This window comes from Acinetobacter sp. WCHAc060042 (assembly GCF_003231195.1).
Classification (GTDB): Bacteria; Pseudomonadota; Gammaproteobacteria; order Pseudomonadales; family Moraxellaceae; genus Acinetobacter.
In genome coordinates, this window is sequence record NZ_QKVN01000006.1 from 1 (window position 1) to 57,671 (window position 57,671).

A 57,671-nucleotide genomic window follows, 5' to 3' on the forward strand; every position below is an offset into this window, starting at 1 on the left:
TAAAATTTTAAAAAAGCTTTCCGCGTAAATCATCGCATCATTCACTTCATCATAAATACGGTGCAATGAACGAATGGGTGCGGAGACATTATTGAACAATAAAATATGAAACATGATCATGCCGATGCTCATCTGTCCATCGAGTACAAAGTACGCCGTGAGGATGATAATCAGCACAATCCCTATTTGTTCAATAAAGGTCTTTAAGCCATCAAATAAAAAACTGAGCTGCCGTGTTTGCATCTGGTTTTCGGTCAGTGCTTTTTGCAGTTTCAGTTGTTTGGTGGACTCAATAGACTCTCGGTTAAAGGATTTAATCACACTAATCGACTGTATAATACTCAGAATGCCTTGGCTCTTTTTTTCACGACCATCACGCAGTTTACGCCGCCATCCTCCTAGTTTTTTTGCCTGTTGAAAGGTCAGCCAAAAGTAAATCGGAATAATACTGGTTGCTACTAAACCGACATAAATATTGGCATAGTACATCAGTCCCAGTGCCACAATCGCACTGCTAAAGAGCGGTAAAATATCAATAAAAAAGATTTGTATGAGACGGGTGAGCGAACCAATGCCACGGTCAATTCGCGTTTGTAGCTTACCTGCTTGGTTCTGATCGGCATTAAAAAAGGTCAAACGATAGTTCAGGAATTTTTCAATAATACTTTGCGCCAAGTCTTGTGATACCAGAATGCGCAGTTTTTCCCCATAAAATTTTTGACCAAACTGCACCAAGGCACTGATGATTTCTTTGCTGAGTAAAATCACAGAAATGGTGATCAAAATGTGTAGGCCTTCGGTCAGTCCTTGGCCTTGTTCGACCAGACGGTTGATACTGTCGACGGCATATTGCAAAGTCAGGGCATTGACCTGCGCGGTGAAGGAACCAATCAGCGTCAGGATCAAGGTCGCAATCACCAATATCCGATAGGGGCGGACAAAGGGGCGAAGCTTTTGAAACAACTGCCAAAGGTTCATACATGCTTCTTTTTATTGTGAAAGTTCAGATGAGTGTATGCATAAGGAGGCTAGGCGACAAGCTGTGACTTTGTTTTGATTTGTGTCGTTCTAAATTCAGTTAAACTGTTTGCAGAGGAGGAACAGTCATGACCTTAGATCTGTTTAGTCCTGAACCGCAAGCAAACGTGCTCCCATGTGATGGGCAGGTGCAGGATTTGGGCTTGATTTTAACTGCGGAGCAAAGTGCGAAATATTTGGATTATTTTTTAGCGCATTTGGCATGGCAACCTGACGAGGTCGTACTGTATGGCAAACGTTATGTCACGGAACGAAAAGTGGTGTGGTATGGCGATGCTGAGTATCAATATCACTATTCGGGGAGTGCCAAGCAAGCACTGTTATGGCATCCTGCTTTGTTTCGTTTAAAACAGCATATTGAGCAACTGGTGGGACATCCATTTAATTCATGTTTAGCCAATTTATATGAAAATGGTAGCCAAGCTGTGGGCTGGCATAGTGATGATGAACCTTCACTACGTTCGCCGCAGCAAGACAATGTGGTGATTGCCTCACTCAGTTTTGGTGCAACCCGTAAGTTTTGCTTTAAGCACAAGTTTAAACAGGAAAAAGTTGAGCTTATGCTACACAGTGGGCAATTGATCGTGATGCGTGGGCAGACTCAGCGCTACTGGAAACATGCGTTGATGAAATCCAGTAAAATCACTGAGCCACGACTGAATTTAACCTTTCGCTATTTCTATCCCGCACAGCAAGGCTAAATAAAATTTAGGTCTCAATATTATGTAGCAGATGGCATTTCTGTTCGATTTGTAGTGCGCTATGTCTTAATATTTCGACCATTTTTTTCAGATCGACAAATTCAAATCGGTTCTTCGAAGCCAATAAGGTCAGTGCCAACGGCGTATCTTTGGGTGAAAATTTGACAGGTACGGAAAGACTGGCAAGATTGGGGTCAAACTCGCCATTGGAAAAATAATAGCCCTGTTTCTTAATGGCTTTCATTTTTTGTAAAAATTCTTCTTGGCTCGCGGCAAAATTGACCTCGGCCAGTTGAGTAGCAAATTTTTGATAATATTCAATAATTTTGGCTTTGCTAAGCTGTGAGATCACCACTTTCGGCGATGAACCCAAATACACGGGACGTGGGCAACCCCGCCCATAGGAAAATAACTCAAGATCTTTAAAAACTTCACCATATAGGTCAATACAGTGCTCTGCGTTGAGCTGGGTGAGGATACAGCAAAATTCCGTTCGCTCAACGATGTCTTGCATAAAAGGAATGCTGATTTGTAATAACGGATCTGTGGTTCGAGAGATGTAGTCCAACACAGCAATTTGAGAACCCAAAGTATAGTCACCGCTGGTTCCGCTTAAACGCTGTAAAAGTCCTGCGGACACCAACTCTTTTAAGTAGCGATAACTTGTAGGTTGTGAAAGCCCCAGTTCGGCACTGATAGTATCGACATTGATAATCGGGCGTGACACAGAAAAGAGGCCTAAGACAGTGAGAATTTTACCAAAACTTGAAAGTGCCATAACAACCTACTGAGTCAAAAATCATCTATCTGAGCAATAGTGACTATATAACAAAAAACACATAACTTTGACATGGTTTTCTGTTTACGCAGAAGGCTTGAGAAACTTTTAATATGCAGAATTGGTCTGAAAAACAAGCGATAAAACACGGATAAAAAAGATTGTATTATCACATGGAGATATTTTGATTGACAAAAACAATTAATTTTGGAAAAATTATCTATAGAAATGTCTTTTAATGAATAATGTTTCATTATTTTTTTGAGCGTTTTCTTTCCTGTCACATGGTGCTGTCTTTGCCCATGTCTGTAAAAGACTTCATTTATTGGAATTATTTTTGATTCGTTTTCGCTTCTGGTGAGGATGAAGTGTTGCTGTTTGCTTGAGCAATACTGCGTTGAAGAATCCTGTAGATGTTGTCATTCAGCGCATTTAGAGATGATTTATGTTCCTGACCAAACAGTTAATTGCATTTCGTCCAAATAAATTGGATTGGATTTTTGCGAGCAAAACTTTTTTGGCAGGCATGCTCTCACTGTATGTGGCATTTTCCTTAGATCTGGCTTATCCCATTTGGGCTATAGGCACAGTCTTCGTGATTGCCAATTCTTATACTGGAATGGCCGCTTCAAAGAGCGTATATCGTGTTTTGGGAACGCTGTTGGGCGCTATTGTTTCACTTGCGGTTACCCCAAATCTGATTAATACCCCTGAACTATTCACCTTGTTTTTGGCGACGTGGGTCGGATTTTGCCTATATTTTTCTTTATTGGATCGAACGCCACGTAGCTATATTTTTATGTTGGCTGGTTATACCACAGTCATTATTTGCTACAACATTATTTATAACATTGAAACTACGTCAATGTTTGATATGGCGATTGGGCGCTTTATCGAAATTACGGTTGGAGTGTTATGTAGTGCCGTGGTGAATGCGGTACTGTTCCCTATGCATATTGGTCCTGTGGTGAAAACCCGTGTTTCACAGACTCTTCAAGATACCCGGGCAGTTTTTGATAAAATCCTCAATGCGGACGTAAAAGCCATCAATTACAGCGCTACGCTCAGCAATATCACGCGTGATATTGCTGATATTCATGTGATGGCTGTGTACTTGAGCTATTAGAAATCAGCATTACATGGCATGACCAAACCCTTACAAGAAATGTTGCATCAACTGAGTATGTTGGTGACCAATCTGGTGGCGATGGCAGAGCGGATTCAGCAGCTAGACCACATTGATGTTGCGTACCGTCCTGCTTTAGAAAAAGTGCATGTGCAGATCGTCGAGTTTTTGCAAAGCGATCAAGCCATTTTAGAACAAGAACTAAACCATTTGCCTGAACAATTTGAGTCGAGTTTCCAAGACGTGTTTGACAGTGCCTTGCCACAGCAGCAAGTCATATTGGCCAGTCTAAAAATGGATGTCCGTCATTTTATTCAAAATATACGTGCCATTAAGTTGATTTGGCAACGTATTCAACAAGGCGATGACAGTTTACCTGCGACCGTGATCCCGATGAGTACGATTTATCCTAACTTACATCGCGATCATGGTGTTGCAGTACGTGGTGGTGTTTCTGCTTTTATCGTGGTGATTGTGGCGACTGGCTTTTGGATCGTCAGTGGCTGGAAAGCAGGTTTTATGATGGCGGAAATGGCGGCTATTTGTGCTTGCATTCTCACCAGTATGGATAATCCCGTTCCTGCCTTAAAAATTTTTATCCGTGGCAGTTTGTATGCGGCGATTATTGTCTTTATTCATGCTTATGGCATCTTCCCGCAAGTCAGCGCTTTTTGGATGTTAGCGATAGTATTGGCCCCTTTTTGTATGTACTGCCTGATGCTGTTTTTACATCCGCCACTTACAGGTTTGGCGTTGCCTTTATTGATGGGTGTGGTCATGGGCTTAAACCTGCAAAACCGTTATCACCTAGATCAAGTAACGTTCTTTGATGCCTCGATTGGTACAGTTCTTGGTCCGATCATTTCTGTCTATGTGATTCATTTGGTTCGTGCGATGTCGCCGGACATTACAGCCAAACGAATCCTGTCTTTACACTATAAAGCGATACGACAAGCGCTATATTTGCCTTATGGGGTCGAGTTTAGAGTGCATTTGCGTAGTATGTTGGATCGGATAGGTGTGTTGAATACCAAGTTGGTACAGTCCGATGTACTGAAGCAAAAAATCAATTTGGCATTGATTGAGTCCAGTGCAGTGATTGATTTGACCCGAGTACAAGAATTAATGGATCAGTTATCAGGCTATACAACCCTTACTAGACATTTACAAAAATTACAAAGCCAAATAGATGTATTTTTTCAGGCCAAGGAGAGACATACGGCTGACTCAAAGTGTAGGCAAGACATTTTAGATAAAATTCAGGATATTCAAGCCGAATTGGTACAGATTGATGATTTAAGCATTGCACGTCGTTTGCAGGTTTCTCTAAATAATATTCAAAGTAGTTTGTGTCATGCGACATGGGATGAAATGCCCCAAGTCGGTTTGTTGGGAGCATAACCATGGGTGAACTCAATATCTATGGCGTATATGTCCCTGTTTTAGTCGTTCAGGCACTTTTGGCCTACATCGGTTTAAGGCTACTCATGCGGGTGACTGACCCTTGGGTTGATAAAGGTTGGATTTTCTTACCCAGTATTTTTTATTTATGTCTATATATCACGCTGCTAGGCATAGTCCATTGGGGTTTTATCGTGAGCTTTTCTTAAGCACACATTTGATTGAAATGAATGAGGTAAAATGAACATGGCATCCTTTGATTGGCGTAAAGTCAGCCGACCCTTAACTTTAGTTGTCATCGTGGTTGTTGCGATTTTGGTAATCGCTCATCTTTGGCACTACTACAATGCTGAGCCGTGGACACGTGATGGGCGGATTCGAGGTGATGTGATTCAAGTCTCTTCAGATGTTTCAGGCTTAGTCACTGAGGTTTTGGGGCGTGACAATCAAACGGTAAGAAAAGGGCAAGTGCTGTTTAAAATTGACATAGCACGTCAAGCTTTGGATGTCGAACAAGCCAAATCAGACTTAGCTAAAGCCCAAGCCAGTTTGGCTTCTGCTGAAGCAGAATTGTTTCAAAGCAAAGCCAACTGGGTCAAGTCACAGGCCAATAGCCTTTTGGCTGATAAAAATGCAGATCGCTATGCTAATTTGATGGAGGGTGCGATTTCAAAACAAGAACAAGATCAGATGTTTGCTGTACGAGATCAATCACATGCCGAACAGGAGCAAATGCAAGCCGCAATTCAGCAAGCCAAAGCCAATATTGCCCAGCAGCAGGCACTCATTGACGTTGCGACCAGTAATTTACATTTGGCGGAATTAAACTTGAACCGTTCCGAAGTGGTAGCACCTGCCGATGGCACATTGTCTAACTTTGAGATGAAAGCAGGCAACTATGTCAAAGTGGGTCAAGCGGTAGCGGCGTTGTTGGATCGTTCACAACTTTATGTGGTGGGCTATTTTGAAGAAACCAAGTTAAATAAAATTTATCTCGGTGCTCCCGCAACCATTCAGTTGATGGGTGATTCGGGAAGTTTAAAAGGTCATGTGCAGGGCATTGCCTCAGGCATTGAAGATCGTGAACGAACATCCAGTACAGGTCTGTTGGCAAATGTAAATCCAACTTTTAGTTGGGTGCGTTTAGCGCAACGCGTTCCTGTAAAAATTGCATTAGATGAAATTCCAAAGAATGAATTGGCATTTGTTGCGGGGCGAACTGTGACAGTACATATTATCGAGAAGAGCCACTAAATTGGTCTTTCTTCATCTCTTAAAAAAGCATCCTTATTGGATGCTTTTTTAAGATGATTCGCTATGTTTCGATAGACTTTGAACTAAGGCGTAAGTCCTTTGGGTTCACGATACCAACTTTCAATAAATAATGCAGCGGCAAGGCTATCTGCAGAGAGATTTTTCCCTCTGCCTTGTGCTTGGTAGTGACTTAACTCATCGCGGGCAGAGCGGGTACTTAAACGTTCATCCACCATCCACGTTTCAATATTGGTCTGATGACGTAAACGACGCGCAAATTTACGCGCGCGGGCCGAGAGTTCTGACTCACTATCATCCATATTCAGCGGTAAACCGACTAAAAATAGATTAGGTTGATATTGCTTGATAATTTTATGCAAATCATCCCAATTGGGAATGCCATCTCTCATGGGAAACAACGCCAAAGGTGTGGCACTTTCAATCAATGCTTGACCGACAGCCATGCCCATTTTTTGTGTACCAAAGTCAAATGCCATAATCATTTGGGGTGTGTTTAAATCAGGCATGTCCAATCTCAGATGACAACCAGGTTCTGTCGAGCCCCAACTTTTTGTAGGCAGCATCCCAACGGTCGTTATAAGGAATATTAAAAATCAAATCCATATCAGCATCACAGACCAACCAATCACCACGAGCGAGTTCATCTTCCAATTGGTTTTTGGTCCAGCTGGCATAACCCAAAGCAATTTGATAACGACCCACACCTTCGTTATGGGCAATGGCATCTAGAATATCTTTAGAGGTAGTGATACAGATGTTTTCTCCCACCGCAATAGATGAGTGCCATGTTGGTTGGCCAGTATGTAAGACAAAGCCTGCTTCAGGACGTAAAGGGCCACCTTGGAGTACATCATGAGGGCGGACATGATCTGCTTCAATTTCAAGATCATTGAGCAATTCCTTAACAGAAAGTCCTGAAGGTCGGTTGATGATGATGCCTTGAGCACCTTCTTCATCGTGTCGAGCCAAATAAATCACCGTATTGGCAAAAAAATCATCTGCCATATCGGGCGGGGCAATGAGACAGCGATGCGTCAGATATTGTTTGCTCACCTAAAGGCTTCTCCTTGAAATTGAAATGCTTCTAGTAAATGTTCCTAATTACCACGTTACTAGACTAATGCCTATTCTCCAAATCTTTTTTTGTGATCCAATCTACATATTCTAAGCAGACTGGAACTTTAGCTGGCGTAATTGCTTGGCATGTTGCAGTGTGGTGTCGTTGATTTCAACCCCCCCTGTCATGCGTGCGAGCTCATTGATTCGCTCATCTTCTTCTAAACTTAAAATGGTACTGCTGGCAGGATCAGTTTGGCGCTTTTTCACCAATAGATGTTGGTCGGATTGTGCTGCGACTTGGGCTTGGTGGGTAATACATAAAATTTGCACGTGTGAGCCTAAGTCGGCCAAGAGGCGTCCCACAATTTCCGCCGTGCCACCACTGATCCCGACATCAATTTCATCAAACACCAAAACTTCTGCTTCAGTTTTTTCAGCATTCATTACTTGCATGACCAAGGCAATACGTGAGAGTTCACCGCCTGATGCTACTTTGGCTAAGGGCTGAGGTGGGATACCTTTATTGGCTGTAAATAATAGTTGGATAAAGCTGAGTCCCTCACTTGAAGCCTGTTCCAAAGGTTCAAACTTAAACTCAAAATGAGCTTCAGGTAGGGCCAGTTGTTTCACTTGTTCGGTTAAATGTTTGGCCAGTGGTGCGGCTGCATCTTGGCGAATTTGATCCAGATGGTGTGCTTTATCTAAAAAGTCTTGATGCGAGCGCTCGACTTGTTCTGCCAGTGTTTCAGGGTCTTCTAATAAGTGAAGTTGTTCTAATTCGACTTGCCATTGTTCATATTCTTGCTTGAGCAATTCAGGTTGCGTGCGATATTTACGTGCAAAACGGTGGAACATTTCAAGCTGTGTATTGAGCTCTTCCATGCGTTCAGGGTCGTAGCTTTGACGGTCAATAAACTGACGTAGGTTGGCTGTGGCATCTTCAAGTTCACTTTGCGCATTCAGCAAAGAGGTGTGAATCTCAGCCAATTGCTCACTACGGCCTGCATGCGACTCTAAACGACGAAGAATACTGGAAACTTCTTGATTAATGTTCTGCTCTGCATCATCTAATGTATTTAAGGCATAACTGCTGTCTTGCATGATGTTTTCATGATGTGAAAGACGGTCAAACTCTTGTTCAATCTCCTTGTAGTCGATTTGAACCACATCTTCGAGTTCTTCAAGTTGTAGGTTTAGCGTGTCGATACGCTGTTTTCGTGTGGCTTGGGCATCCAATGCTGCTTGGTGCTGACGGATGTCTTTTTGCCAAGTACTATAAGCTTCACGTACAGCCTGCGCTTCAGGGTAGAAGTTGTGATACAGGTCTAACCAGCGCTTTGGATAAGGTGGCTCTAACAGCTGTTGCTGACTGTGTTGACTGTAGAGTTGTACCAACAAACGGCCAATTTCTTTTAATTCAGCTAAGCTACTCGGACGGCCATTAATCCATGCTTTGCTTCGTCCTGTAGCAAAGATCACACGTCTTAAATGAATTTCGCCTGACTCATCATCGAGTTCATGTGACTTTAACCATGTTGCTTCAGGACTATGTTCTTGATAACTAAAAATAGCGGTCACATCGGCTTTGTCTGAACCAAAACGAACATAGTTAGTGTCGGTGCGTTCACCTAGACATGCTGACAGTGCATCAAGTAATAAAGATTTACCTGCACCTGTTTCACCCGTTAAGACATTAAAGCCTTGATCAATATCAAGGGCTAAGTGATCAGCTAAAGCAAAGTTAATTAAAGTTAAATGTGTCAGCATAAACGCATCCGAGCTGCGAAAAGTTTTAGTTTAAGATAGTCAAGTTTTATTCAGCCGACAAGACGGCAGTGCTATTGGTTTTAGTTAAAACTGGACTATTTTAGCTTGAATCCCAAAGACGACCTAATAGATTTTTAAATCGCGTCGTGAATCTAAAATTGGTAGCAAAGTTGTCCTTGGTTTCTAGATATATTCAAAATGACTATTTTAGAAGGCTTAGACAGGCAAAAATTAAGCCAAAGTGTAGAGAGAATAGGTGCAATTGTACAATGGTCGGGCTTTAACAAAATATTGATTGAATGGAATAAAACATGGATTGATTAGTTAATCGCACATCTTTAAACTAGCACATCAATATGATTATAAATGCGCATTATCTGGAGTGTATGCATGTCAACTCAGTTCGATCATGTCTCTGTCATTAAAAAATCCAATGTTTATTTTGGCGGTTTATGCATTAGCCATACTGTACAGTTTGAAGATGGTACCAAAAAAACGTTAGGTGTCATTCTACCGACAGAGCAAGCATTGACGTTCGAAACACATGTGCCAGAGCGTATGGAAATTATTTCAGGCGAATGTCGTGTGCAGATTGCAGACAGTGAAGAGAGCGAATTGTTCCGTGCGGGACAGTCTTTTTACGTGCCTGGCAATAGCCGTTTCAAAATTGAAACTGATGAAGTTTTAGATTACGTGTGTCATTTAGAAGGCTAAGCTTTCAGACAATACTCACTAAGTAATTTTAAGCAAAATCAGTTAAACTAGATATTGCACAGCAATCCTGTAAAGTCAGCTTTACAGGATTTTTATTTTGGCACATCGTGTCGATGGTGATTTATCTTTTAGAGGTCCTACATGGCTAAACCTGAATATTTTTATGGCGTTCATTCGGTGGAGTCATTGTTGGAGCTTGAGCCTGAACGTGTGCTCACACTTTTTACCTTAAAAGGGCGTGATGACCAGCGTTTAAAGCGTGTGCTTGAACTGGCTGAACCGTTTGGGATTAGTGTGCAACAAACGGGCCGTGATCGCTTGGAAAAAATGGCTGGCTTGCCGTTCCACCAAGGAGTTGTGGCTGCGGTCCGTCCTAATCCAGTTTTCAATGAAAAAGATCTAGAAGCTTTACTTAAACAGTCGCCAAATTGTTTATTGCTGGGTTTAGACCAAGTCACCGATCCGCATAACCTCGGCGCATGTATCCGTACTGCTGCTGCAATGGGTGTTGAAGCTGTGATTGTGCCTCGTGATCGTTCTGCAAGTTTGACCCCGACTGCGCGCAAAGTTGCGGCAGGTGGTGCTGAAAAAGTTAAATTTATTCAAGTAACCAATTTGGCTCGGACGTTAGCGCAAATTAAGGAAGAATTTAATGTGCGTGTGGTTGGTACCATGTTGGATGAAAAAGCCTTGCCGCTACAACAGTTCGATTTTACGGGCACTGCTGTATGTGTGGTGATGGGTGCTGAAGATACAGGCCTGCGTCCAATTACCCAGTCTCAATGTGATCAAACAGTATATATCCCGATGGCAGGCAACTTGCAAAGTCTGAATGTCAGTGTAGCAACGGGTATGGCTTTGTATGAAGCATGTCGTCAACGTAATGTCTAAAATTTTTTAATTTCCGATTCAATTTAAATCCAATGATGACCCCTCAAAAACAAGGCTATGTATTTATTGCCATCACCATGTGTATTTGGGGGGGATTTACCTTAACGGCTCGGCTCAGTGCTAATTGGGGCATTGGGGCGTGGGATATTACCGCCTTACGTTTTCTCTTGGCATTTTGCATTTTAATGCCGATCTTGATCTATAAAAAGGATACCGCCTTTTTGTGGAAGAAAGAGCCTTTTATTTTGGCGATGATCGGTGGGGTATGTTATTGCATCACCGCTTATAGTGCATTTCATTATGTGCCTGCGGCACATGCTGCGATCTTTCTCAATGGCTGCATTCCACTTTGCACGGCTGTCGCGGCTTATCTTTTATTTCGGCAGCCCTTTGACCGGCATACTTGGCTTAGCCTCAGTATTATGTTGCTTGCACTGACGGTCATGAGCGGGTTGATGTATCAAGAAACAGGTATCGCTTTTAGTTTAGGGGATGGTTTATTTTTCCTCAGTGCTGTGCTTTGGGGAACATTTACTGTCTTGCTTCGGCAATGGAAATTATCTGCGTGGCATTCCATGGCAGGTGTTGCGGTTTGGGCTGCGATTGTATTTGTACCAATTTATGTTTTGTTTTTGCCCAAAACCCTCGCACATGTGCAACCTGTGCAATTGATTGCTCAGGTCATATTTCATGGCATATTTGTGGTGATTGTAGCGACTCTTACTTATGTGGAGGCTATTAAACGTTTGGGGGCATTTAAAACAGGCAGTATTGTCACTTTAGCACCATTTATTGCTGCAATAATTGCAGTTCCTCTGCTCAATGAGCCGCTGAGTGTTGCCATTTTATGTGGGCTTGTAGGGATGGGGATTGGTGCCTTGCAGCCTTGGCGCTGGATACGTAAGGACAGTTTGAAAGCCCAACTCGTGCAACAAAAAAAGCAGTGATAATCGACTGCTTTTTTTAGGCTTCTGAACGAGCTAAATACTTTAAATGCAAAGGTCTGAGCTGTGCGTATAAGTGCTCCAAATGTCCATCATTTATCACAATATCATTGGCTAAAGCCTGTTTTTGCTCGCGTGGCATTTGAGCTTGAATGATGGCCTGAATCTGCTCAATATTTTGATGGTCACGTTGAGAAGCACGCAAAATTTGTAGATCTATAGAAGCATCAATCAACAGGGTGTGTTGGGTTAGTTCATGTTGATTGGTCTCAAACAGTAGCGGTGAAACCAAAATCACATAAGGGCTAGTCGCATCTCGCAATTGTTGTCTGATGGACTGGCGAATAGCAGGGTGGGTGATATTTTCCAATTGCGTGCGGGCAGCTGGGTCTTGGAAAATGTGTTCGCGCAAAGCGCGGCGATTCAGTTCGCCGTTGTCTAGGAGCACCCAATCTCCAAACTGGGCTTGAATTTGTTGCAGTGCAGGCTGACCTACAGCCACAATTTCTCGAGCAACCACATCTGCATCAACCACGTGAATGCCTTGTTGTTCAAACCAGTGACTTGCGGCAGATTTCCCGCTACCGATTCCGCCTGTCAGACCTAAAATAAATGCCATAGGTTTTATTAATTGCCTAAATAAATTTTCATAATTTGCTCGCCCCAAAGAAAAGCAATCCAACCTGCAATAGCAATATATGGACCAAAAGCAAAAGGTTGATTTTCTTTTCGAATTTTGAGCAAGATGATGCCGATGATTGCACCAACAAAAGATGAAAGTAGCACAATCAGTGGCAGTAACAACGGCCCCATCCAGGCACCTAGGGCAGCAAGTAACTTAAAGTCGCCATAGCCCATGCCTTCCTTGCCAGTGATAAGCTTAAATAGATAATAGACGACCCATAAGCACAAGAAGCCAATGATATAACCCCAAATGGCAGCGGTGGGAGAGGTATAAATAGCATAACTATTTATTGCTAAACCAAGTGCTGCAAGTGTGAGAGTATAGCGATCTGGCAGGAGCTGCGTATCAAAATCAATAAAGGTTAAAGCGATGAGAATGTAGGTTAAGACTAGGCCAAAAAGCATTTGGATGGTTGGACCAAAGACCGCGACTACGATCAATGCACACGTGGCTGTGAGCAGTTCAATAGCAGGGTAACGAATGCTAATTGGGTTATGGCAGGTGCCACACTTTCCACGCAGTACTAACCAACTAACCACAGGGATATTTTGATACCAGTGTATGGCACTGTTGCATTTGGGGCAGGTAGATGCTGGTTTGCTTAAGGTGAGCTTCGTTTCATCAATGATGGGTTGCTCAGGATGAAGTAACAGTTGACAATCAGTACGCCATTCTTGCTCCATCATTTTTGGGGTGCGGTAGATCACCACATTGAGGAAACTGCCGATACACAAACTAAAAACTCCAACCACGAAATAAAGTGCAGTTGGAGTGTTGATCAGAGAGGAAATTATTTCTTGCATTAAACCACAGAACCCATTTGGAAGATTGGTAGATACATGGCAATCACGAGACCACCCACAAGTACACCCAAGACCGCCATGATCAAAGGTTCCATCATTGCAGTTAAGCCATCCACGGCATTATCAACTTCATTTTCATAGTGAGTGGCAACTTTATCTAGCATGGCATCAAGCGCACCAGATTCTTCACCAATGGCAACCATTTGTACTGCCATGGAAGGGAATTTATTGGTGGCACGCATGGCAAATTGAAGTTGTTGACCGGTTGCTACATCCTCGCGGATTCTCATCACAGCTTCTTCATAGACCACATTGTTGGTTGCCCCAGCTGTAGACTCAAGTGCATCAATTAAAGGAACGCCAGCAGCAAAGGTTGTGGAAAGAGTACGGCTATAGCGAGCAATAATTGCTTTATAAACCAAATCACCGAAAATTGGGGCTTTCAGCGCAGCTTTATCCAGCATGTCACGAAACTTTTTACTGCGCTTTTTTGTTTCCAGTAAAGCTGTAATTAAGATACCAATTACAATAATCAAGATAAACCAATATTTTTGCATCCATTCAGACATGTTGACGACCATTTGAGTAAATGCTGGTAATTCTGCGCCAAAGGAGGTAAAGAGTTCTTGGAAAACGGGGACGACTTTGACCATCAAAATAATCGTCACAATCACTGCAACCACAACCACTGTTGCGGGATATTTCATGGCTTTTTTAATTTTTTGTTTGAGTAACTCACTTTTTTCTTTATAAACCGCTACACGATCTAGCATCGTTTCAAGTGCACCTGATTGTTCACCTGATTCGACCAACGAACAGAATAAATTGTCAAAATATTGAGGGTATTTTCTGAGTGCTCCAGCAAAGGTATTACCGCCTTCAACTTCACCCTTAATGCCGAGGACGACTTCACGCATTGCTGGATTTTCTAAGCCTTCAGCCACGATTTCAAACCCTTGAACCAGTGGTACACCAGCTTTCATCATCGTTGCGAGCTGACGGGTGAAAATCGTGATGTCCAGCGTCGTCACTTTTTTCTTAAATACGCCTTCAAGAATATTCTTTTTCTTTTCACGAATACTTTTGATGGTAATGCCTTGTTTACGCAAAGTGACTTTGGCGAGGGCAAGATTACGTGCAGGCAACTCCCCTTTAATTTTTGCCCCTTTACGGTCTATCCCTTCATAATTGAAGGTTGGCATCATCTGTGCTTTCTTGACAGCCATGCGTTTATCCTTATTCTTTCAATATTTCAATTATTCGCTGGTTACACGATTCACTTCTTGTAAGGAAGTGACCCCCTGCATAACCTTGAGTAAACCTGAACGACGTAAATTGTTAAATCCTAATTTTGCTGAAGCTTCTGCAATCTGTAAGGCATTGCCGTCTTCCATAATAATTTTTGAAATTTCTGATGTAACTTTCATGACTTCATAAATGCCGACACGACCTTTATAGCCTTCACGACATTCAGCACATCCTACAGGCTGATAAAGTTTGAAGTCTGGATTTTTAATATCTTCTGCGGTAAAGCCCATTTCGAGTAAACTTTGTTCAGGAATGTCAGCAGGTGTTTTACATTGTTTACATAAACGACGTGCTAAACGCTGAGCGATTACGAGGTTGACTGAAGTGGCAATATTAAATGATGGCACCCCCATGTTGCGTAATCGTGTCAGGGTTTCAGGGGCACTGTTAGTATGTAGTGTCGACATCACCATATGACCGGTCTGCGCAGCTTTAATGGCAATTTCTGCTGTTTCAAGATCACGGATCTCACCGACCATTACAATGTCTGGATCCTGACGCAGAAAAGACTTGAGTGCGGCTGAGAAAGTGAGGCCGACTTTATTATTCACATTGACCTGATTAATGCCTTCTAAGTTAATCTCAACTGGGTCTTCGGCAGTTGAAATATTCGTATCTTCTTTATTTAAAATATTCAAACCTGTATATAAGGATACCGTTTTACCTGAACCTGTTGGACCTGTAATCAGTAGCATGCCTTGTGGTTTGTCCAAAGCTTGCATAAAGAGTTCTTTTTGATCAGGTTCATAGCCTAATGCATCAATCCCTAACATAGCGCTCGATGGATCAAGAATACGCAGTACCAGCTTCTCACCAAATAAAGTCGGCAGAGAGTTGACACGGAAATCAATCGCTTTGCTTTTTGATAGCTTTAATTTAATACGCCCATCTTGAGGAACACGTTTTTCGGAAATGTCCATTTGAGACATGACTTTCAAGCGAGAGGCAAGACGTGTTGCGAGCTGTAGTGGTGGGCTGGCAATATGACGAAGTACACCATCGACACGATAACGAACGCGATACGATTTTTCATAAGGCTCAAAGTGTAAGTCTGAGGCGCCCATACGAATTGCATCAATTAATAGTTTATTGATGTATTTTACAATCGGTGCTTCATCACCTTGCGGGGAGTCATCCTCCTCATCATTCGGCTTTTCAAAATCTTGTTCTAGATCTAAATCAATATCATCATCAGCAAATTCAAAACTATCTGTTTGAGTAAAGTTTTGCTCAATAAATTTTTCCAGTTGAGGATGCTCAACAATAATTGCTTCAATGTTCATTTTAGAGTTGAAGCGAATCGCATCCATGGCATCCATATTGGTCGGATTGCTGGTTGCGAGATAAAGAATATTACCTCGGCGGAAGATAGGTAGAATACGATGTTTAGTGATGAGCTTAATATCAACAACATCTCGTAGAATTTGTGCTGAGTCATAGACACTTAGGTCAAAAACTGGCTCACCAAACTCCAAAGAAATCGTTTCTGCGATAATTTTTGGAGAGAGTTTATAATTTTCGATCAGATAAGGAACAATATCTTGTTGAGCCTTTTTGGCAGCAAGCATCGCCTGCTGCATATTTTCAGCAGTCATGCGTCCGTCTTCGACTAAGCGTCGAATAAAGCCTGTGAATTTAGGCAAACCATTTGATACTGACATTCCCCAAGTCCTTAACTTCTCAATTGTTTATAATTGGTATCGTAAAATTATACTTTTGTTGCACAAAAATACCATATCTGAAAGTGTTGTCACCACCTTAATATCGATTAAAAGCATGAACTGGTCGTAATAGCAGGCGGTTTTTTTTACAAAATGCTCTTTGTTTTGATCGGTGTAGTTTCCATCAAAGAATAAATTCTGGAAGAAAACTATCTTTGAAAAATAAATAACGTGTAGAATGAGGCCGTTTTAATGAACTGTTTTGAATAGGGTGCTGTATGTCGGGTTCGACGATTAAGCCATGGGTTGTCGGCAATTGGAAGATGAACCCAATGCAGGCAGATGCCAAGCAATTGCTTCAAGAATTTAAACAGCTCTTGCAAGAGAAAGAAATAGCACAAGAAAAATGTAATATTGGCGTTGCACCTGTTGCAATCGCACTGGGCGCAACACAAGTTGAGCTTGCGAAAGCTGTACGCCCAGTTTTTACCGTAGCTCAAGATGTTTCACGTTTTGCCCATACTGGTGCATATACAGGTGAGGTGAGTGCAGAGCTACTGAAAGATAGCCAAATCGAATATGTTTTGGTGGGGCATTCGGAGCGCCGTGAATATTTTGCGGAAACTTCTGCTGTTTTAAATGCCAAAGCACAAAATGCACTAAATGCTGGTTTGACTGTCATTTACTGTGTAGGTGAAAGTCTAGAACAACGTGAATCGGGTCAGGCTGAAGTTATTGTTTTACAACAGATTTGTGACTTGGCTAGTGTGGTGGTGGCGGAACAATGGCAAAATATTGTGATTGCTTATGAGCCGATTTGGGCGATTGGCACAGGCAAAACTGCATTGCCAGAAGATGCACAGGCCATGCATGCAAAAATCCGTGAAGGTTTAACCCAAATTACCTCGCATGGCGCAAGCATGGCCATTTTATATGGTGGTAGTGTTAAAGCTGAAAATGCAGTAGAGTTAGCGGCTTGTCCAGATATCAATGGTGCGCTCGTCGGTGGGGCATCTTTAAATGCAACGTCTTTTTATAAAATTGCCGAAGCATTTGCAAATACAAAATAATTAGGAGTTCAGCATGCAAACTTTTGTGCTGGTAGTACATATTATCTTAGCTGTGTTGATGATCGTGCTGATTTTAGTCCAGCATGGTAAAGGTGCAGATGCTGGTGCTTCGTTTGGTGGTGGCGGTGCGGCAACTGTATTTGGTGCATCGGGTTCAGGGAACTTCTTGACACGATTAACAGCGATTTTAACGGCATTGTTTTTTGTCACCAGTTTGACATTGGCCGTGTTTGCTAAAAAGCAAACTACAGATGCATACAGCCTAAAGTCGGTACAAACGACAACTTCTGTACCTGTGCAATCGACTGAAACTTCACCAACTGCACCGAAAACAAGCGAATAATTGGAATTAGTCCTTTCTTTTTTGTGGCGATGCTACTAGAATGCGTCACAGCTGCGGTGGTGGTGGAATTGGTAGACACGCTACCTTGAGGTGGTAGTGCTTTCGGGCGTGGGGGTTCAAGTCCCCCCTTCCGCACCAACTTATGAATCCAGAAGATTAAGTTGGTGTATGCAGCAAATCTGTTGATGCGGGATGGAGCAGTCTGGTAGCTCGTCGGGCTCATAACCCGAAGGTCGTTGGTTCAAATCCAGCTCCCGCTACCAATCTTATTTTAGAAGCAAACTAAAGTAAGTGGTTTAAGTGATTAAACCAAGAATATTTTTGCATGTTGATGCGGGATGGAGCAGTCTGGTAGCTCGTCGGGCTCATAACCCGAAGGTCGTTGGTTCAAATCCAGCTCCCGCTACCAATTTGATTTAGGTGCAACTAAATCAAAGCAAGTATGAAGTATTTAGATTGAAAAATAGTTCATATTTGTATATAATTTTTGCACGTTGATGCGGGATGGAGCAGTCTGGTAGCTCGTCGGGCTCATAACCCGAAGGTCGTTGGTTCAAATCCAGCTCCCGCTACCAAGTTTCTAAAAGAGGCTCACAACAAGGTGGGCCTTTTTGCACAGTGGATATTGATTTTCTGTGCAATAATTGGGGCGATTACGCCCTTTTTTATTGGCTATCGTGTAGTGTCGATGTGCGCCGGATACGGTGAAAGTCAAAGTGTCATGTTCCACTACTACTATAGTTTGTATTGGTTTGTAGTGGTCAGTTTCGGCCATTGAATCGCACAAAATTGACGAGAGTAAATGAAGCTATCAAATAAAACCCAAGCACTCCAAGACTTAATTGCTCCTGCAGTGCAAGCCTGTGGTGTGGATCTTTGGGGAATTGAATTCCTTCCTCAAGGCAAACGTTCTTTATTGCGTATTTATATCGACAAAGCGGTCGATGAACATGCAGAACCTGTTATCAATGAAGATGGTGAGCTTGAACAAGGGCGCGGTATTGGTGTTCAGGACTGCGTACGCGTGACTCAACAGGTCGGTGCAATGCTCGATGTGCATGATCCAATTTCAGGTGAGTATGCGCTTGAAGTATCTTCACCAGGTTGGGATCGTCCATTTTTCCAACTTGAACAATTACCAGCATATGTTGGTCAACAAATTGCGTTCCGTTTGATCAGTGCAGTTGATAATCGTCGTAAATTCCAAGCAAAATTGGTTGCTGTAGATCTTGAAGCAGAAATGATTCAAGTTGAAGTGGAAAAGCAGCAAGTACTTGAAATTGATAGCAATAATATTGATAAAGCCAATTTGGTCTATCAAGATTAATTCATTTAATAAATAAGAATCTGAACGAAATAGGTGGCTTATGGCACGTGAAATTCTTACCGTCGTTGAAACGGTTAGTAATGAAAAAGGTGTAAGTCGTGAAGCGATTTTCGAAGCCTTGGAACAAGCGCTTGTTGCTGCGACTAAAAAGAAGTTCTACGAAGGAACAAACTCTGAAGAAGCGCAGCTTCGTGTAGAGATTGATCGTAAAACGGGTGAATATAGTACTTTCCGTCAATGGACCGTAGTTGCGGATGAAGATCATGAAATGCCTGCGTGCCAAGACGCCATTTCAGATGTTGATCCAGCAAAATGGTCGATCGGTGATGTACGAGAGCTTGAAGTTGAGTCAATTGACTTCGGTCGTATTGCAGCACAAATTGCGAAACAAGTGATTGTTCAGAAAATTCGTGAAGCAGAGCGTGCGTTGATTGCGGATGCGTATGAGTCGAAAGTGGGCGAGTTGATCTACGGTGAAGTGAAAAAGCAGACCAAAGATGGCTTTATCATTGATCTTGGTGACAATGCAGAAGCGTACCTTGCACGTGAAGAAATGATTGCAAAAGAAATTTTGCGTCCAAAACAACGTGTAAATGCGATTTTGTTTAATGTGAACCGTGAAGGTCGTGGCGCACAACTTCAGTTATCTCGTGCCAAGCCAGAAATGCTCATCGCGTTGATGAAAAAGGAAATTCCTGAAATTTCTGAAGAAATCATCGAGATTAAAGCAGCGGCGCGTCAACCGGGCGTTCGTGCTAAAATCGCTGTGAAAACCAACGATCATCGTATTGATCCGGTGGGTGCATGTATTGGTATGCGTGGTACACGTATCCAAGCAGTTCAGCAAGAGTTGAACGGTGAGCGTATTGATGTAGTGGTATGGTCTGATGATCCTGCTCAGTATATTGCGAGTGCTTTAGAGCCAGCAGATGTATCGGGTATCGTGATTGATGAAGAAGAACGTACAGCTGACATTATTTTCGCAACCAGCGACCAATTAGCGCGTGCGATCGGTTCTCAAGGTCAAAATGTTCGACTTGCATCTGAATTGACCGGTTATAAACTGAACATGATGCTTGAAGAAGAGTATCATGCTCGTCAGCAAAACGAAGCTCAACAATACCTAGACTTATTTGTATCACGTTTAGATATTGAAGAAGATTTGGCAATGGCTTTGGTTGAAATGGGCTTCACTTCTTTGGAAGAGATTGCTTATGTTCCGGCTGAAACATTTGACGAAATTGAATTAGATGCTGAAGTGGTTGAATTACTTCAAGGCCGCGCAAAAGAAGTTGCATTGGCTGATGCATTGAAACAGCAAGAAAACATCCAAGATCCAAGTGCAGAACTCGTTGCAATGGAAGGGATGACACAAGAGATTGCATATGCACTCGCAGCACGTGGTGTAATCACGATTGATGACTTGGCTGACCAAGCGACTGACGATATTTCAGATATTGAAGGTTTAGGTGCAGAGAAAGCGGGTCAACTTATTATGAAAGCGCGCGAATCATGGTTTAACTAGGAGATCATACATGACGGACAAGACGATACAAGAGTTAGCTCTCAGCGTGAACCGCCCTGTTGAGAAGCTCCTAGAGCAGGTTCGTGATGCAGGTTTACCACAGCGTAAATCGGACGATATTATCTCTACTGAACAACAAGATGCCCTCGTGCACCATTTGAAGAAAATTCATGGTCAAGACGATGGTCAGGCAGGAAAAATCACGTTGAAACGTAAAACGACCAGTACGGCTAAAGTAGCCAGTACATCAGGTAAGGCGAAAACAATTAATGTAGAAGTTCGCAAGAAGCATACATTTACTAAGCCAGATCCAGAACAAATTAAAGCAGAAGCTTTGGCGAAAGCACAAGCTGAGCAACAAGCGCGTGCAAACGTGCAAGCTATGGTTGAACCAAAAGCTGAAACGCCAGTTGTAAATAAAGCAGCTGCAAACTTTGAAGCAATGCGTGCTGCTGCTAAGCAAGAAACGACGAAGCAAGAAGTCGCAAAAGCAGCAGTTGTGGTGAAACGTAAATCAACCAATAAACCTGTGGTTAAAGCACAAGTTAAAGTGATTGAAACACCAGAACAGAAAAAAGCGCGCGAAGCTCAGGCAGCTCAACTTAAAGCAACTGAAGAAGCAGCTCGTCGTAAAGCAGCTGAAGAAGCACAGCAACGTACACTTGAGCAAATGCGTCAAATGGCGTCTAAATACTCAAATGAAGATGCAACAGCAACGATTCGTGTCGTGGATGATTCTCCACTTGCAGCGGGTCTTGTTGGTCAAGCATATGAAGATTCATTTGCCAAAGAAGACCGCGATATCAAACGTGGTACCAATACACCAGGTGCGCGTGCACCGAAGAAAGGTGGTCGTCGTGGTGAAGAACAGTCTTTCCGTGACAACACGCATAAACGTGGTTTAAAAACCAGCCAAGCAAACAAGCATGGCTTTGAAAAACCAGTTAAAAAACAAGTTTATGATGTTGAAATTGGTGAAACAATTGTGGTTGCTGACTTGGCTGCGAAAATGGCAGTTAAAGTACGCGAAGTGATTAAGTCGCTGATGAAAATGGGTGAACTTGTAACTCAAAACCAAGCGATTGATCAAGAAATTGCAGCGTTGATCGTGGAAGAAATGGGCCATAACCCAGTTCTTGTATCGGATACCCAAGCTGAAGATAACTTACTTGAAGCAGCAGAAGAAGCACGTGGCGCTCAAACGACTCGTCCTCCTGTTGTAACTATCATGGGTCACGTTGACCATGGTAAGACATCATTGCTTGACCGTATTCGTCGTTCAAAAGTGGCAGCTGGTGAAGCGGGTGGTATCACTCAGCACATCGGTGCATATCATGTAACGACTGATAAAGGCATTATCACATTCTTAGATACTCCGGGACACGCAGCATTTACTGCAATGCGTTCACGTGGTGCGAAATCGACAGACATCGTGGTATTGGTTGTGGCGGCGGATGATGGTGTAATGCCACAAACAGCTGAAGCGATTGATCACGCACGTGCTGCTGGCACGCCAATTATTGTTGCAATCAACAAAATGGATAAAGAGTCTGCTGATCCAGACCGCGTATTGAATGAATTGACTGTGAAAGAAATCGTTCCTGAACAATGGGGCGGTGACGTTCCTGTTGCAATGGTTTCAGCACATACAGGTCAAGGTATTGATGAGCTTCTAGATATTATTTCAATCCAAGCTGAATTACTTGAGTTGAAAGCATCTGAAGAAGGTGCTGCTCAAGGTGTCGTGATTGAAGCACGTGTAGACAACAGCCGTGGTGCGGTCACGTCTATCCTTGTTCAAAACGGTACATTGAAAGTAGGTGACCTGGTTCTTGCGGGTGCATCTTATGGTCGCGTACGTGCGATGACAGATGAAAACGGTAAACGTATTCAATCTGCAGGTCCTTCAATTCCAGTGGAAATTTTAGGTTTACCTGAAGCGCCAATGGCGGGTGATGAAGTTCTTGTTGTGAATGACGAGAAGAAAGCACGTGAAGTTGCGGATGCGCGTATGGATCGTGAACGCCAAAAACGTCTTGAGCGTCAAAGCGCAATGCGTCTTGAAAATATCATGGCGTCTATGGGCAAGAAAGATGTACCTATCGTCAATGTCGTATTGAAAACTGATGTACGTGGTACATTGGAAGCATTACACGTTGCTCTTGCTGACCTTGCAACAGACGAAGTTAAAGTCCGTGTCATTGGTTCAGGTGTTGGTGCGATCACTGAATCTGACGTGACACTAGCTGAATCTTCTGAGGCAGTTCTTCTTGGCTTTAACGTACGTGCGGATAACGCAGCACGTCAAAAAGCAGATGCTGACGGCATCGACATTCGTTACTACTCAATTATCTATCAATTGATTGATGATGTGAAAGCAGCGATGAGCGGTAAACTTGCACCAGAACACCGTGAAACAATTCTAGGTGTGGCTGAAGTACGTGAAGTGTTCCACTCAAGTAAGTTTGGTGCTGCAGCAGGCTGTATGGTACTTGAAGGTGTATTACACCGTAACAAACCAATTCGTGTCCTTCGTGATGACGTGGTTGTGTTCCAAGGTGAGCTTGAATCACTTCGTCGTTATAAAGAAGTGGTTGAAGAGGTTCGTGCTGGTATGGAATGTGGTCTTGCGGTGAAAGGTTATAAAGACATTAAAGCACTAGATAAGATTGAAGTGTACGATGTTCAATTGATCAAACGGAGTCTTTAATGGCGGGTAGTCAACGTCTTAAGCGTATGGCGGATACAGTACAACGAGAGTTGTCTGAATTGATCCGTCAAGAGCTGAAAGATCCACGCTTAGGTGGTCTTGTGACCATCTCTGCGGTGAAAGTAAGTCCAGACTTAGGTTATGCTGAAGTGTATGTGACTGTAATGGGTCGTGAGCTTGGCGATGAGCAAAGTGAGGCAGCAAATAAAGAAACACTTGATGTGTTAAACAAAGCATCTGGTTTCTTGCGTCATGAACTCAGCCGTCGTATTAAGACACGTATTACACCGCGTTTGCGTTTCCATTACGACAAAACCAATGCATATGGTAACTATATGTTTGGTCTGATTGCAGAAGCAGTGAAGGATTTACCTGCTGACGAAGCAAAAAAAGATGATGAGTAATTCAGTTTAACTGAGCATAAAAAAGCCACCCGAGGGTGGCTTTTTTATTTGCTTCATTTACATTTACAAATTGAATGAGTCAGAAATACCGAGTGTGGCCGTGATTTCTATGTTACTGAGAAAGATCATCATTATGCTGCTTTTGGAAAGCCCTACGGCGCGTGCGTTGCCAAGGTAAGGGGCGATTTAAAGCTTCTGGTACATCACCACTGAGTGAGCGTAAACGTAAATGCAATGCTGCTTGTGCCATTAAGTTAGCAGATACTGGTGCAGTCAAAAATGCAAATAAGGTGAGCAATAGTTCAGGAAAACCAAAGCGACCTTGAAATGCAGAATAAATCATGGCAGCAATCAAAAAACTGCCCAAGCCAAGCGTACTTGATTTTGTGGGTGCGTGAAGACGCATGAATAAGTCGGGTAGGCGTACCATTCCAATCCCTCCAACCAGCATGAAGAAAGTGCCGATCATGAGAAAAATTGAAACCAGAATTTCCATTGTGAGTTGCATCTATATCGCTCCTAGTCAATCACATGACCTGAGGTGAAGTAGCGTGCTAAAGCGGCTGTAGATACAAAGCCTAACATCGCAACCAATAGCGCACCTTCAAACAATGAGGTGCTGGCCCAGTAAATGCCTAAAATGATAATCAAACAGGTGGCATTTAAAAATAAGGTATCGAGTGCTAATAGTCGGTCCACGATGGATGGGCCAATGATTAAACGAATCAAGCACAGCAGCATTGAGATCGTGACGGCAATTAAACAGATGCCGAGAGCATACGGTAAAATAGTCATGTATTATCTCCTGCTTGAACACCAAAAATTTGCATCAACGGTTTTTCATAGCGCGCTTTAATATTTTGGATTTCGGCATCAGCATCATCAGTGCTGAGTGCGTGGACCAAAATATCCCCACGATCTTGGTCAATCCCTGCTGAAACGGTTCCAGGCGTTGTGGTAATAATCATTGCCAATAGTGTATTGACTTCCTCATGCTGCGTTTCAAGCGGAACACGAAACCATTTGGGTTGTAGACGATCAATCGGCCCTAGAACTTGTTTTGCCACGGTAATATTGGACATCACAATATCGTAAAGTACGACAAAAAGTAGTTTAACTGCTGATTTCCATTCAATATTTGGCGTATATGCAATGAAAGGTTTAATGAAACGTGGAATAAAGATACCGAGTAAAACTGCCATGACTAAACTCGCTGCTTCAACACTATGCGCCAGCATTAGCCAACTAAGTGCAACCACAACCGAAACAAAAGGGTGAGGAAGCCAGCGTACTAGAAAAGAAGTCTTTTTCATGTTTAAGGCTCCACCATAGGTTCTAGTCGTTCTGTGTTTGGTTGCTCTTCAGCCTGATGCTGCTGTTGCATTTGACGCTGTTTGTATTCAGAAATATGTTCACCTTCCAGTGTTTCTTCCGAAATTAAATATGGAATCAAATGTGCATTTGGATCCACGCGTTCGCCACCATATTTGGTTTCAGGTAAATTTTCACTATCGAACGGTTGTACGCTAATGGTTTGCCCATGCTCATCGGTTTTAAGCAAAGTTTGCTCATAGAGCGCATTATTTTGGATTTGCATAGCGGTTTGGTAAGTGTACTTCTGAATTGGACTTGCAAAGACCATATAGCCAATTAAACCGACCAATAAAAGATAAATGGTTTTGTCATTGCGTTTTGGTGCTTGCTCAGGCAAGGCTTGATAGGTGGTATAAGCAGGCTCGATAGGGTTATCTTCAGGCTTTGTTGCACGCCAGAACAGAATAAAACCCACACGAGTAAAGGCGATAATGCTGAGTAAGCTGACGACCAAAACCGTCAAAATGATCAACAACTGATAAGGTGAATTAGAGGTTGCTTGTAATATAAAAACCTTACCTAGGAAGCCACTAAATGGAGGCAAACCGGCCATCATCAAAGCAATTGTAAAGTAGGTAATAGAGAGTATCTTCTGCTGTTTCATTTGAGGTGCGATTTTAAAGTGGTCTTTAAATTCACCGCGTTGTGAAGTAATCCAACCACTTAAAATGTAAAACGCTGCTGCAATAATAGTACTGTGTACCAAATAATACAGTGCCGCTGCCCATGCCAAAGTATTGAATAGGGAAATGGCGATTAAAATCGTGCCTACAGAAGACAAAATCATAAAGCCAATGAAACGACGTAAGCGTTCCGCACCCATCGCACCAATCACACCATAGACAGATGTAATCAAACCAATTGGTAATAAAATGTATTGCAGAATTTCACGACTAATTGCATCGTCAAATACGGTGCCGTTGACACGTAAAATGGCATAAATACCGACTTTGGTCATGATGGTGAACAGAGCCGCCACAGGCGTCGTTGCCACCGCATAGGTTTTGGGTAACCAAAATCCGACAGGTAGCATGGCTGCTTTAATGCCAAAGACTGTAAACAACAATAGCCCACCTGCAACCGCGATACGATGTTGATCGGCTTCTAATACAGGCATCAAACGTGCAACATCCGCCATATTGAGGCTACCGACACTGCCGTAAATCATGCCAAGGCCAATCAAAAATAGGGCTGATGCCAACAGGTTAATGGTGACGTAGTGAATGCCCAGTTGAAAACGCGCTTTGCCTTGACCATGCAGTAACAAGACATAAGAGGCCATCAACAAAATTTCAAAGAACACGAACAGGTTAAATAAGTCGCCTGTCAGGAAAGCGCCTGTGAGACCCATCAGCAGGAAATGACACATGGCATGAAAGTAACGTCCACGCTCATCCCATTCTTTACTGGCAAACCACATTACAGGAACTGCCAAAGCATAGGTTAAGACCAACATGAGTGCAGACAGTTGATCGAGGACCAAAACAATACCAAACGGCGCTGCCCATTCACTCAGGTTGTAAACGCTGATTTGCCCTGAGCTTGCAAAGATCAGATAGTTGACTGCGGTGAATAAACCGAGCAAACCTGAAGTATAACTGATACCCCGACGCCAAGGTTGTCGCCAGTCTTGTGCTAAAGAACCTGATCCCGGATTACCCAATAATACCAACACAAAAGCGGTAAGGGCAGGGATTAGAATACTAAAAATTGGGGTGTGTTCGGTCCAAAAGTGGATGAAGTCATTCATTATGGCTCATCCTCACGTGGGTCAATTTGTGGTATTTCTTCTTTAGAGTCAACGTGGTCGGTTCCTGTTTCATAGCGACTGCGTAAGGCCAGTTGTACAATAAAAGCAGTGGTGGCAAAGCCAATCACAATTGCGGTTAACACCAAAGCTTGCGGAAGGGGATCGGTTGCTTTGCTGGCTTCGGTGAGTACCGCAGGCGCATTGACTTGGAGTCGGCCCATAGCAAATAAAAATAAATTGACGGCATAGCCAATCATGGCAAGCCCAAGCACCACAGGAAAGGTACGAGCACGTAAAATCAGATAAATACCTGTTGCAGTCAATAGACCAATAGCGGAGGCAAGTAACAATTCTAAACTAATCATATTAATCCCCCTTTGGTACGACTGGACCAGACATGCTGGAGTGACGAGAGTCACCTAAAACAGAAATGAGCAACATGGTCGCGCCTACAACCGTAATATAAACACCGACATCGAATAGTGCTGCGGTTGCAAGATGCATTTCGCCTAAAATTGGTGGCGACACATAAAAGTGTGCGCTGGTGAGGAATGGGCGTCCCCAAAACCATGCGCCTAAGCCTGTTAAGCCTGCGATAACTAAACCTGTACCAATCCAGATTTCATACAAACGACCTGATTTGGCTTTGAGCAGCTGTTCCGCATGGTCTTGACCGAGTGCCATGTACTGAATAATCAAGGCCAAAGCGGTAATTAAACCCGCGATAAACCCACCGCCCGGCAGGTTATGCCCGCGTAAGAAGATATACAGACTGACCACCAAGGCAATCGGTAAAATCCACGATGCGCTAATGCGAAGCATGAGTGGCGATGGATTGAAACGGTAGCTGAGACCTTGGGTCATGGTGGTACCGTGAGCACGCATACCATCCATTAAACACAGTGCACCGATGCCTGCAATACCGAGGACTGTAATTTCACCAAAGGTATCGAAACCACGGAAGTCAACTAAAATGACATTGACGACGTTGGTTCCACCGCCTAGTGGAATCGACTGTTGCATGAAGAACCATGAAATGGAGTTGTGATCACGGGTTAAAATGAGCCATGTAATCCATGCAATGCCAAGTCCGCCACCAATCGCAATGAGAGCATCGCGCCAACGACGTGAGACACTTGATTCATACGGTGTGAGTTGCGGTAAAAGCGATAAACTCATCAATAGCAATACGGTAGTGACCACATCGACGGTGATTTGTGTCAGAGCTAAATCTGGTGCAGAGAAGCAGACAAAAATCATGGTCACGACTAAACCAATCGCGCCACTGATCAATACCGCTTTAATGCGTTCATGGTGAAACCAAAGCATCATCCAGCATGAAGAGAATAACAGTAGCCAAAGTACGATCGCTAAGGCTGGAGCATGGGCGAGTTCACGTGTACCGGTGCTAATGCCTTGGCCCAAGAATGGAATGGCTACTAAAACAATGCTAAATAGTACAATCCAGAGCAGATAGCTCTGTAATTTACCGTTTTCAGTCAATCGTTTAAATTTGCGTGAGTTGAGCAGGAGTGACTTTAGGAATAAGTCAAAAGCCACTCGACCTTGCAGACGACCTAAATATGGATCAAGATCAATTTCTCGAATTTTGCCGCCTTTCGCCAGACTGAAATAGAAAATTAGACCGCCGACCAAGGCAATAGCACTCATCAACAATGGCAGGTTAAAACCATGCCATAGGGCAAGATGTGTGCCTTCAAAATTCATCATTTGGGTACTGGCGCGTGCTGTACTGTTAACGATGTTTTCAACCATTAGGGCAGGGAATAAGCCGACTAAAATACATAGAATCGCCAGTAAAGTGGCTGGTGCACGCATGCCAAACGGTGGCTCATGTGCATCTTTGTTTGGGACTTGTTGGCCTACAGGACCATCGAAAAAAACGCCGTGAACTAAACGTACAGAGTAAGCTACCGCAAAAATCCCCGCCAGTGTCGCGACAATCGCAGAGCAGATGAGCACAGGGCCAGACAGGTTGCTGAGCAGCTCAGTAAAGAACATTTCCTTAGATAAGAAACCATTGGTCAAGGGCACGCCAGCCATCGACGCGGCAGTGACCATGGTTAGCGTAGCGGTATAAGGCAACAGTTGCCATAACCCGCTAAGCTTACGCAAGTCACGTGTGCCTGACTCATGATCAATAATGCCCGCAATCATGAACAGAGCTGCTTTAAAGGTGGCATGGTTAATAATATGAAAAATCGCCGCAGCCACAGCCAATGGTGATCCAGTCCCCAACAGACACATGATCAGGCCGAGGTGGCTGATGGTTGAATAGGCCAATAAACCTTTCAGGTCTTCTTTAAAGATGGCAAAAAATGCAGCCATACACAGGGTAAACAGGCCAATAAACGTGACCAAATTATGGAACAGTGCCGCACCTGCAAAAATCGGTAACAGTCGTGCCACCAAGAAGATGCCCGCTTTGACCATGGTTGCTGAGTGTAAATAAGCAGACACGGGGGTCGGGGCTGCCATTGCGTTGGGTAACCAAAAGTGGAATGGGAATTGCGCACTTTTGGTAAAAGCACCGAGTAAAATCAGTAACAGCGTAGGAACAAATAAAGCATGACCTTGAATCTGTGTGGTCATTGTCAAGATTTGATCAATCTCATAGGTGCCAGTGATTTGGCCCAGCAAGATGAAACCACCCAGCATGGCCAGTCCGCCCATACCCGTAATGGTCAAGGCCATTCGTGAGCCACGTTGCGCCGCGTCGTAATTGCTCCAATAACCGACCAAAAGAAAAGAGGAGATACTGGTCAGTTCCCAAAAAACGAGGAGTAAAATTAAATTATTGGAGAGTGAAATTCCAAGCATGGCTGCCATGAACAACATGAGCAGTAGATAGAGTTTATTGAGAGAATTTTTGGGGCCTAAATAAAAATAGGCATAAATATAAATGAGGGTTCCGATGCCGCTGATGAGTAAGGCAAAGAGGAGGCCTAAAGCGTCTAGACGGAAACTGAAGTTAATGCCAAGCTGCGGCAACCACGACCACGACTGCGTAATGACAGCGCCATTAAACACGTCTCGTGCTTGGGTCAGTAATAAGCCTAAACTTGTCATACTGACCCCAACAGCTGCGAAGGCGGTTAGCCTACGTGAGCTCTGCTTCAGTAATGAGACAAGGGTTGTGCCAAGTATTAACGGTAACAATAAAATAATCGGTAGCACACTCGTTTCCATTGTCGTGAATAGGTTAAAACCTATTGGTGAATCTCATCTTTCAAGGATTACAGGACTGCAAAGAGCAGCCCAAGAGTTTCAATCTTGAAAGCCAATGTGAAATTTAAAAATAATGAAGTTGTGTTGCGCAACTCATGAAGCGTTATAGCAAAATCCGATTTCAGTTAGAAATTTGCAAGTAAAACCGATCATATAACATGACTAAAACAACATCAATCTTTTTTGCGCTGACGCAAAACATTATACGCATGATGGTCGTTTCTTGGTGGCTAGGAGGTACTTTCTCAGTGCAAGAAATGTAAAAAAGCGACCATTGGTTGCCTGTTTTTAGAGTTGAAATGGTGATACTGATGAAGCAGGTTAAGTTAATGGATTAGCAGATGAGGCATCATCTTCAGCACTGAGTAAAGCAATCAAATGCTGTTGCTGTTCGAGAGAGAGTTGCTGCTGTATTTGTGTGAATAATTCAGCCACATTTAAATCTTGAGGTTCAGCCGCAATCGGTTCGATGGTTCCATTGGTCGCTTCATGATTGGCAAGGTTTTGGTAAATGGCATCGAACTGATGTTGCAGTGCATCGAGCTGGATCGGACTTAATTGTTTATTTTCCAATTTGAGGCACTGAAACTCGTTGGCTTGTTCCAGCAGCTCACTTCGGTTACCTGAAGCGATAATTTGCAGTCGAGGAAAAGCCTGATTTAAACGTTTTAAAATGACTTGTGTCATATTTTGATCCAGTTGATGATCAATCGCGTCAATCAATAGCACACCGTCACCTTCTAAGCATGGGAACAGGCTTTCAGGGTTGAGTAAGCATAAACGTCGCACAATATCGCCAATGAGTGCCACCCAGTTGCGGATACTATTGGAAAGCTGTTGATAGAGCATGCTGTTGCCCTGATAGCGCACCATCAGTTGTAATTTGGGATGATATTGCAGATACATATCTTCAATCTCAGGCAGCACGGTTGCTAAAGCCTGCTTGAGCGCCTGTAGGCTGGGTGACTGAATGTGCGCTTGAGCCTGAGTGAGTTGATAGCTTAGAGGAATATCGGGTGGCATACTTTTGGGCTGATGCAGTATCGTTTGTAAAAACTGCGCAGTTTGCGCATTTTCGATATCGCTGATTTCACGAAACCATTCAAAGAAACGGGCAAAGGTGGTATAGGGAATAGCTGAAATTTCATAGGCATGTGCATGTTGGAAAATCAGGGGATTGTTCTTGCTGAGAATATTCATCTCATTGACAAAACGTTCCGCAGGATAATACGCAATCAACGGTAAACCTTGCAGTGGATCTTGTAGGGTTGCCTGCTGATATAGATTGACCAGTTGTTCGAGTTCCAAGGTTTCCACTCGACTGATGCCAATCCCTTGTTGGTTTAAGGTTTTGTAGAGTTGCCATGTATAAGGTTCGGGTGCAGCATCGGCTATTGTAGGTTTGAGAGCATACACTTCAGCGGGTATAGCAACTTGAATATCAATTTTGGACTGTAGGCGGTTCAGCATAATGTCGTGATCTAACATCACCACCCCCGCAGAGCGTAAATCTTTATAGCGGGCTGCAAACCAAGTCAGAGCCTGATAACTAAAACGCAGAATAGAGGTTTTGCCTGAGGCTTGATCACCTAAAATTAAAGTGACAGCTTTGTCGTGATAAGAAAAATCGACTTTGAGGTCAGCAAAATGTAGGATGTGTTTCAGGTGAATGGATTGAATTTTCATAGAACACCCGCAGACGTGGTTGCTATTTTTACATTCGATTATCCAGCCACTTTACGCAATGAGCTTGGCATCTGTTTTTTCAGCTGTTGCATCAGGTCGTAAATGTGATGAATATTTAGACTTACTTTAGCACGAGTACAGGCCACGTAAAGCAGTCTTAACTCTTCATCACTAATTTTATGGTCTTTGTCGTTGACCTTAAATTGGTAATCATCTTCGATGTGAACGCGGTTCCACTCTAAGCCTTTGGCTTTGTGTGCGGTGGAAATAATATAATCCGCCTGTTCAATCGGTGTAATCTTCGCAAGGGCTTTTTTGAGTGGATCGGTGCCATGATCATCCACCAATTTGACTAAAGGCTTGATGTCACTGCCGTCATTGGTTTCGCAGTATTCATGTACATCGTGCCAAGAATTAAACCATGCCAGTTCAGGCACATCGGTGACGCGCTTACCTTGTTTCAGCATCGCTGCGGCATCGACAAAGCGGTTCAGTTTGACATGGTCGGCTTGTAGGCTGACTTTATCGCCATGAACCAATCCTGAGAGTAACAGTTCCATAGCGCGGGCATTGGTGCGACATAAAATCGCATCGCGCATTTTGGTATGGGGTTTGTTGACCACTTTAGAGTTGAGCTGAGGGTTGCCCATGAGCGGTACAGTTTCATTCAGGGCACCTAAAATAGCATTGGCATGTAATGCAATCTCTTCACCAAAACGGAACGAGGTGGTGAGGCGCGATTCAGGCAAAGGCAGTTGTTGCATGGCATTGACTGCGCCACGCCATGCATAAATTTGTTGGTGGGCATCACCGACATAGATCACTTGTGTATTACGCTGCTTCAGTAAGATGCCCAACATTAGCGGATCAGCATCTTGGGCTTCATCAAATAACACATAGTCACTTGGGATATTGGGTTCAGACAGTGCCCACAGTTTTAAATAAATGTCGTGACCAATCCCCGCTTGATGATGAGGGTCGATGGATTCTAACCAACGACGTTCAATGGCAGGGTAGAGGTGCTTTTGTAGTGAGTCGATGTCATCGGGATGCAACCAGCTCGGTGCTTGTAAATGACGCGGTGCTGGGTACTGAGAACTGGTTGAACAAAAGTGACTCACGGCATTCGCCACAAGGCTGGCCAAACGGGATGGCATCAACACATATTTTTCATAACGTCCGCCCATCATCCGTCTTAAGGTAATCGGTTCAAGACGGTATTCTTTTGCGATAAAACTCGGACTTAAGCGAGGTAGACGAAGTTTGTCGGTCACTCCACGTGGAACACTGCGAAAGGCAAGCGAGTGGAAAGTTCGGCAGTCGACATTGCCATGAAACTTCGTTTGCGCTTCGCTGGCAATGGCTTTGTTGAACGCCAAATACATACCACGTCTTTGTGGCATGGCATCGCTAATCATTTGCAGGGTAGTGGTTTTACCTGTGCCTGCATAGGCAATCACTTTAAACGATTTGCCCAGACGTGCGTTATCAATGGCAATGGCTTGCTCATAAGTCGCGCTCGGTTTGATGATATTCGACACAGGCAATAAACTTAGTGGTTACGGTTGGCTTTTTCAAGCAAACCAGAAAGCCCTTGACGACGTGCCAATTCATTGAGAACCACTTGAGGGTCTAAGTCGAAATAACCTAAAACCACAATCGTATGGAACCAAAGGTCTGCCACTTCATAGATCAAATCATTTTTATGATCTTCATTCGCTTCAGATTTAAAATCTTTCGCGGCAATAATGGTTTCAACCGCTTCTTCACCAACTTTTTCTAAAATTTTGTTGAGACCTTTGTGATATAACTTTGCCACATAAGACGAGTCGGGATCTGCTGCTTTACGCTCAGCCATCATTTGACCGAGGTAGGACAAAACTTCAACTTGCTCAGACTGTGCTGTTGAGGCATTCATTGCCAAAGTATGTGGGTTGGTCGATTTTTCACCATAAATTGCGTTCGGGTCTTTGAGCTGTGTATCCACAATTTCCCAGCCATTTGGCGTGAGTTTACGGTAGAAGCATGATTCGCGACCTGTGTGGCAGGCAATCCCGCCGTGCTGTTCAATTTGTAGCACGATTACATCGGCATCGCAGTCGAGACGAATTTCATGTACGGTCTGGAAATGTCCAGATTCTTCGCCCTTGTGCCATAACTTGTTGCGTGAACGAGAGAAATACACAGCTTGGTTTTTCTCGGCCGTCAAAGCCAAAGCTTCACGGTTCATCCATGCCACCATCAGAACACGACCCGTTTGATGATGTTGTGCAATGGCAGGGACTAAACCTTGTTCGTTAAATTTTACTTCATCGAGCCATTGCAAATTGTTCATAAGATTTCACCAAGCGAATAAATATTGAGAGTGTTACGATGTTAACGTAGCGCTATAGTCTACGTGATTTAAACAGAATAGAGGAGAAACTTTCTACAGTTATCTCACCGTGGCTTAATTGATATATTTTAGAAATTCATCTATCTGTCACCCATCCAAAGCGGATGAAGATGATAGTCGTCGCATTCTACACAGAATGATTGTTTTGTTTTGCAATATCCTGATAGTTCACTTGCCTGAACATGCCTAATTTTAAACCTGAAATCGTCACCGCCATTTCTTTACGGAAATAGGGGATTCGATACATCCAAGCAAAGCTTAAATCTCGTAAACCCCCTGCCCACCATAGCTCAGATTGGTAAAGTGGTGTGAGTAAACGACTTAAAAATTGATAGAACGTCGTCGAACTTTGACGGTGTTGATGATACGTTTGCCAGAGTTGAACATAATCAATGTTCTCATTTTTTCTTGCGCTTTGAACCGCTTGCCCTAAAGCCCATGCATCTAAAAGGGCCATATTTGCACCTTGTCCAAGTTGTGGACTCATCGCATGTGCGGCATCACCCATGACACCAATACGACCCTCACCAAACTTAGACAGTACCACATCACGATAATTTGCCGTCAACCATTGCGATTTTTGTTCAGGCTGGGCAATGACTTGTTCTAACCAATCCGCAGCAGGTTTCCAACGCTTAGACACTTGGTTTAACCAGTCTGAGTGCGCTTGTGAGTTGTGTAGAAAATTATTCAACTGATGGCTTGGAAGACTCCAAAACACACTCGACAGTCTTTGCTTGGGTTCATGTGGCACTGTGCCTGTTGGTAAGATTCCCAGCATCATTTTAGAGCGGTCATGAAACTGATGTAAAATTTCTGTATCTAATTCAAGGCATTCAGGAACAATCGTCCATTTGGCTCCCCAAGGATAAGCTTGATCAACCTTTACCCATGTTTTGGGTCTTAAAAGGCTACGTGCGCCATTGGCGATGATTACAGCATCAAAAGCTTGATCAAATGCTTCGCCATCTTTTGTACCCAAAATACGAACTTCATTTGAAGTATCTTCTAATTTTTGAATGTCGGTATTCATTTGCCACGTAATGAGTTCAGGATATTCACGGCATTTATTTTCTAGAACATAGCATAACGTTGCTCGGTGGATACCGATACCATAAAAATCAGGATGCGCTTGTTGATAATGACTATTGACCAGTAAAGTTCCACTCGGTAACTGACCTTTGAGTCCTGTGACTTTTGCACCTAGTCTTAAAACTTCATCTAAGAGACCTAAATGCTCAAAAACAGCTAAACCAGAGGGCTGGAGTAACAGTCCTGCGCCGACAGGTTCGAGTTCTGAGGCTTTCTCTAAAATACTGACTTGAATATTTTGCCGAGCCAGTAAAATTGCAGTGGCTAATCCAGCGGTTCCTGCACCGATGATGGCGAAGTGGGGGGAGTGATTAGAAATCATAGATCGAATAATTTAACCATTGTCTAAAAATGAATTAATAACGAATATCATCAGATTTTTTTTAATTGGTCGATGTTGATTTGAATGTAATCTACTAACGAGCTTGCAATAACATTCTTTCCTACGATTCGTTTTGTAATTCAATGGTTTGACCATATTTTTCTTGTTCACTTAAAATTATTGTTAGCATAGAAAAAATGTAATCTCGATTTTTCTTTATTTGGTCAGATTAAACAAGATTACATTAATGCGCAAATTTTGTTTATAAATCTTGTATGACCTGTGCAAAATGCTGTTTTTCCACCATTTCCAAGAACTCATCGCCTAAGCGCTGACTTTCAGCGATGCATTGGTTCCACATTTGAATGCGCTGTTTTTGGTCGAGTCCTTTGAGGGTGAAATCTTTACGATCGGGCAGGCGCCCTAAAGGTAAGCTCTGTAAATAGTCTTGGGATGGAGATAGGAGCAGGGTACGGGCTTGATTTTCAGGATTGGCGCGACGTTTAAACAGTTTATCAAACCAGCCCGGCGTAATGCTGTCCGTAAAGTGCGGATAAAGCACAATGCCTTGACTCTCAAAAGGCAGATCAATGTGATAGTCAATCAGACCACCATCGCGATAACTGCCTTGGGGTGCATCTGGAATATCGCGAATCGCGGCCATCACGCCTGGAATAGAGGCTGAGGCAATCAGCCAAGGCAGAACATTTGCAGCGGTGAGACTGTGATAATGAGTGAGGAAATCATCTTCCACTTTAAACTGTTTGCCATTGTTGGGTTGACTAATCACCCGTTGCATAAAGTGGCGACTATGTTTCCGTGCAACAGCGGTTGTGCCGATGATCCCTGCTACAGAGGCCAAGAGCGGCAGAACTTGGTCACTTTGGAAGATGTGCTGTGCTTTAATCGAGAGGACTGCAAGGTGGTAGTCTGGATGATCTACTAGTTCCGCTTCTTTACCTTGCACCAAGTCGAGTAGCATGCCATGGCAAATATCACTGACTTCTTGGCGTTGCATTTTTTTATCAAAATAGAGATTGGTATAGAGTTCACCTAAACGTTCGGTACCTGCTTTTGCACCATGTGCCAAGATGCTGGCAAAGCGCCAACTGCCAATAGACGAACCGATCAGTGTCCGTCTTTGTGGTGCACGGGCAAAGAACTCACCAAAAATGGCTTGGTCTAAACCTTGAATTCCAATACCTTTGGGTCCACCTGCGGCACCGGGTACAATATCGACCTGTTCAGCTTGTAAGCCTTCGCTTTGAATGAGTTGACGTGCTAATTTGCCTGCACGAATGCTTAAAGCGGGAGGGTGTTTATGCAGGATTTGAGTCATCGTGATTATTCAAAGAGACAATATATATTGTCATTTTAACTGACGAGAGAACGAGCGCATTGGCAAAAGTGATCCAATAATGACTTGGAGGTCACTTCCTGCTTAAACGTTAAACATAAAAAAGCCTGAGAGACTCAGGCTTTTAATACAGCAGAACGCGTTTATTTAAACACACGCCACACCGCCAGTAAGCCAGTGAGTACAATTAAGATCACTGAAATAAACCATGGCGAGATAATCGCAATCGACAGCAAAATGGCCATGAGACTGCCAAAAATCCAGCTCCGTTTTTGCTGATGCTCCATTTGCAAGCGCATACTTTGTAGTTCATTGAGCTGTTTGGCATGCCAAGCTGATTGGTTTTTAAGACCATTTAAGCTATCGACCAACAGCGTTGGGAAGTCTTGCGCCCCTAAAAGTAAGTCCGGAATTTTTTGTCCCAGCTCTTTTAGGTTCTTCTGTGGATTCATTTGTGCTTTGATCCAATCGGTCAGGATTGGCTTTGCCAAACTCCAAATGTCCAGCTCAGGGTAAAGGTCTGTGCCTAAACCCTCAACATGCACGAGGGTTTTAAGCAGTAGCATCAACTGTGGTGGAATTTCCAAATGGAAACGACGTGCGATATCCATCACTTGAATCAAAATGCCTGCGAAGTCCAATTCATGCATGGGTTTGGACACCATTGGCCCGACCGTGCGACGCATTTCACGTGCTAGTGCATCTTGGTCTGTGCCCGGTGGAATCCAACCAGCTTGATGCACGATTTGAATCAGTTGCATAAAGTCGCTGTTCATGACCGCAAGCAGCATACGTGCCACAGTCATTTGGTCGTGCTTCGACAACTCTCCCATAATGGCACAGTCCAACGCAATATAACGTGGTTGGCTTGGGTTTAGGGTTTCAACGAAGACATTGCCCGGATGCATGTCAGCATGGAAAAAGTTGTCACGGAAGACTTGGGTAAAGAAAATGGTTAAGCCTTTTTCTGCCAGATCTTTACGATCCATGCCCAGCTTTTCAAAGGTTTCAATGTCTGAAATAGGAACGCCCGTAATGCGTTCAGCCACCATCACGTCTTTGCTGTCCATATAGACTTCAGGCACATACATCATGCTTGAGCCTGTAAAGTAATGGCGCATACGACGGGTATTGTCGGCTTCTAAGGTCAAATCCAGTTCATTTAAAATGACTTGACGATAGTCCTGAATAATTTCAGATAAGTGCAGTGCCCGCGCGGCTTCTAGGCGTTTTTCCAGGAAATTGCCCAGCCATTCTAAAATTTCAAAGTCTTGTAAAATTTGACTACGAATATCGGGACGGGTGACTTTCACCACCACTTCGCGCCCATCATGTAAAGCGGCCGTATGGACTTGAGCAATCGAGGCGGCTGCCAATGGTTGTTCGTCGAAGCGTGCAAACAGCGTATTTACATCGGCTTTCAGTGATTCTTGAATACGCATTTTCGCCACATCAGAACCAAACGGTTTGACACGGTCTTGGAGTAAAACCAGTTGTTGTAGCACTTCAGGTGGAATCAGGTCACGACGAGTAGACAGGAGTTGTCCCATTTTAATCGCCAGTGGTCCCATTTCCTCTAAAGCCAGTTTCAGCTTCAATGGGTTTTTGCGTTCACGGCTGGACCATGCCGCTGGGTGCATGCGAATTAGCCCTAGTGCATGACGTGCTTTTTCAGGCAATTCTTCCGCAGGAAACAACGTGTCGAGTCTATAGTGCGCGGCAATGCGCCAAAGTTCGAGTAAACGTGAAACGTGCGGAATCATATATGCAAATACCTAGTTTTGAGTTGAGTCTTGAGTGTCAATCTGTGCTTGAAGCTGTTGAATTTTGGCTTCGGCACGATCTAAGTTTTGATTCAGAATACGGGTGTCTTGGTGTAGATCATCCATTTGCCAACGCGGGGCAAATAGACCACTGTCTTCTTTTAAGGCATCTTCAGCAAAAAACAAATGACTTTGTAAGGTTTGTTTGATGTGCTTCGGTGCCAGTTGGATTTTGGCCAGTTCATGCGCCAAACTTGGGCCAAGCCACGGGCTTAGATGCGCAGCCAAGTCTGGCTCAGCTTGTTGCATAATCCGTTGAATATCTTGCAGAAGGTGATAATCGCCTTGGAGCGGGATATTGCCAACATCATCCGCCAGTAAAAGCTTGAATAGCTCAACCACATTGGCCACCGTTAAAGTCGCGGTTGCTAGGGTGTGAGACTGAGCTTGATCAAAAGGGCGTTGTTCAAAAATGGATGCTGTTTCACTATGCCCCGTAACGGTAGGTTCTAAGCGCACTTTAGCGTGGTCAAAGAACACATCTACAGACAGTTGCGGGGATGCGATCACCACACGTAACATCTTGCCTTGTAGTTCATTGAGCTGGATGCGAGTGATCGCATCCAAATTAATCACATGATGAATTAATCGTTCAACTGCACCGAGTGCCAGAATCGACCACATAATTTGCCCTTAAACGTTTAATTTTAAAGTTTAAAACCACGGTGTACAGCAACAATACCACCTGTCAGGTTGTGATAGTCACAGTTTTGGAAGCCTGCATTTTCCATCATGCCTTTGAGCGTGCGTTGGTCTGGGTGCATACGAATCGACTCGGCTAAATATTTATAGCTTTCTGAGTCATTGGCAATGATTTTGCCCATGATCGGCAGTGCGGTGAACGAGTATAGGTCGTACAGTTTTGAAAATGGCTCAAATACAGGTTTAGAAAACTCTAAGACCAATAAACGACCACCTGGCTTAAGCACGCGATACATCGCAGCAAGTGCCGCATCTTTATCGGTCACATTACGTAGACCAAATGAGATGGTGAGTAGGTCGAAGCTGTTGTCTTCAAATGGCTCTAGGGTTTCAGCATTGGCTAATACGAAATCAACATTGGTACAGCCAGCATCAATCAGGCGGTCACGGCCAACATTCAACATAGATTCGTTAATGTCTGAAAGTACTACATGACCAGTAGGGCCGACTTCACGACTAAATACTTTAGCCAAGTCACCTGTCCCGCCAGCAATATCTAGCACGCGTTGACCACGACGTACCCCAGACATATTGATCGCAAAGCGTTTCCACAGACGGTGAATACCAAACGACATCAAGTCATTCATAATGTCGTATTTGCTCGCAACCGAGTGGAAAACTTCAGCCACTTTTTGAGCTTTGTCTTCACTGCTGACCGTTTGGTAACCAAAGTGTGTGGTACTACCGACGTTACCTGTGTTGGCACCACGAGGAAGATTGTATTTCGGTACAGAACCCGTCACTGGGGTATCAGTCAACTGTTGTTGTAATGATTTTTGCTGACCTTGTGCCGTGCCTTGGGGTAATGGTTCAGTTAAAAATGGACTCACTTTGTCTGTGTTTTGTGCCGACTCTGGATTAGCGGTAGGCGTTTGATTTTCATTCGACATGGGAGTCACTCCTAACATAGCAATAGGGTAAATGTTGCAGTGCATGCATGATGACAGATTCTAAGACGTTGTACAGTAACCATCATGCAATTGTGCTGAATAATATACAGAAAAACAGCAGAGCTATGCAGCCACTGCCTTATTTTTATCAAGGAATAATCTGAAATTTACTGAAATGGGTATAGATGACCCGAATGTACTTTGTCAATAATTTGACGTTCCACCGCAGTAAAGTCTTTCACAAATTTCTCCGCCGACTTTAGCGGTTTCATGGCCAAAAAGCCATCTTGCATAAAATCATACATGATATTGAAGTTGTATTTATTGGCTGTCCCTTTACACATCTTAAAAGCGGTATAGACCATAAAAGAGCGCATGTATTTATCGAGGTTTTTACCGAGTTGGTCGAGTAAATACAATTGTTTGAGACGATCTTCGCCTTGTTCCAGTTTTAAATAGGCTTGGCGCATTAAGTCGTCGGTTAAAGGCTCGTTAGGATGATGTTCCTTGAGGAGCTGTATCGCCACTTGTTCGTCCAGTCGTACGGCCAAAATCGCCAATTCAACGCCCGATGTGCCTGTTTTAATAGCATTTTCAGGAATCAATTTTTCAGCTTTGTGTGCATAGCGATTTAAACGTGCAATTTGTCCCGCCAAAGCATCAAAATCTGGGCCACCATATAAACGGTTGATAAAATACTCGGCCATCAACAGATTTTGCTTTTCTGCGAAAGCTTTGTTGTGAGTGCGCTGCATTCGCTGTTTTTGCCAACTTTGTACATCCTGCAAACGTTGGAAGAGCACCGAATCTTGATGATAATGTAACTGGTAATACTGTTCTAAAAGCTCATCGAGGGCGGCGAGTTTGGACATTTGCTGTCTCAGTTCTATTTTAAGATAGCTAAATCTTAGTGTGTGATGATCGAACTCGCTATGACAAAGTGACAAAAAAACTATTTATTTGCAGTCAGTTTGCTGTAGAAGTAGTCAAAAGGTAGCTTTGAAAACCATGTATAGCATGATCTTTTGGGGTCTAGTGATCTGATTAAATACAAGAAAGGCGGGGTTATGAACACAGAAATAACAGTCAATACAGAGCTGAATGAAGAACAACTTTCATTGGATTTAATTGAAGCGCAATATGCGTTGATGAATACCCGTGATCAGAGTAATGCAAAAAGTTTAGTGATTCTGGTTAGTGGAATCGAGCTTGCGGGCAAGGGCGAAGCGGTGAAGCAACTGCGTGAATGGGTCGATCCACGTTTTTTATATGTCAAAGCAGATACTCCACATTTGTTTAATCTAAAACAACCGTTTTGGCAGCCTTATACCCGATTTGTACCTGCTGAGGGACAAATTATGGTGTGGTTTGGTAACTGGTATGGAGACTTGTTGGCTACGGCCATGCATGCTTCCAAGCCTTTAGACGACACTTTGTTTGACGAATACATCAGCAATATGCGGGCTTTTGAGCAGGACTTAAAAAACAACAATGTAGATGTGTTAAAAGTCTGGTTCGATTTGTCGTGGAAGTCTCTGCAAAAACGTCTAGATGACATGGACCCGAGTGAAGTGCATTGGCATAAGTTGCATGGGTTAGACTGGCGTAATAAAAAACAATACGACACTTTGCAAAAACTACGTATGCGCTTCACTGACGACTGGCAAATCATTGATGGTGAAGATGAAGATGTGCGTAATCACAATTTTGCACAAGCCATTTTAACGGCGTTATGTCACTGTCCAGAACACGAGAAAAAGGCGGCATTAAAGTGGCAACAAGCCGCTGTACCAGAAAGTTTGACGCAGTTTGCCCCTGTGACCGCGGAGGCGGACAGCTATAAAGCAGAGTTAAAGAAATTGACCAAACAAGTGGCTGATGCCATCCGCTGTGATGACCGTAAAGTGGTGATTGCTTTTGAAGGGATGGATGCTGCGGGTAAAGGGGGAGCGATTAAGCGCATTGTGAAAAAACTCGACCCACGGGAATATGAAATTCATACCATTGGCGCACCTGAAAAATATGAGTTACGTCGTCCATATTTGTGGCGTTTTTGGAGTAAGTTGCAGTCGGATGACATTACCATTTTTGATCGGACGTGGTATGGGCGTGTTCTGGTTGAACGAGTCGAGGGTTTCGCAACCGAGGTGGAGTGGCAACGGGCCTATGCGGAAATTAATCGTTTTGAAAAAAATTTGGTGAATAGTCAAACGGTGCTGATAAAGTTTTGGTTGGCGATTGATAAAGATGAGCAAGCGGCGCGTTTTAAAGCCCGTGAAAGTACTCCGCATAAACGCTTTAAAATTACGGAAGAAGATTGGCGTAATCGCGACAAGTGGGATGACTATTTAAAAGCAGCTGCAGATATGTTCGCACATACCGATACGCGCTGTGCCCCTTGGTATATCATTTCTACCAATGATAAGCAGCAGGCACGAATTGAGGTTTTAAGGGCAATTTTAAAACAGCTCAAAGCAGATCGAGAAACCACAGATTAAGTAAGAGACCCAGAGGAAGGTCATTTGGTCTATTCAAGGCTGAGCAGGTTGCGAATGATATTGTCGCGTATGGAAAGAATTTAGGGTTTAAAAAGAAATGCCAGTCAGGTTTCTAATGGACTGGCATGACGGTGATTTGACCATCTTTATATAGAGAATAATTCAGCTCTAATTATTAACCCAAAGGAATTTGGGTCACCGGCGCTGCAACAGGAACACCTTGTTCAACGGCCTGTTTTAGTTGAATACCTTTAGCCAACTTATACGATTCCTCGACATGGGTTTCTGCAATTTTTTTCATCACAAAGTAGCCCAAACTCGCTGCAATCATCTGTCCACCAAGGGGAATAAATTTGGTGACTTGTTTGGTAATGAATTTGGCTGCCATGTTATTGATGGATTTTTTCACGGCTGTACGTGCGACCACCAGTCCAGAAAATTCCACGCCACGTTTACGCAGTTCTGACCAATGTATTTGCTTGGTTTCTGGGTCGTAAACACTGACTTGCTCAGGGGTTAGGCCAAAGCGGGCATTAATTTCTGGGATTAGTTGTGACAAAATCCCGACATCAATCACCACATCGAGAAAAGGAACAGGAATGACCGCTGCACCTGCGGAAACATAAGCCCGTTTTTTAACCAGTTCTAAACATTCTTCGCGAATTTGTTCTAAATTTAAAGCGGGATCAATTTTTTCTGGAATGTGCTCTAATTTCATCTTTTAAACCCTAAAATATCCTGATTCACATTGATTCTAGTTTTGCTTAAAGTGTCTATTTTAAAGCAAATTTTAAATAGAAATATGTCATCAAAGTGACATAGACAGAACCAGAAGTATAGTCAATAATCTGTGTGCTTTTGTAGATTTTTCATAAGATGGTCATTTGAGGGGAAACATGGCAATACACGTAATACAAAGTCAGCGTATTGATGTTCTGTTGCAAGCCATGCAAAAAACCGTCTTTAAACCGGCCAAAAATGCCTTTCAAGTACTGCAAGCACAGCACTTTATTGTCCCTTCACCTGCGGTTGAGGCATGGCTAACGCAAAAGTTGGCGGAACAGCAGGGCATCAGTGCCAACACACAGTTTCATCATCGTATCCGTGGTTTTCAATGGTCGGCTTATCAGTGGGTTCTGCTCGATCAAAAAGATGAAGTCCGTAAAGCCAATATTCCGCGATTGATTATTAAATGGCGCGTCTTCCAAGCCTTAAAAGAATTTATACAGGCTGAGTTGAATCCTTTAGAGGTTGCCCATCCGTTATATCCGATTATTCAGCGGATTTATGCCAGTGCTGACCGTTTGCAACAAGGCATTGATAAACAGCTGAAAAAACAAAGCATGCTGTATTGGGTGGCGGAGCAGGTTTCACGGCTGTTTAGTTTTTATATGGATTATCGGGGGCATTGCACCAAAGGTTGTCCGGCGCAAAGCTGCCGTTGTCAGACCAACTGGTTACAAGCGTGGGGCAAAAACCAGCCACTCGATTTGGAGCAGATGTTCTTTAAAACTCAGCAAGAACTCAGTGCTTTTCAACTCAATCAAGCGCATGAGCTAGAGGCTTGGCAACGTTGGCTCTGGCAGGTGGTGTTCCATGCTGACTTTGAACAAATTCAGCGTATTGATACGGCATTTTGGGACTTACTCGATCAAGTAGAGACCCGAGAAGCTGCGCTGAAAAAGTTACCTGCGCAGTTGGTGGTGTTTACTGTTCTAGATTTACCGCCAAAGCAATTGGAGTTTTTGCATCGCTTGGGGCAGTACCTTGATATCTTTATTTTTCACTATAACCCATCGCAAGAATACTGGGCGGACAGTGTCGATCCCAACTGGAAAGCGCGTTATGACGCGCGGGTGAAGCAGCGTTTTATTGAAAAAAATTCAAATGCCAATGATGCAGAGATTCAGCAGTTTTTTGATGAGTTTACCCTCAATTTTAATGCAGAAACTCGAGAGTCTCGTCATCCTTTACTGACCCGATTTGGTAAACAGGCACGGGACCATTTCTCTTTACTTTCCAGTCTTTCTTCAGGTGAAGATGGGGTATGGGCCGATATCTTTGTGGATGAATACCCAGAAACTTTACTTGGTAAAATTCAGTCTGATGTCCTGTATTTGGTAGAACCTGAACAGCATCAGTATGTCTTGGCTGAACAAGATGATTCGATACAGATTCATGTCTGTCATTCCAGCCTCAGACAGCTTGAAGTCCTCAAAGATCAACTGACGCATTGGTTGGCTCAGGGTACGGCTGAAGCACCGAGACGTCCAAGCGACATTTTGGTGTTGACACCGAGTTTGACTGAGCTAGAGCCGTTTATTCGCAGTGTTTTTGCGCCGCCACCGCATGAGCGTGAGGCTTTGCAAAAGGGCCATCAACTGAGTAAAGACAGTATTTATTTGCCAATTAAGCTGGCAGGTGTGACTCAACTCGATGCTTTAAATGCATGGCGTGCTGTGTTGGGACGGATGGTTTTGGTACGGGGGCGTTTCAGTATTGAGGACTTTGCCGATTGGCTCAGTTTAAATGCAACGCAGCAACGTTATGGCTTAGACATGAATATGATTGAGCGGATGACGGAGCTGTTGATCAACGCGGGCTTTAAGCGTGGATTGGATGCTGAACATTTAAAACGCAGTCTGGCCGAAGGGGATGAGGACTATCGTTATAGTCTGAAGTTTGCTTTAGATCGTTTGGCTTTAGGCATCGCTGTACCAGAACATGTGCTGTTTCATGAGACCTTGAGCTATGCCCAAGTACAGTCGAGTGATTTTGAGCTGATTGGTGTTTTGATTGAAATTTATCAGGATTTTAAACACCGTGCCGAGTGGATGATTGCGCATGAAACAGGACAGCGGACGACGGCAGAAACTTGGCTGAACCGTTTGATGGAGGATATCCGCGAGTTTGAAGCTGCAGGTGTCGAGTCTTTGGCCGCAGTGTATAAGATCGTCAAAAAACAAGAACGTATGCTGACTTTGGCAAGTTTCTATGACGAACACGATCATCATGCACTGCGCAGTTTAAGTTTACCTTTACCTTATGTGTTAGAGGAAATTCAAAAGACCTTAGAAGCGCAATTGGACTATGCAGAACCCACAGGGCAGATCACATTTAGTCAAATTGGTCAGATTCGACCTGTGCCGTATAAGCTGATTGTGATGTTGGGCTTGGACAGTGGCAAGTTTCCTAACCGTAGTGCGCATTTGCCTTTTGACTTGATGGATTTACTGAAGCCACAGCTGGGGGATCGTTCCCGTTTGGAAGACGATCAAGGGGCTTTTCTAGATGCGTTGTTGTTGGCACAAGAGAACGTATGGTTATTTTATAATGGCTTTGATATTAACGATGGTGAAGTCCGGGATCCGTCTACAGTATTGCAAGAACTGATTCAGCATATGGCCTTTATTGTGCAGCCTGACACACAGACCAAGAGTGTCAATGCAACGGTTGATCAGCATGGTGTGACTGTCCCTGCACAGTTAGCATCGCTATATCATGTTCATCCTTTATTGCCTTTTGATCCACGTGGTTTTGAGTCTGAGCACAGTATCCGTTTTCAAGATCAATGGTTTCAGGTCGCGAAACAATTGCAACATGCATCGGGGCAACGCAGCAGTTGGGTCAACACGCCGTATCCAAAATTAGAGCAAGACATTCAAATTCTTGACAGTCAGCAGTGGATTCAGGACATCACTTTCCCTGCACGGCTGTATCTCAAGACTTTAGGCGTGGAAAACTTAAAACCAGAAGAGATTCCTGCAACGCAAGAGCCGTTATTGCTCGATGGTTTAGGACGTTATGCCATTCGTCATTTTTTACAACAACATGAAGCAGAAGCAGATGCCAATCTTCTGATGGATCAACTCCCGATTGGTAAAGTTCAAGATGGGGTCTGGCAAATGAGCGTGCTTGAGCAGCACCGCTTGCTGACACGTTTACAACGCTATGCACCTGAGACCACAGCCACGACCCAACAAGTCTGGAAGGTGAATGAACATTTACAGATCAATATTACCCTAGCCAAATACAGTGCTGAAAAATGGGTCAGTCTGGAAGCGTCTAGTGCAAGAGCAAAGCGCCGTGCCAAAGTTTGGTTGGAGTATTTATTGTGGTTGGCTTATGTGAACTTAGGTGAGGGTGGACAGCAATATCAACGCATCGTGGTGTTTAGTGACCGAACCATTTTATGTACTGGTGTGAGTTCAAATCAGGCACGTGAATGGCTCAAGCCTTGGTTGAAAGCATGGGAGTATGCACAAACTCAGCCTTTGGTTTTACCTGCGGCCTTGCTGTTGAAAATTGCAGAAAAAGATAAAATGCATGAATGGCAATTGAATGATCAGGAACAGATGGTGATTGCTGATATGGATGCCATTTATAAAGTTTGGGAAGAAGATGGTCGCTTTAGTGGTTTTGCAATGACTGAAAATGAAGCCAATAAAGCACACCGCGACTGGCAGTTTATTTTACAAGAGCAGGATGCCAAAGCATTACTTGCCCATGCCTGTGAGCAGTTTTCTTATGATTTATATCATCCGATTTTTTTGCATCAGCAAAGCCTTGAGGACTAAGTCATGACAGCCCAATCTCAGGCCACTACATCGAACATGTCTTATCAACCCATTGCCGATATGAGCTTTCAGGGCTTGCATTGGATTGAAGCTTCAGCAGGTACAGGCAAGACTTTTACTTTATCCAGTTTGATGGTGCGTATTTTTCTCGGAGCCTATTTGCCGAATCAGGTGATTGCAACCACTTTCACCCGTGCTGCCGCCGCGGAGCTGAAAAGTCGCGTTCGGGCACGTTTGATTGAAACCTTACGTTATTTTGAAGGTTGCCGGAGTCTGACCGAGCGAGAAATACAGGCCAAAATTTCCGCAGAGCAAGATCCGCTTTTTATCAAAGTGCTGACAGACTATGCACAGCGGGTCGGTTTCGCTCAAGAGCGTTTGAAGTTAGTGATTGACCAGTTAGATGAGTTATTTGTCGGGACATTGGACAGTTTTAGTCAAAAGCTACTGCGTGAGTTTTCTTTTGAAAGTGGCAAGATTGAGCGTGCGGATATCACCGATGATGCGCAGAGTTATACTCAACAGCTCATTCATGATGTGTTACGCGAGTGGATTCAGGCACAGCCGCAGCCTGTGGTGAATTATTTACTGTTAAAACAAAAATTAAAAACCGAACAGGCTTATGTGCCGATTGTCGAAAATAGTTTGAACTTTGCATCAGCACAGTTTCAACAGGTGGAAAAACCTGCACTTGATTTGACACAATTTGAACAGGCCATTGATCAATTTACTGCGCTGGATGTGGTGCAGATTGAAGGATTGAAAGACTATTATGCCCCTGAGGGGCAGTACCATGCAGTGCTGGGGAAAAAATGGCGCACCGATGCTTTGATGCAGCGTATTTTATGTCAGGACTTACCTGCTTTTTTGATGGCACTGAAAGAGCAACGGGCTTATGCCTTGTTTGCGCCACATTTTGAAAAAACCTTAAAGCACTTGACCGACCTCGCGACGAAAAAAGTCTTAAACAAATGTGCCGTGGATGTATTGGAACAGTTTGAACAGCATCCAGTGTGGCGACAGGTGCGCAGTTTCCTAGAGGCGTTGGCAGAGCTAGAGCTTAATTTGGATGTGCTGGATGCGTATTTAAAATATCACTTAAGCTCCGAGGTGAAAAAGCGTTTACCACAAGTGTTGCAGCAAAAGAGTGAAACGACTTTTGCCCAACAAATCCGTACCTTGTCAGAAGCCTTACAGGGTGAACAAGGTAGGCGCTTTGCTCAGTTTGTACAGGCACGCTATCCGCTCATTTTAGTGGATGAGTTTCAAGACACCAACCAAGACCAAGATGACATGCTTGCACGGATTTGGCGTGATGCACAGCGCTATCCTCAAGGTTGTATGATTATGGTCGGTGACCCAAAACAAGCTATTTATGGCTTTCGTGGGGGGGACATGTTGACCTATAACAAAGCACGTTTAGATGTTTTGGCAAAGCAAGGTCGGCAGTATAGTTTGAAATATAATCATCGTTCTGTGCAAAAGTTGGTACAGGTGGTGGATGCTTTATTTCAACGCCAACAAGACTTTGGTGAGCAGGTCTATTACCAGCCTGTAGAAGCAGGGAGTCGACCACATCCCGCTTTGGTCGATGCACAGGGTGAAAATCATGTACCGCTGCGCTGGTTGTTACTTGAAGATAAAAAAAATGAAGCTCAACAAGTGGCATGGAAAATTCGTGATTTAATCAATCAAGGCATTCAACAGCAACTGTATGTGGCAGATGATCCGCCACAGTTTATGGGTGCAAATGATATCGCGGTGTTGTCGAAAAACCATGATGGCTTGGACAAAGTTCAGTTTGAACTAGAGCGTTTAGGAATTTTGGTCAACCGTCCGTCTAAACGCAGTGTGTTTGAAAGTCAGGTCGCGAAAGATGTTGGTGCGTTATTGACCGCAATGATGCATCCTTTTGATGAAGCCAAGGTTCGCCGTGCGCTTTTGAGCCGGCTGTTGGCGATTGATTTAAAACAGTTACTGGAACTGGAAAAACAAGCCAACGGCCTGAGCCAGTTTATGGCGGATTTTGATGACATCCGCGACATGTGGATCAATAAAGGTTTTTTAAGTGCATGGCAGTACGCTTTAAACCTCTTTAAAGTGTGGAAAAACTTGGTGGCTTACCAAAGCCGAGACAACGAACGGACTGTAGTCAATCTACGGCATTTGACTGAGTTGTTGAGCCAACATAGTGAGCAGTTTCAAGGCGCGCAGAAACTGTATCATTGGTATCTCAAACAGTTACATTTACCTGCGGAACGTGAGTGGGAGTTGGAGCGTAAGCTTTCGAATGCCACAGGCGTACAGCTGATGACCATTCATCAGTCCAAAGGTCTAGAGTTTAAAATGGTGTTCTTGCTGGGTGCCGACAAAGACTTTAAGGAAATGAATAAAACCTTAAATTTTTCAACGCTGGAACAGATCAATCCGACGACAGGGCAGAGCGAGTTACAGCGTATCGTAGCGGTAAATGATGCCAATCTGTTAGATCCCGCCGCGATTGCTCAACACAATGAACGAGCCGAAGCAGAACAGCATCGCTTATGGTACGTTGCACTGACCCGTGCCAGCCATCGCGTATATGCCTTACTGCAAGATCAGGAATATAAATCAAATACGGCATTGGCATTTTGGCGGGGCCAAGCAGGTAATCTGTTTGAGCATCCTGCCAGTGGTGATGAGGTGCTGCTGACTGAAAAGCCGATCCGTTTACAGCCAGCGGAGCAGCAAGAGGTGATTCAGTTGCAAGCTTTGGCCTTTCCTGAACAGCGTTTTTATCCACGTTCCAAAACCAGTTTTAGCGCGTTGGCACAGCATTTGAGTCGTAAAGAGGCAATGGATGCCTTGGCGGTTTTGAATGAGAAAGTTGGCAGTGCGGATGATGAGATCAATCATCCTGTACTTGAGGATGTGGAACTGAGTCAGCCTTTGGCGTGGATTAAACGGCAGTTTCCAATGGGGACGACAGCGGGAACTTTCCTGCACGAAATTTTCGAGCATATTGACTTTCAGGACTCACGTGACTGGGGACTGGAAATTCATCGTCGTTTTAAAAATGATAGCCCCTTATTGTGGCAAGAGTTATTGGGCAAATATCAACACGAATTTGGGCAGGATGATGAAACTCAATTGGTGCTGTGGATGCAAGAGTGGTTAGCAGATGTGCTAGAAACACCTTTGCATGCAGGTTTTCAGTTGAAGCAACTCAAAGCCGATGAGCACTTGGCCGAGTTTCCTTTTTATTTGTCCTTGTCCGATCATGTGTTGGCGATTAAACGCATACAGGCATTGTTTCAAGAATACGGCATTGATCTGCTCGACTTAAATGAAGCCAATTCTGCTCGTTATCTGACGGGTTCGATTGATTTGGTTTATTTTGATGGTCAGCGTTATCACATTGCCGATTATAAAAGTAATTTCTTAGGGGCAGATCAGCAGAGCTATAGCTATGACGCAATCCAATTGAATATGTCACATGCCAGTTATTGGTTGCAGGCGGGCTTGTATTTGGTGGCTTTGCATCGTTATTTAACAGTGAATTTGTTGGACTATGACATTGAAAAACATCTTGGACAGGCGAGTTATCTTTATTTGAGAGGGATGAATGGGCAGCCCAATCAAGGGGTTTTAAGTTGGCGTGCTAGCCCAGAGTTTATTTTAAGACTAGATGCGATTTTGGGTTATTTTGCTGAGGATACTTCTACTGAAAATCATGTAGGCAAAACTTCTAAATTAAGTGAAATTAGTCACCCATAAACAAACAATTAAGCTGTGGATAACTTTGAGGATAACCGTGTGGAAAATATGTGTAAAGCCACTATTGATCAGGCTGTCGAGATAGATACATGGTTAACGCGTTGGAGTCAGTTTATTCAGCAGTCACCGCTGAGTCAAACAGGGCTCACCGAAGCACGTAGTGAAGTGATTCAACAGGTCCTTGAAGCCATGCAGCGCGGTGAGAGTTGTATTTCAGTTTCAACTGAAGTTGTTACTGTCTTAAATGATTTGGTGATGGATGAACAGCAGGCACAGCAGCAAAAAGCGCCGTTTGTCTATGATCAGGGCCATTTATATTTGTATCGTTATTGGGCTTTAGAGCAGTCTTTGGCTGAGCAAGTGGCGCGGTTAAAACTGCAAAATTTAACGCAAGTGGATATTTCACCTTATGCTCATTTACTAGAAGATCAATATCAAAAGCAAGCCTTGACGATGGTGGCTGAGCAGTCGCTCGCGATCATTACAGGTGGTCCAGGCACAGGGAAAACCTATACCTTGGCACGGATTATTGCGGTGCTCAAGCAAAGCTTACCTGATATTCGTATTGCGATGGCTGCACCGACGGGTAAAGCGGCACAGCGCATGAAAGAAGCCCTGCAAAATTCTTTTCAGGATGAAAAGTTACAAGACCTAGTTAGTCCAGATTTGAGAAACTTAAACCCTGTGACGCTACATCGACTTTTGGGCTTAGGGAATACGCAGCAACCGCGTTTTCATAGCAGACAACCTTTACCTTATGATGTGATTGTCGTTGATGAAGCATCAATGCTGGATTTAAATTTGGCACAGATGCTCTTTGCTGCCATGCCAAACCAAGCTCGTTTGATTTTATTGGGAGATGCCGATCAGTTGGCCTCAGTCGATGTTGGCTCTGTCCTTGCCGATCTGCAACAGGTTCCTGCTTTGGCTGAAAATAGAGTCCATTTGCGTAATAGCCGCCGTTTCAAATCAGATGCATTGATTGGAAAATTTGCTCAGTTTATTCAACAGCAATCTTGTTTTGACTTAATGACGCATCCTGTTGAAAAACAGAGCGTATTGCACAATTTTCAACGGCAAGTGGTAAACGCCACGACTTTAAAAGCTGTTGAACTGGGTCAGGTCAAGGTTGATTATTTACAACTGGAGTTGTTGCCTGAGCAGGCTTTATCTGCAGAGCAGTTACAACATTATTATGATCTGTTGATGCTCGGCTTTCAGGGCTATGTCGAGACTTTAAAGCAATATCAGCAAAATCCTGACGTGGCTCTTGTCTCTCAAGTGGTTCAATATTTTGATGATTACCGTATTTTAGCCGCCATACGTCACGGTCATTTCGGCCTAAAACAGCTCAATCTGCAAATTGAGCAACGTCTGCTGGAACAATTAAAACAAATCAAACAAGGCGACTGGTACTTGGGACGTCCAGTAATGATGACCTATAACGACTATCAGTTAGGACTGTCGAACGGAGACATTGGCCTGTGTTTACAGCGCGTTCAACAAGGCAAGTTGCAGTTTGAGGTCTATTTCCCCAGTCTGGATAAATGGGTAGCCGCGACACGATTACCCAAAAATATTGAAACGGCTTTTGCACTGACCATTCACAAATCTCAAGGCTCTGAGTTCACCCATACCGCGGTGGTGTTAGATCGGCAGGCTGAAAAATTACTCAGTAAAGAGTTGATTTATACCGCAATTACGCGAGCGAAAAAAGTCGTCAGTTTACTGGTTGATGCAGAGGTATTCGTACATGCTATGGTGACTCGAACCACCCGAAAAAGTGGTCTATCAAGAAAAATTAACCAACAAATTCAATTATGAAGTTTTAATAAACAAACAGGGGCTTTGTACGAAATGGCTTACAGGGATTCAGGAGATTTGCGCATAGAGCTTTGCTGAGGATTTTGAGAAGATGGCTTCACATAAAGAGCTCAACACGGAATGTTGGGTATAATCGCAAAAAGATAATAATAACGTCAGTAGACAGCGAACTTACAGTGAAGTAAGTGAAAGAGGAAACTTACAGCCGCTAAGCCTTGTAGTTTTGGGAGAGACTACAAAGCTTTTTTATATCTGATCAATTGGCATAATATGACAAAAAATAGCCATTTATTCATTGAAGCATAAAATACAGTCATAGATTAAATATTGAAGAGATACTGTCACAGTATTGCACTGTTTATGATTTTTTAGATCAAGTCTAAGTGTGTTTAAATATTTGTTTTTATTTGTTTAAAATTATTATTATTGGTTTTTTAAAATAATTTTAAGTTCAATAATGGAGGGGATGAGGATTTTGCGTAAGCAATCGCTTACATGGAGATACGAAAAATACGACTTCTTTCTCATGCAGTATGTGGCAAAATCTGTCACATAAGGACGTGATTGATTAAACATGGAATGTTTAATACAAGACGCGGAAAAGCGCATAATTATAATGATAAACAAAACAACAAGAACAAAAATAGAAGAAACTACAGCGCAAAAAAGCCCAAGTTTACTTGGGCTTTTTTTTATGCTCAGACTAAATCTGTTTCTGTTCGATCCGTTGCAAATAATGAGCGACGCTGGCTCTTTAAAATTTTTGGACAATTCGTTGCAATCTGATAAAGCATTTTTGCTAAAGCGGGTAAGTGAGTCCCGACGACTGATTTGCCTGTCGTTAACAGTGACACGCTAATATCACGTTCTGGATCAGCCCAGCAAAGAATATTGGAAAACCCCAGATGTCCAAAGGCTTGTCCCGTCATTGGCCCAAATAAGCCGATGGGATTACTGCCCAACATTGGGCCTAAAGCATAACGCATCGGGACTAATAATGTTCGATCTAAACTGACTCCTGATGTGGCCAATGTCGAACGAAATACTGTTTGGGCACTCATGATTTGTTTGCCTTGGTATGCACCACCACTCAAGAGCATTTCAAAGAAACGTCCAGCTTGTTCCGCACTGGTATAAATGTTGCCCGCTGGGCAAATCGTGTCCATAAAGCGTGCATCATTGCTCACATCGACGGCCAACTGTAAACCACCGCCCAGTACTCGATTGAGATAATGGTCTGTGCCTAAACGTGGATGTAGACCTGTGGCATAGTTTAAAGCGACATCCGCTTGATACTCAGGTTTTAGACCATAGTTAAAGTAATCTAAGCCCATGGGTTTTTCGATATTTTCGGCAAGAAATTCGCGGGCCGTTTGACCTGTCACCCGCTCAATAATTTCCCCTAAAATATAACCCGACGTCACGGCGTGATACGCCAGATGTGTGCCCGAAGCTGAAACAGGGCGTGCGGCATAAAGCTGTTCTAAAATTTGATGTTTATCAAATAGCAGTTCGGGTGTGACTTGATTGTCTATACGAGGAATGCCACCGCGATGTGCCAGCAAGTGAAAAATGGTAGCACGCCGTTTGCCATTTACCGCATATTCAGGAATATAGTGGCTAATTGGATCGAGTAAATTTAGATCACCGCGTTCATCCAAAAGATGAATCAGCATGGCTGTAACGATTTTAGAGGCGGAAAATAAGCAAACTGGGGTATCAGGTGTGCCAATTTTCGCATCTGCCGTTAAACCATCGGGTGAGTTGCCTTGCGCATAACCAATGCTGCGATTTAATAGTATTTCCCCTTGACGACGTAAGCAGAGGCTGATGAAAGGATAGTTTCCCGTTTTATACAGGGACTTTACACTGTCCCAAATATTTTGAATTTGCGCGTCATTCATCCCGCCCAATTCAGCGATAACCTCATCTTTAGAACGAATGACTTGTGTTAAGTCATGTGGGACATAACAGGTATTGGTGGATAAAATTTTCACAAATTTCTCACTATTCTTTGTTTTTTATTTGACTTGAGTCTGCGATTGAAAATCCTCATTGTCACTAGTGTGCATGATTTGTACAAAGCAGTCAGTTGCTGAATTGACTATGAACTTAAAACATTTTTGCAATATAGCGCCATATCCCTTAAAATATCGAACTTGCTGTAGTGATGCACGGCAGTCAAATTGGTTTTGAAGAATCAATTTGATTTGTATCAAATGTAATTTATAAGCATCTCGGAGAAATCGAATGGCTTTAACAAACGCAGATCGCGCAGAGATCATTGCTAAATTTGCTCGCGCTGAAAACGACACTGGTTCACCAGAGGTTCAAGTAGCTCTTTTAACTGCTCAAATCAATGACTTACAAGGTCACTTCAAAGAGCATAAACACGACCACCATAGCCGTCGCGGTTTGATCCGTATGGTTAACCAACGTCGTAAGCTTCTTGACTACCTTAAAGGTAAAGACGCTACTCGTTACAGCGACTTGATTGCTGCTTTAGGTTTACGTCGTTAATTCGATTAAACTTTTATTTTCGGACTATCGCATCTTGAATGCTTTATCGCTGAAAAAGAAAGTCTACCTCGTCTTCGCGAGGTAATGGGGAAGGGGCGAATGTTTCGCTCCTTCTTTGTGTCTTAAAATCATGTTTTTAATTTCTGGTGAGGTCGGCTTCTAAGCTTTGTCATTTCCACCGTTGCTTGAAAAGAGTAATGTGAATGCCAAACCTTAGGGGTCTCCACTAGATAAATAACTGTTCAAAAGAACTAGGAAAAAACAATACATGTCTATGTTTAATATTATTCGTAAAGAATTTCAATATGGTCAACACACGGTTGTTTTAGAAACTGGTCGTGTTGCTCGTCAAGCAAACACTGTTGTGATCACCATGGGTGGTGTACAGGTTCTTGTTGCAATCGTTGCTCAACCAAAAGCAAAAGCAGGCCAAGACTTCTTCCCGTTGACTGTTAACTACCAAGAAAAACAATATGCTGCAGGTCGTATCCCAGGTGGTTACGGTAAGCGTGAAGGTCGTCAGTCTGAAGCTGAAACTTTAATTTCACGTCTTATTGACCGTCCAATCCGCCCATTGTTCCCAGAAGGTTTCTACAACGAAATCCAAGTAACAGCGACTGTTATTTCTTCTGACAAAACCATGGAAGGCGATATCGCTGCAATGTTGGGTGCTTCAGCTGCGATGTCTATTGCTGGTGTTCCATTTGCAGGCCCAATTGCAGGCGCACGTGTTGGTTTAATCAACGGTGAATACATCCTTAACCCAACTTTAGAACAGCTTAAAGAATCTGATCTTGACCTTGTGGTTGCAGGTACTGAAGCTGCTGTATTGATGGTTGAATCTGAAGCGAAAGAGCTTTCTGAAGACCAAATGTTAGGCGCTGTACTTTTCGGTCATGACGAAATGCAAATTGCAATTCAAGCAATTAAAGAGTTTGCTGCAGCTGCGGGCGCAGTTGAATCTACTTGGGTTGCGCCAGTTAAAAACGAAGAACTTCTTGGTAAATTGAAAGAAGCATTCGAAGCGAAAATCTCTGAAGCATACACAATTGCTGTTAAGCAAGACCGTTATGCAGCATTAGATGCGCTTCACGCTGAAGCTGTTGCTCAGTTTGTTCCTGAAGAGGATGAAACTGGTATTGCTACTGAAGTTGACGAATTATTTGAAGACTTAAAATACCGTACAGTACGTGACAACATCTTGTCTGGTAAGCCACGTATTGATGGTCGTGACACGAAAACTGTACGTGCAATTGACGTTCAAGTTGGCGTGTTAGATCGTGCTCACGGTTCTGCATTGTTCACACGTGGTGAAACTCAGGCGTTGGTAACTACCACTTTAGGTAATACCCGTGATGCGTTGATGGTTGATACCCTAGCTGGTACTAAAACTGACAACTTCATGTTGCACTACAACTTCCCTGCGTACTCTGTAGGTGAAACAGGTCGTGAATCTGGTCCTAAGCGTCGTGAAATTGGTCACGGTCGTTTGGCGCGTCGTGGTGTTCAAGCTGTTCTTCCTGCGGCTGACCGCTTCCCGTACGTGATTCGTATTGTATCGGATATTACTGAATCAAACGGTTCATCTTCTATGGCTTCTGTATGTGGTGCTTCATTATCACTCATGGATGCAGGTGTTCCATTGAAAGCACCAGTTGCAGGTATTGCAATGGGCCTAGTCAAAGAAGGCGAGCGCTTCGCAGTTCTTTCTGACATTTTAGGTGATGAAGATCACTTAGGTGACATGGACTTTAAAGTAGCTGGTTCTGCGAACGGTATTACTGCACTTCAGATGGATATCAAGATCGAAGGTATCACTGAAGAGATCATGGAAGTTGCATTGAACCAAGCGTATGCGGGTCGTATGCACATCCTCAATGAAATGAACCAAGTGATTTCACGTGCGCGTCCTGAAATTTCAATGCATGCGCCGACATTCCAAGTCATCAACATCAACCCTGACAAGATTCGTGACGTGATTGGTAAAGGTGGTGCAACCATCCGTGCCATTACAGAAGAAACCAAGGCAGCGATTGATATCGAAGACAATGGTACAGTACGTGTATTTGGTGAAACTAAAGCAGCCGCTTCTGCTGCTGTTGCAAAAATCCAAGCACTGACTGCTGAGATTGAACCAGGTACAATTTACACTGGTAAAGTTATTCGTATCGTTGAATTCGGTGCCTTTGTTAACATTCTTCCAGGTACTGATGGTCTACTTCATATTTCACAAATCTCAAACGAGCGCATTGCGAACGTGGCAGACGTGTTGAAAGAAGGTCAAGAAATTAAGGTACAAGTTGCGGACGTAGACAATCGTGGTCGT

44 protein-coding genes, 4 tRNA genes and 1 pseudogene (1 of these 49 running past the window's edge) are annotated in these 57,671 nt (G+C 43.5%); 23 read left to right on the forward strand and 26 right to left on the reverse strand.

Annotation, left to right across the window (positions count from 1 at the left end):
- Nucleotides 1-978 (reverse strand): ABC transporter transmembrane domain-containing protein (locus DPG01_RS03805; RefSeq protein WP_162622321.1); only part of this gene is annotated, 978 nt, incomplete at its 3' end.
- Nucleotides 979-1,106: 128 nt separating this feature from the next.
- Between DPG01_RS03805 and DPG01_RS03810 the strand changes: the two genes are divergently transcribed.
- Nucleotides 1,107-1,739, forward strand: a complete 633-nt coding sequence (locus DPG01_RS03810) for an alpha-ketoglutarate-dependent dioxygenase AlkB family protein (protein ID WP_110974240.1) — start codon at nucleotides 1,107-1,109, stop codon at nucleotides 1,737-1,739.
- Between the two features lie 7 nt (nucleotides 1,740-1,746).
- Here the strand turns inward: DPG01_RS03810 and DPG01_RS03815 are convergent, their stop codons facing one another.
- On the reverse strand, nucleotides 1,747-2,517 hold the full coding sequence (locus DPG01_RS03815; RefSeq protein WP_110974241.1) for an IclR family transcriptional regulator: 771 nt from the start codon (nucleotides 2,515-2,517) through the stop codon (nucleotides 1,747-1,749).
- A 445-nt stretch (nucleotides 2,518-2,962) separates the two neighbouring features.
- Here DPG01_RS03815 and DPG01_RS03820 point away from each other — a divergent pair.
- From DPG01_RS03820 to DPG01_RS03830, 3 genes and pseudogenes are all read left to right on the forward strand, one after another.
- Nucleotides 2,963-5,044 (forward strand): annotated as a pseudogene (locus tag DPG01_RS03820) (FUSC family protein).
- A gap of 2 nt (nucleotides 5,045-5,046) precedes the next feature.
- The gene (locus DPG01_RS03825) at nucleotides 5,047-5,253 is read left to right on the forward strand and encodes a DUF1656 domain-containing protein (protein WP_110974242.1); all 207 of its coding nucleotides are present in this window, start codon (nucleotides 5,047-5,049) and stop codon (nucleotides 5,251-5,253) included.
- A 37-nt stretch (nucleotides 5,254-5,290) separates the two neighbouring features.
- Entirely contained in the window at nucleotides 5,291-6,298 is a 1,008-nt protein-coding gene (locus tag DPG01_RS03830; protein ID WP_110974301.1) for an HlyD family secretion protein, read from the forward strand.
- An 83-nt stretch (nucleotides 6,299-6,381) separates the two neighbouring features.
- On the opposite strand, the gene ruvX is transcribed toward DPG01_RS03830, so the two are convergent.
- The 3 genes from ruvX to recN form a co-directional block, all read right to left on the reverse strand.
- A complete protein-coding gene (gene ruvX / locus DPG01_RS03835; protein ID WP_110974243.1) occupies nucleotides 6,382-6,825 on the reverse strand; it encodes a Holliday junction resolvase RuvX in 444 nt (147 codons plus the stop codon).
- Nucleotides 6,818-7,372 (reverse strand): YqgE/AlgH family protein, encoded by a 555-nt coding sequence (locus DPG01_RS03840; RefSeq protein WP_086209703.1) that lies wholly within the window; start codon nucleotides 7,370-7,372, stop codon nucleotides 6,818-6,820. The genes ruvX and DPG01_RS03840 overlap by 8 nt, the downstream gene beginning before the upstream one ends.
- 111 nt (nucleotides 7,373-7,483) lie before the next feature.
- On the reverse strand, nucleotides 7,484-9,145 hold the full coding sequence (recN, locus tag DPG01_RS03845; protein ID WP_110974244.1) for a DNA repair protein RecN: 1,662 nt from the start codon (nucleotides 9,143-9,145) through the stop codon (nucleotides 7,484-7,486).
- Between the two features lie 390 nt (nucleotides 9,146-9,535).
- On the opposite strand from recN, the gene DPG01_RS03850 reads away from it, so the two are divergent.
- The 3 genes from DPG01_RS03850 to DPG01_RS03860 all read left to right on the forward strand — a co-directional run bounded on the left by DPG01_RS03850 (nucleotide 9,536) and on the right by DPG01_RS03860 (nucleotide 11,697).
- Nucleotides 9,536-9,859: a pyrimidine/purine nucleoside phosphorylase gene (locus tag DPG01_RS03850; protein ID WP_086209701.1), complete on the forward strand. Its 324-nt coding sequence runs from the start codon at nucleotides 9,536-9,538 to the stop codon at nucleotides 9,857-9,859.
- 141 nt (nucleotides 9,860-10,000) lie between these two features.
- Entirely contained in the window at nucleotides 10,001-10,750 is a 750-nt protein-coding gene (rlmB, locus tag DPG01_RS03855) for a 23S rRNA (guanosine(2251)-2'-O)-methyltransferase RlmB (protein WP_087527058.1), read from the forward strand.
- A 32-nt stretch (nucleotides 10,751-10,782) separates the two neighbouring features.
- Nucleotides 10,783-11,697 carry a DMT family transporter gene (locus tag DPG01_RS03860; protein WP_171327345.1) on the forward strand — a complete coding sequence of 305 codons (915 nt, stop codon included), beginning with the start codon at nucleotides 10,783-10,785 and terminating at the stop codon, nucleotides 11,695-11,697.
- 16 nt (nucleotides 11,698-11,713) lie between these two features.
- Here DPG01_RS03860 and coaE read toward each other — a convergent pair whose 3' ends face one another.
- From coaE to pilB, 4 genes are read right to left on the reverse strand one after another with little or no spacing between them, the layout of a single operon-like run.
- Nucleotides 11,714-12,313: a dephospho-CoA kinase gene (gene coaE / locus DPG01_RS03865; RefSeq protein WP_110974245.1), complete on the reverse strand. Its 600-nt coding sequence runs from the start codon at nucleotides 12,311-12,313 to the stop codon at nucleotides 11,714-11,716.
- An 8-nt stretch (nucleotides 12,314-12,321) separates the two neighbouring features.
- Complete coding sequence (locus tag DPG01_RS03870) at nucleotides 12,322-13,182, reverse strand: prepilin peptidase (RefSeq protein ID WP_110974246.1); 861 nt, start codon at nucleotides 13,180-13,182, stop codon at nucleotides 12,322-12,324.
- On the reverse strand, nucleotides 13,182-14,408 hold the full coding sequence (locus DPG01_RS03875) for a type II secretion system F family protein (RefSeq protein ID WP_110974247.1): 1,227 nt from the start codon (nucleotides 14,406-14,408) through the stop codon (nucleotides 13,182-13,184). Before DPG01_RS03875 ends, DPG01_RS03870 begins: the two co-directional genes overlap by 1 nt.
- 30 nt (nucleotides 14,409-14,438) lie before the next feature.
- Nucleotides 14,439-16,151: a type IV-A pilus assembly ATPase PilB gene (gene pilB, locus DPG01_RS03880; RefSeq protein WP_110974248.1), complete on the reverse strand. Its 1,713-nt coding sequence runs from the start codon at nucleotides 16,149-16,151 to the stop codon at nucleotides 14,439-14,441.
- A 278-nt stretch (nucleotides 16,152-16,429) separates the two neighbouring features.
- Between pilB and tpiA the strand changes: the two genes are divergently transcribed.
- The 10 genes from tpiA (at nucleotide 16,430) to DPG01_RS03930 (ending at nucleotide 23,530) form a co-directional block, all read left to right on the forward strand.
- Nucleotides 16,430-17,221 carry a triose-phosphate isomerase gene (tpiA, locus tag DPG01_RS03885; RefSeq protein WP_110974249.1) on the forward strand — a complete coding sequence of 264 codons (792 nt, stop codon included), beginning with the start codon at nucleotides 16,430-16,432 and terminating at the stop codon, nucleotides 17,219-17,221.
- A gap of 13 nt (nucleotides 17,222-17,234) precedes the next feature.
- A complete protein-coding gene (secG, locus tag DPG01_RS03890) occupies nucleotides 17,235-17,564 on the forward strand; it encodes a preprotein translocase subunit SecG (RefSeq protein WP_086209694.1) in 330 nt (109 codons plus the stop codon).
- A gap of 53 nt (nucleotides 17,565-17,617) precedes the next feature.
- Nucleotides 17,618-17,702, forward strand: a tRNA-Leu gene (locus DPG01_RS03895).
- A gap of 48 nt (nucleotides 17,703-17,750) precedes the next feature.
- Nucleotides 17,751-17,827, forward strand: a tRNA-Met gene (locus tag DPG01_RS03900).
- Between the two features lie 69 nt (nucleotides 17,828-17,896).
- Nucleotides 17,897-17,973 (forward strand) — tRNA-Met (locus DPG01_RS03905).
- Between the two features lie 89 nt (nucleotides 17,974-18,062).
- Nucleotides 18,063-18,139: transfer RNA gene (locus DPG01_RS03910), tRNA-Met, on the forward strand.
- Nucleotides 18,140-18,366: 227 nt separating this feature from the next.
- Nucleotides 18,367-18,891 (forward strand): ribosome maturation factor RimP, encoded by a 525-nt coding sequence (gene rimP / locus DPG01_RS03915; RefSeq protein ID WP_086209693.1) that lies wholly within the window; start codon nucleotides 18,367-18,369, stop codon nucleotides 18,889-18,891.
- Nucleotides 18,892-18,931: 40 nt separating this feature from the next.
- Entirely contained in the window at nucleotides 18,932-20,416 is a 1,485-nt protein-coding gene (gene nusA, locus DPG01_RS03920; RefSeq protein ID WP_086209692.1) for a transcription termination factor NusA, read from the forward strand.
- Between the two features lie 10 nt (nucleotides 20,417-20,426).
- Nucleotides 20,427-23,126 carry a translation initiation factor IF-2 gene (gene infB / locus DPG01_RS03925; protein ID WP_086209691.1) on the forward strand — a complete coding sequence of 900 codons (2,700 nt, stop codon included), beginning with the start codon at nucleotides 20,427-20,429 and terminating at the stop codon, nucleotides 23,124-23,126.
- Complete coding sequence (locus tag DPG01_RS03930) at nucleotides 23,126-23,530, forward strand: ribosome-binding factor A (RefSeq protein ID WP_086209690.1); 405 nt, start codon at nucleotides 23,126-23,128, stop codon at nucleotides 23,528-23,530. Before infB ends, DPG01_RS03930 begins: the two co-directional genes overlap by 1 nt.
- A gap of 112 nt (nucleotides 23,531-23,642) precedes the next feature.
- On the opposite strand, the gene DPG01_RS03935 is transcribed toward DPG01_RS03930, so the two are convergent.
- The 15 genes from DPG01_RS03935 to DPG01_RS04005 form a co-directional block, all read right to left on the reverse strand.
- Complete coding sequence (locus DPG01_RS03935; RefSeq protein ID WP_086209689.1) at nucleotides 23,643-24,038, reverse strand: Na+/H+ antiporter subunit G; 396 nt, start codon at nucleotides 24,036-24,038, stop codon at nucleotides 23,643-23,645.
- A gap of 11 nt (nucleotides 24,039-24,049) precedes the next feature.
- On the reverse strand, nucleotides 24,050-24,325 hold the full coding sequence (locus DPG01_RS03940; RefSeq protein ID WP_086209688.1) for a monovalent cation/H+ antiporter subunit F: 276 nt from the start codon (nucleotides 24,323-24,325) through the stop codon (nucleotides 24,050-24,052).
- Nucleotides 24,322-24,843: a Na+/H+ antiporter subunit E gene (locus tag DPG01_RS03945; RefSeq protein WP_110974250.1), complete on the reverse strand. Its 522-nt coding sequence runs from the start codon at nucleotides 24,841-24,843 to the stop codon at nucleotides 24,322-24,324. The genes DPG01_RS03940 and DPG01_RS03945 overlap by 4 nt, the downstream gene beginning before the upstream one ends.
- A gap of 2 nt (nucleotides 24,844-24,845) precedes the next feature.
- Entirely contained in the window at nucleotides 24,846-26,654 is a 1,809-nt protein-coding gene (locus DPG01_RS03950) for a monovalent cation/H+ antiporter subunit D (protein WP_110974251.1), read from the reverse strand.
- The gene (locus tag DPG01_RS03955) at nucleotides 26,654-27,019 is read right to left on the reverse strand and encodes a Na+/H+ antiporter subunit C (protein WP_110974252.1); all 366 of its coding nucleotides are present in this window, start codon (nucleotides 27,017-27,019) and stop codon (nucleotides 26,654-26,656) included. Before DPG01_RS03955 ends, DPG01_RS03950 begins: the two co-directional genes overlap by 1 nt.
- 1 nt (nucleotide 27,020) lies before the next feature.
- Nucleotides 27,021-29,864, reverse strand: a complete 2,844-nt coding sequence (locus DPG01_RS03960; protein ID WP_110974253.1) for a monovalent cation/H+ antiporter subunit A — start codon at nucleotides 29,862-29,864, stop codon at nucleotides 27,021-27,023.
- Nucleotides 29,865-30,224: 360 nt separating this feature from the next.
- A complete protein-coding gene (locus DPG01_RS03965; protein ID WP_110974254.1) occupies nucleotides 30,225-31,589 on the reverse strand; it encodes an ATP-binding protein in 1,365 nt (454 codons plus the stop codon).
- 38 nt (nucleotides 31,590-31,627) lie between these two features.
- Entirely contained in the window at nucleotides 31,628-33,130 is a 1,503-nt protein-coding gene (locus tag DPG01_RS03970; protein WP_086209811.1) for an AAA family ATPase, read from the reverse strand.
- 11 nt (nucleotides 33,131-33,141) lie between these two features.
- A complete protein-coding gene (hisIE, locus tag DPG01_RS03975) occupies nucleotides 33,142-33,924 on the reverse strand; it encodes a bifunctional phosphoribosyl-AMP cyclohydrolase/phosphoribosyl-ATP diphosphatase HisIE (protein WP_110974255.1) in 783 nt (260 codons plus the stop codon).
- 187 nt (nucleotides 33,925-34,111) lie between these two features.
- A complete protein-coding gene (locus DPG01_RS03980) occupies nucleotides 34,112-35,398 on the reverse strand; it encodes an FAD-dependent oxidoreductase (protein WP_110974256.1) in 1,287 nt (428 codons plus the stop codon).
- A 262-nt stretch (nucleotides 35,399-35,660) separates the two neighbouring features.
- Nucleotides 35,661-36,737 carry a patatin-like phospholipase family protein gene (locus tag DPG01_RS03985; protein ID WP_110974257.1) on the reverse strand — a complete coding sequence of 359 codons (1,077 nt, stop codon included), beginning with the start codon at nucleotides 36,735-36,737 and terminating at the stop codon, nucleotides 35,661-35,663.
- Nucleotides 36,738-36,898: 161 nt separating this feature from the next.
- A complete protein-coding gene (locus DPG01_RS03990; protein ID WP_110974258.1) occupies nucleotides 36,899-38,518 on the reverse strand; it encodes an ABC1 kinase family protein in 1,620 nt (539 codons plus the stop codon).
- A gap of 12 nt (nucleotides 38,519-38,530) precedes the next feature.
- A complete protein-coding gene (locus tag DPG01_RS03995; RefSeq protein ID WP_110974259.1) occupies nucleotides 38,531-39,202 on the reverse strand; it encodes a ubiquinone biosynthesis accessory factor UbiJ in 672 nt (223 codons plus the stop codon).
- 23 nt (nucleotides 39,203-39,225) lie between these two features.
- Nucleotides 39,226-40,170 (reverse strand): bifunctional demethylmenaquinone methyltransferase/2-methoxy-6-polyprenyl-1,4-benzoquinol methylase UbiE, encoded by a 945-nt coding sequence (gene ubiE, locus DPG01_RS04000; protein ID WP_086209677.1) that lies wholly within the window; start codon nucleotides 40,168-40,170, stop codon nucleotides 39,226-39,228.
- Between the two features lie 167 nt (nucleotides 40,171-40,337).
- Nucleotides 40,338-41,042, reverse strand: a complete 705-nt coding sequence (locus DPG01_RS04005; RefSeq protein ID WP_110974260.1) for an FFLEELY motif protein — start codon at nucleotides 41,040-41,042, stop codon at nucleotides 40,338-40,340.
- A gap of 195 nt (nucleotides 41,043-41,237) precedes the next feature.
- Between DPG01_RS04005 and DPG01_RS04010 the strand changes: the two genes are divergently transcribed.
- The gene (locus DPG01_RS04010) at nucleotides 41,238-42,668 is read left to right on the forward strand and encodes a phosphate--AMP phosphotransferase (protein ID WP_110974261.1); all 1,431 of its coding nucleotides are present in this window, start codon (nucleotides 41,238-41,240) and stop codon (nucleotides 42,666-42,668) included.
- A gap of 175 nt (nucleotides 42,669-42,843) precedes the next feature.
- Here the strand turns inward: DPG01_RS04010 and DPG01_RS04015 are convergent, their stop codons facing one another.
- Entirely contained in the window at nucleotides 42,844-43,386 is a 543-nt protein-coding gene (locus DPG01_RS04015) for a hypothetical protein (RefSeq protein ID WP_086209674.1), read from the reverse strand.
- Nucleotides 43,387-43,564: 178 nt separating this feature from the next.
- Here DPG01_RS04015 and DPG01_RS04020 point away from each other — a divergent pair, with 178 nt between their 5' ends.
- The 3 genes from DPG01_RS04020 to recD are packed head-to-tail and all read left to right on the forward strand — an operon-like array spanning nucleotide 43,565 to nucleotide 52,825.
- On the forward strand, nucleotides 43,565-47,245 hold the full coding sequence (locus DPG01_RS04020; RefSeq protein ID WP_110974262.1) for an exodeoxyribonuclease V subunit gamma: 3,681 nt from the start codon (nucleotides 43,565-43,567) through the stop codon (nucleotides 47,243-47,245).
- 3 nt (nucleotides 47,246-47,248) lie between these two features.
- Nucleotides 47,249-51,001 (forward strand): UvrD-helicase domain-containing protein, encoded by a 3,753-nt coding sequence (locus tag DPG01_RS04025; RefSeq protein WP_110974263.1) that lies wholly within the window; start codon nucleotides 47,249-47,251, stop codon nucleotides 50,999-51,001.
- 48 nt (nucleotides 51,002-51,049) lie between these two features.
- The gene (gene recD / locus DPG01_RS04030) at nucleotides 51,050-52,825 is read left to right on the forward strand and encodes an exodeoxyribonuclease V subunit alpha (protein ID WP_213065991.1); all 1,776 of its coding nucleotides are present in this window, start codon (nucleotides 51,050-51,052) and stop codon (nucleotides 52,823-52,825) included.
- Between the two features lie 698 nt (nucleotides 52,826-53,523).
- Here recD and DPG01_RS04035 read toward each other — a convergent pair.
- Nucleotides 53,524-54,822, reverse strand: coding sequence for a serine hydrolase domain-containing protein (locus DPG01_RS04035; protein ID WP_110974265.1), 1,299 nt, complete (start codon nucleotides 54,820-54,822; stop codon nucleotides 53,524-53,526).
- Between the two features lie 253 nt (nucleotides 54,823-55,075).
- On the opposite strand from DPG01_RS04035, the gene rpsO reads away from it, so the two are divergent.
- Both rpsO and pnp read left to right on the forward strand, forming a co-directional pair.
- Complete coding sequence (rpsO, locus tag DPG01_RS04040; RefSeq protein WP_004692669.1) at nucleotides 55,076-55,345, forward strand: 30S ribosomal protein S15; 270 nt, start codon at nucleotides 55,076-55,078, stop codon at nucleotides 55,343-55,345.
- A gap of 274 nt (nucleotides 55,346-55,619) precedes the next feature.
- Nucleotides 55,620-57,671 carry the 5' portion of a polyribonucleotide nucleotidyltransferase gene (gene pnp / locus DPG01_RS04045; RefSeq protein ID WP_171264465.1) on the forward strand. The gene runs 36 nt beyond the window's last position, so 2,052 of the gene's 2,088 nt are visible here — the first part of the coding sequence; it begins with the start codon at nucleotides 55,620-55,622; its stop codon lies beyond the right edge, outside the window.

Excerpts from the sequence above, each read along its gene's own strand:
- DPG01_RS04025 (WP_110974263.1), top strand. The coding sequence starts at position 47,249 with ATGACAGCCCAATCTCAGGCCACTACATCGAACATGTCTTATCAACCC.
- DPG01_RS03945 (WP_110974250.1), bottom strand. The coding sequence starts at position 24,843 with ATGAAAAAGACTTCTTTTCTAGTACGCTGGCTTCCTCACCCTTTTGTT.
- rlmB (WP_087527058.1), top strand. The coding sequence starts at position 10,001 with ATGGCTAAACCTGAATATTTTTATGGCGTTCATTCGGTGGAGTCATTG.
- rimP (WP_086209693.1), top strand. The coding sequence starts at position 18,367 with ATGAAGCTATCAAATAAAACCCAAGCACTCCAAGACTTAATTGCTCCT.
- recD (WP_213065991.1), top strand. The coding sequence starts at position 51,050 with ATGTGTAAAGCCACTATTGATCAGGCTGTCGAGATAGATACATGGTTA.
- ubiE (WP_086209677.1), bottom strand. The coding sequence starts at position 40,170 with ATGTCGAATGAAAATCAAACGCCTACCGCTAATCCAGAGTCGGCACAA.
- DPG01_RS04020 (WP_110974262.1), top strand. The coding sequence starts at position 43,565 with ATGGCAATACACGTAATACAAAGTCAGCGTATTGATGTTCTGTTGCAA.
- DPG01_RS04010 (WP_110974261.1), top strand. The coding sequence starts at position 41,238 with ATGAACACAGAAATAACAGTCAATACAGAGCTGAATGAAGAACAACTT.
- DPG01_RS03870 (WP_110974246.1), bottom strand. The coding sequence starts at position 13,182 with ATGCAAGAAATAATTTCCTCTCTGATCAACACTCCAACTGCACTTTAT.
- DPG01_RS03950 (WP_110974251.1), bottom strand. The coding sequence starts at position 26,654 with ATGAATGACTTCATCCACTTTTGGACCGAACACACCCCAATTTTTAGT.
- pilB (WP_110974248.1), bottom strand. The coding sequence starts at position 16,151 with ATGTCAGTATCAAATGGTTTGCCTAAATTCACAGGCTTTATTCGACGC.
- DPG01_RS03960 (WP_110974253.1), bottom strand. The coding sequence starts at position 29,864 with ATGGAAACGAGTGTGCTACCGATTATTTTATTGTTACCGTTAATACTT.
- nusA (WP_086209692.1), top strand. The coding sequence starts at position 18,932 with ATGGCACGTGAAATTCTTACCGTCGTTGAAACGGTTAGTAATGAAAAA.
- ruvX (WP_110974243.1), bottom strand. The coding sequence starts at position 6,825 with ATGCCTGATTTAAACACACCCCAAATGATTATGGCATTTGACTTTGGT.
- DPG01_RS03985 (WP_110974257.1), bottom strand. The coding sequence starts at position 36,737 with ATGACTCAAATCCTGCATAAACACCCTCCCGCTTTAAGCATTCGTGCA.
- DPG01_RS03850 (WP_086209701.1), top strand. The coding sequence starts at position 9,536 with ATGTCAACTCAGTTCGATCATGTCTCTGTCATTAAAAAATCCAATGTT.
- DPG01_RS03830 (WP_110974301.1), top strand. The coding sequence starts at position 5,291 with ATGGCATCCTTTGATTGGCGTAAAGTCAGCCGACCCTTAACTTTAGTT.
- DPG01_RS03935 (WP_086209689.1), bottom strand. The coding sequence starts at position 24,038 with ATGCAACTCACAATGGAAATTCTGGTTTCAATTTTTCTCATGATCGGC.
- DPG01_RS03995 (WP_110974259.1), bottom strand. The coding sequence starts at position 39,202 with ATGTGGTCGATTCTGGCACTCGGTGCAGTTGAACGATTAATTCATCAT.
- DPG01_RS03990 (WP_110974258.1), bottom strand. The coding sequence starts at position 38,518 with ATGATTCCGCACGTTTCACGTTTACTCGAACTTTGGCGCATTGCCGCG.
- infB (WP_086209691.1), top strand. The coding sequence starts at position 20,427 with ATGACGGACAAGACGATACAAGAGTTAGCTCTCAGCGTGAACCGCCCT.
- DPG01_RS03940 (WP_086209688.1), bottom strand. The coding sequence starts at position 24,325 with ATGACTATTTTACCGTATGCTCTCGGCATCTGTTTAATTGCCGTCACG.
- rpsO (WP_004692669.1), top strand. The coding sequence starts at position 55,076 with ATGGCTTTAACAAACGCAGATCGCGCAGAGATCATTGCTAAATTTGCT.
- DPG01_RS03860 (WP_171327345.1), top strand. The coding sequence starts at position 10,783 with ATGATGACCCCTCAAAAACAAGGCTATGTATTTATTGCCATCACCATG.
- DPG01_RS04005 (WP_110974260.1), bottom strand. The coding sequence starts at position 41,042 with ATGTCCAAACTCGCCGCCCTCGATGAGCTTTTAGAACAGTATTACCAG.
- DPG01_RS03930 (WP_086209690.1), top strand. The coding sequence starts at position 23,126 with ATGGCGGGTAGTCAACGTCTTAAGCGTATGGCGGATACAGTACAACGA.
- hisIE (WP_110974255.1), bottom strand. The coding sequence starts at position 33,924 with ATGAACAATTTGCAATGGCTCGATGAAGTAAAATTTAACGAACAAGGT.
- DPG01_RS03955 (WP_110974252.1), bottom strand. The coding sequence starts at position 27,019 with ATGATTAGTTTAGAATTGTTACTTGCCTCCGCTATTGGTCTATTGACT.
- tpiA (WP_110974249.1), top strand. The coding sequence starts at position 16,430 with ATGTCGGGTTCGACGATTAAGCCATGGGTTGTCGGCAATTGGAAGATG.
- DPG01_RS03875 (WP_110974247.1), bottom strand. The coding sequence starts at position 14,408 with ATGGCTGTCAAGAAAGCACAGATGATGCCAACCTTCAATTATGAAGGG.
- DPG01_RS04015 (WP_086209674.1), bottom strand. The coding sequence starts at position 43,386 with ATGAAATTAGAGCACATTCCAGAAAAAATTGATCCCGCTTTAAATTTA.
- recN (WP_110974244.1), bottom strand. The coding sequence starts at position 9,145 with ATGCTGACACATTTAACTTTAATTAACTTTGCTTTAGCTGATCACTTA.
- secG (WP_086209694.1), top strand. The coding sequence starts at position 17,235 with ATGCAAACTTTTGTGCTGGTAGTACATATTATCTTAGCTGTGTTGATG.
- DPG01_RS03965 (WP_110974254.1), bottom strand. The coding sequence starts at position 31,589 with ATGAAAATTCAATCCATTCACCTGAAACACATCCTACATTTTGCTGAC.
- DPG01_RS03810 (WP_110974240.1), top strand. The coding sequence starts at position 1,107 with ATGACCTTAGATCTGTTTAGTCCTGAACCGCAAGCAAACGTGCTCCCA.
- DPG01_RS03815 (WP_110974241.1), bottom strand. The coding sequence starts at position 2,517 with ATGGCACTTTCAAGTTTTGGTAAAATTCTCACTGTCTTAGGCCTCTTT.
- DPG01_RS03980 (WP_110974256.1), bottom strand. The coding sequence starts at position 35,398 with ATGATTTCTAATCACTCCCCCCACTTCGCCATCATCGGTGCAGGAACC.
- DPG01_RS03825 (WP_110974242.1), top strand. The coding sequence starts at position 5,047 with ATGGGTGAACTCAATATCTATGGCGTATATGTCCCTGTTTTAGTCGTT.
- coaE (WP_110974245.1), bottom strand. The coding sequence starts at position 12,313 with ATGGCATTTATTTTAGGTCTGACAGGCGGAATCGGTAGCGGGAAATCT.